The sequence below is a fragment of the Pseudomonas sp. P135 genome (assembly GCF_020312125.1).
GTDB classification, from domain to species: Bacteria; Pseudomonadota; Gammaproteobacteria; order Pseudomonadales; family Pseudomonadaceae; genus Aquipseudomonas; species Aquipseudomonas fragariae.
On record NZ_JAGPYR010000013.1, the window covers coordinates 57672 to 115342 of the forward strand.

Genomic DNA, 57671 nt, shown 5'->3' on the forward strand with positions numbered 1-57671 from the left:
CCTGCGCAAGGGCTGCAATGCGCATATCGACAGTTATTCGGCATTTCTGGAGGCAGACCGTACAACCCGCACAGGGCTGGCCGGGTACCTGACCGAGCGCGGCATCGATACGCTGTTCGTGGTCGGGCTGGCGCTGGACTTCTGTGTCGCCTGGTCAGCGCAGGATGCACGCAGTGCCGGTTTCAACACTTTTGTGGTGGAAGACGCCTGTCGCGCCATCGACATGAACGGCTCGCTCGAGCACGCCTGGAAGACCATGCTGGGCATGGGTATCGAACGCGTTCAGAGCGCCGATCTGCTGGGCTAGACCGACACATTCTGCCAACTGGCTCAAACAATTCTCGATACGCCCCGCCGCTGGCGAACGACAGCGCGCGGCGCCTGTCTGAACCATCGGCCCGACATTGCCCCGGTCGGTCCATTTCATCACTGGCGCTGAGGACGTTGTATGGACCACGAAGTAGATGGCAAGACCCCCGGCCTGTCAGCCGAGGAAGAGCGCGAGATCGATGAGAACCAGCCGCCCCGCGCGGCGGTGTTGCACGAAACCATTCGCATGCAGGGCGACCACGAACTGGAGCGCAGCGTAGCCGCGCTGTGGTGGTCGGCATTGGCTGCAGGACTGACCATGGGCCTGTCGCTGATGGCGATGGGTTTGCTGAACTCGCGCCTCGAAGGCATCCCCGGCAGTCATGTGATCAGCAGCCTCGGCTATTCGGCAGGGTTTCTGGCGGTGATCCTGGCGCGTCAGCAATTGTTCACGGAAAACACCATCACAGCTGTGCTGCCGGTCATGAGCAAGCTGAACCTGGCCAACATCGGGCGGCTGCTGCGCTTGTGGGGTGTGGTTCTGACCGGCAACCTGGTCGGCACACTGCTGGTTGCCTATGTCATGCTCAACCTGCCGATTTTCGATACCAGCACCGACAAGGCGTTTCTGGAAATTGGCCACAAGGTCATGGAAAACGACATGGCCCAGATGTTTTCCAAGGGCATCGTCTCGGGCTGGATGATTGCGACCATGGTCTGGATGATCGCGTCGATGGAAAACGCCAAGATAGCGATCATTGTGCTGATCACCTACCTGATGGCGCTCGGCGACTTCACGCACATCGTGGTGGGTTCGGCCGAAGTATCCTATCTTGTATTCGCAGGTGAGCTGGGCTGGAAGGATTTCTGGTTCGCTTTTGCAGGCCCCACCCTGGCAGGCAACATTATCGGTGGCAGTTTTATTTTCGCCTTGATCAGCCATGCGCAGATCCGCAGTGAAAAAGACACCACAGAGAAAATGGAGCGCGACCGCAAAAACAAGGAAGAAAAACGTCGCCTGGAGAAAGCGCAAAAGCTCAAGGAAGCGGATTCCACGGCAAAGCGAGAAATATGATCCCTATCATTAAACTTTCTTTCAGGAAACGCGGCGGGTTTTAAAGGCAGAATGACTCTTTGAACGCATCTATTCAGGCAGGGACCATGACCCGAATTCTGGCAATCGAAGATGATGCCATCACTGCAAAGGAAATCGTGACCGAACTCAGCAGCCACGGGCTGGAAGTGGACTGGGTCGACAATGGCCGTGACGGCCTGGCACGTGCAGTGAGTGGCGATTATGACCTTATTACCCTGGACCGCATGTTGCCGGAGATGGATGGTCTGACCATCGTCACCCATTTGCGTGCCCAGGGCATTTCCACGCCGATCCTGATGATCAGCGCCCTTTCCGACGTGGACGAGCGCGTTCGCGGCCTGCGTGCCGGAGGGGACGACTATCTGCCCAAGCCCTTCGCGTCGGATGAGATGGCTGCGCGCGTCGAGGTGTTATTGCGACGCAGTAACCCGGTCAGTGCCGCCAAGACGGTATTGCAGGTTGCCGACCTGGAACTGAACCTGATCACCCGGGAAGCGTGTCGCGGCGGCGAGCCGCTGACCCTGCTGCCCACCGAATTCAAGCTGCTTGAGTTTCTGATGCGCAACAGCGGACAGATCATCACCCGAATGATGATTTTTCAGGAAGTCTGGGGCTACCACTTCGATCCGGGCACCAACCTGATCGACGTTCACATCGGCCGTCTGCGCAAGAAGATCGACCAACCCGGTACCGCACAGCTCATTCAGACCGTGCGAGGATCCGGCTATGTCATTGCCGAACCCGTCTGACGGCTGGCGATCATCCACGAGTCGATTACTGGCGCTGTACAGCTCGCTGTTCGTAGCCTGGAGCGTGATTCTGCTTGGCGTGCTGTATTGGGAGGTGACGTCTTATCTGGACACCCTCGCCCGCCAGTCGCTCACCCATCGCCAGCAACTGTTTTCGCGCTTCGAGGGCCAGGGCCTGGTGGACGCTCTGGCCACCAGCATGACCTTCGATACCCGTTCGGTGGATGCCTACGGTCTGTTCGACGAGAACTTCCGCCCGGTTGCCGGGCCTATCACCAGCGTCCCGAAAAACCTGCCTATCGACGGCCAGATTCATGTACTGAACGATTGCATCGAATCGGATGATCCAGGCATGCCGCAAGGCAGTTGCGATGCGATCGTCAATCGCACGTCGGACGGCCGCTGGCTGGTGCTGGTTCGCGAGAACGGCTCTCTGTTTGCGGTGAGCACGCTGATCCTGCATGCCTTGCTGTGGGGCATCTCGCTGACCATTATTCCCGGTGTTGCCGGCTGGCATTTACTGCGCCGCAGGCCGTTGCGGCGTATCCGCGCGATCCAGGCCAGCGCCGAATCGATCATCGCCGGCGACATGGCCGGCCGTCTGCCGGTCTCCAACAGGCGCGATGAACTGGACATGCTGGCGGTGATCGTCAACGCCATGCTCGACCGTATCGAAAAGCTCATGAACGAGGTCAAGGGCGTTTGCGACAATATCGCCCATGACCTGCGCACACCGCTGACCCGCTTACGTGCGCAGCTTTACCGTATTCAGCAGCAGTCAGCACACGATTCGACCCATGCCACGCAGATTGCCCAGGTCATCAGCGAAGCTGACACGCTGATGGCACGCTTCCGCGGACTGCTACGCATTTCCGAGCTGGAAGACCGCCAGCGGCGCTCGGCATTCGTTGAACTGGAACTGCGTCCGTTGCTGCAGGAGCTACATGATTTCCACCTGCCGCTGGCTGAAGAAGACCAGATCACCCTGATACTCGACCTGCATGAACCGCTACCCACTCTGGTAGGCGACCGCGCTCTGCTGTTCGAAGCACTGACCAACCTGCTGGGCAACGCAATCAAGTTCACCCCGGGCGGCGGAATCGTCAAAGTCAGCGCCTACCCTGCCCCCGGCGGCACCACGCCGTGCATCGAGGTGCAGGATTCCGGGCCTGGCATCCCCGTCGCCGAGCGCGCGGCTGTCTTTCAGCGCTTCTATCGCAGTGAGGCCGGCACCGAGCAAAGCGGCTTCGGCCTCGGCCTCTCCGTAGTGGCCGCAATCGTCAATCTGCACGGTTTTACACTGCAGATAGGCACCAGCGAATACGGCGGCGCAAGTTTGCTGCTGGAATGCCGCACGGTGAATACGCTGGCCTGAGACTCAGGCACTTTCCAAGCCCTTGATTGCACGATCGTGCCTGCTTTTTGACGAGATTAACGCGTCTGGCTCAAGGGTTTCGGCGATTTCGATATTAATCTGGCGCATTCTGCCAAGCGCAAATTCGTAACTAGATGTTTCAGATTCGCACCTGGCTTGACCGTTTCAGCACGCACAAGTTCCCCTCAATAAATGCGCTTTTCAGGCTCCATACGGCGCTTTTCCCCGATTAAAACCTTCTATTGCCAAAACGATGATGGCCAAACGCCAAGGCACAATGTGAACAGCCAGACATTTTTATGACGTCAGTGACTTGTCGCCATGCTGGCACTGCGTTATCTATGTCCGGGCAAGCACAGTTCCTGCGGTAACGTTTCCGCTGCACCCAGAATAATAACTCACCGGATTTCGCCACTTACCAGGCGAGGCTTTGGCATGGCTGCCGAAGCAGAGAACGCTGCACTAATTGCTGGATCAAATTTTAGCTGGGAGGCTGTTATGGGCGCACAATCGAAGATTCTAACAATCGGTAAGTACAAGGTTTACGCCGAGACTTACTGGAAAGGCAGCGACGCCAAGACCATTCTGCTGGTCAACGGTGCACTGTCGACCACGGGCTCTTTCGGGCAGACGGTCAAGTACTTGCAACCGCACTACAACCTGGTGCTGTTCGACCTGCCGTTTTCGGGGCAATCCCGAGCGCACAACCCGGACGACATGATTGTCAGCAAGGAAGACGAAGTAAACATTCTCCTGCAACTGATTGATCTCTATCAGGTAAACCACCTGTTGTCGGTCTCCTGGGGCGGTGTATCGGCCCTGCTGGCGCTCTCCGAATGTCCTCCGTCCGTGGAGAAGGCCATCATCAGCTCGTTCTCGCCGGTCCTCAACGAGGCCATGCTCGACTATATCGACAACGCCCAGGTCTACCTCGCCGCACGTGAAAAACGCAAGATCGGCTCACTGCTCAACGACACCGTGGGCAAGTACCTGCCACGCCTGTTCAAACTCTATAACTACAAGCACCTGATCAGTCTTGCCGAGCACGAATATCGCCAGATCGACTTTCATATCAGCCAGATTCGCCAACTAAGCGCCAGTAACTACGTCGAGCGTTTCTCCTCGATCAACATTCCGGTGCTGTTCATCAACGGTGAAAAAGATGAATACACCACCGTTGAAGATGCCCGCATGTTTTCCAACTACATCGCCAAAAGCAGTTTCAACGTCGTTCCGGACACCGGGCACTTTCTGGACCTGGAAAGCAAGGCGGCGTGGCACCACTCGCAAAGAAACGTACTGACATTTCTGGGCACTGAAGCTACCCAGGAGGTTTGGCCCAGCGTCACCGCGATGGCCTGAAGCACTCGCCTGCGCCCGGGAAGCCCTTGCGCTTTTCCGGCGTGACGCTGTGATTCATGGGTGTTGGCTTTCTTTGATCGGGCAGTGCTATTCGTTGATGACTTTTTCCTTTGCAACGTTCCTGCGTTCGTGCTGCCGTGTTTCCGGAAATATCCGGCCGTTGCACTCCCTGTACGCCCAGCCCCATGTGGTACTGGGTTTCATCTCGCTACTGTCACTCAGCGCCTGTTCTGCAGGAAAACCCGCAGAAAAGGCGCTGGTGCGAGTCAGCGCGCAACCGGTTGCCTTACTGAACGTTGCCAGCAGTGTGACGCTGACGGGCGATATCCAGGCTCGCAAGGTGACCGAGCAATCGTTTCGTGTCTCCGGCAAGCTGATCAAGCGCTACGTGGATGTCGGGGATCGAGTGCGGGTCGGACAGGTGCTGGCCAGACTCGACGCACGCGAGCAAAACACCGAGCTGGCGTCAGCCCGTGCCGAAGTCGCGGTACGACAGTCGCGGCTGCACCTCGCCGAACAGAACTACCAGCGTCAGCACGTGCTGCTGCCCAAGGGTTATACCAACCTCAGTGAATACCAGAAGGCCCGCTCCGGCCTCGACAGTGCGCGGGGGGATCTCGCCGCGCTGCAGGCGCAGCAGGCCAATGCGCGTGATCAGGTCGGTTATACCGAGCTGTTCGCGGCAGCCGATGGCGTCGTGACGGCGCGGTATGCCGAAGAAGGTCAGGTGGTTCAGGCCGCCACTGCGATTTTCAGCGTCGCCCACAATGGCGAGCGCGAAGCGGTATTTTCCGCGTATGAATCACTGCTGCGAGCCGATCAGAAAGGTGCCGCAGTGACTGTCAGCCCCTTGGGCCAGCCAGAGACTCAGCTGACCGGCATCATCAGGGAAATCACCCCTATCGTCTCCGCTGCAAATGGCACGTTGCGAGTGCGCGTTGCTCTGCAGGGCGCCGCTGCGTCGCTCGCGCTGGGCTCCGTGGTCAGCGCTCGCTTGCAGACGCAGTCGCAATCGGCGTTCGCCCTGCCCTGGTCCGCCTTGAGCCGCACACAAGGACAACCGGCAGTCTGGCGGGTGGACGCCGAGGCCAGGGGCAGGCTGACGCCTGTCAAAGTGCTGCGTTACGAACAGGGTCAGGTCATCGTTTCAGAAGGGCTGTCCGAAGGTGATCGGGTGGTGTCCCGGGGGCTGCAGTTTCTCTACCCGGGGCAACGCGTCGAGGTCGCAGAGCGAGCGTCAGCCGAAAAAACCGTCTCACTGGCGGCGTCGGGATCTGCACAATGAACAGCTCATGCGCAGGGCCACGAACGCTATCCCGCTGCTGGCTGATCGGCATGCTGATCGTGGCGCTACCCGGCTGCCGCGACAAACCGCTTCGTGAAGTTGTCGAACGCCCGGTGCTGTTCACCGAAATAGTCGATCAGCGCAGCGCCTCTTATAGCCGCTTCGCCGGCGTCATCCAGCCGCAGTATGAAGTGGCATTGGGGTTTCGCGTCGCAGGGCGACTGGCAAGCCGGCATGCGGAGATCGGTGATCGGGTGCGCAAGGGCGATCTGCTCGCCACGCTGGAACCCGGCGACCAGCAACACCGTTTGCGTGCCCGCCAGGCAGAACTCGGCAAAGCCCAATCCGCCTGGCAACAGGCACGCGATGAATTGACGCGCTACCAGCAACTCTATGAGCGCGGTATCGGCTCGCGAGCGCGAATGGATCAGCTGGACAACGACCTGCGCACTCAGGACGCGCTGCGCAATCAGGCCCGCGTCGCGGTGCAGCAAGCCGGTGATCATGTGTCCTACACACATTTGTCAGCCGAGTTCGATGGCCTGATCACAGGATGGCAAGCCGAAGTCGGCCAGGTCATGGCGACCGGTCAGGCAGTGGTCAGTCTTGCGCGCCCGGACAGCCGTGAAGCGGTCGTCGACTTGCCACTCGGTTCGCTGGATGAACGCCACCGCATCAGAGTGATTTCGCAACTCAACGAACAGCTTTCAGTGGCCGCGGACGTCCGCCAGCTTGCGCCGCAAATCAATGCCGAGACCCGCACTCAGCGCGTCCGCCTAGCCTTGCAGAACCCTGCGGACAGCTTTCGCCTGGGCTCGACCGTCACGGTAGAGATCAGTGGCGACGCGCCGGCGTTTCATGAGCTGCCCGGCAGCGCAGTGCTGCAGCGTGACGGCACGTATCAGGTGTGGGTGATCGACCCAACGACATCGACACTGGTCCCGCGCGCGGTGCAGGTACTGGCGCGATCAGGCTCGACGGTAAGGGTCAGCGGCGCGCTGCACGAGGGCGAAAAAGTAGTGACTGCCGGAGTCAACGGCATGCAGTCCGGACAGAAGATCCGCCTGCAGCGAGAGGTCAGTTTGTGAAGGAGCGCTTCAATCTGTCGGCCTGGGGGCTCAGGCATCGCACGCTGGTCTGGTACATGATGTTCGTTTCACTGCTGATGGGCAGCTGGTCATTCCTGAATCTGGGCCGTGAGGAAGACCCTTCATTCGCCATCAAGACCATGGTCATTCAGGCGCGCTGGCCGGGTGCGACGCTGCCCGACACCCTGCAGCAGTTGACTGATCGGCTGGAAAAGAAGCTCGAAGAAATCGACGCGCTGGATTACGTGAAAAGCTACACGCTGGCTGGCGAATCGACGCTTTTTGTCTTCCTCAAAAGCGAAACCCGCAGCGCCGACATCCCTGCGGCCTGGTATCAGGTGCGCAAGAAGATCAGCGATGTGCGCGCCGAACTGCCCAGCGGCATTCAGGGCCCGGCGTTCAACGACGAGTTTGGCGATGTGTTCGGCAGCATCTATGCGTTCACCGCCGATGGCCTGTCTTTCCGCCAGTTGCGAGATTATGTCGAGCAAGTACGCGCGGATATTCGCAGCGTGCCCAACCTGGGCAAGATCGAATTGCTAGGCGCCCAGCGCGAAGTCATTTATCTGAATTTCTCGATCCGCAAGCTCGCGGCGCTGGGCATCGATCAGCGCCAGGTGCTGCAAAGCCTGCAAGCGCAAAACTCGGTCACGCCGGCCGGCGTGATGGAGGCAGGTCCCGAACGCATTGCCGTGCGGGCCAGCGGACAGTTCAGTAATGAACAGGACCTTGAGGCGGTCAATCTGCGCTTCGGCGACCGGTTCTTTCGCCTCAGCGATCTGGCGACCATCGAGCGCCGTTATGCCGATCCGCCCTCCTCACTGTTCCGCTTCAACGGCCAGCCAGCCATCGGCCTTGCGGTGGCCATGAAGCAAGGTGGCAACATCCAGGCATTCGGCACCCAGTTGCAGCAGCGCATCGACGATCTGACCACCGAGCTGCCGCTGGGCATCGACGTGCACCTGGTCTCAAGCCAGGCCAATGTGGTCGAAAAAGCCATCGGCGGCTTCACCCACGCACTCTTTGAAGCGATCCTGATTGTGCTGGTCGTCAGCTTCATCAGCCTAGGCATTCGTGCCGGTCTGGTGGTGGCCTGTTCGATTCCGCTGGTGCTGGCGCTGGTCTTCGTGTTCATGGAGTACAGCGGCATCACCATGCAACGTATCTCGCTGGGCGCACTGATCATCGCTCTGGGGCTGTTGGTGGATGACGCGATGATCACCGTCGAGATGATGGTCACCCGCCTGGAAAGCGGCGATTCGTTACCGCAGGCCGCTACCTTCGCGTACACCTCGACCGCCTTCCCGATGCTGACCGGCACATTGGTGACCGTCGCCGGTTTCGTGCCCATCGGCCTGAACTCCAGTTCCGCAGGCGAATACGTGTTCACCATGTTCGCCGTCATTGCCGTGGCGTTGCTGCTGTCCTGGCTGGTGGCGGTACTGTTCGCGCCCCTGATTGGCGTACACATCCTCAAGGCCTCGGCGCAACATGCCGCGCCGGGGCGCTGGATGCGTGGTTTCAGCCGCCTGCTGGTCAAGGCACTCGAGCACCGCGGGTGGGTGATCGGCATCACGTTGCTGATGTTCATCGGGTCGCTGTTTGCAGGCAGGTTGCTGCAGAACCAGTTCTTCCCGGACTCCGACCGCCCGGAAATCCTCGTGGATATTTACATGCCGCAAAATGGCTCCATCGAAGGTACGCGCCAGACCATGGACCGCTTTGAGGCAACGCTCAAAGAAGATGCCGATGTAGTGCGCTGGAGCTCTTACGTGGGCAAGGGCGCAGTGCGTTTCTATCTGCCGCTGGATCAGCAATTGAGCAACCCGTTCTACGGGCAACTGGTGATCGTCAGCCAGGGAGGCGAAGCGCGTGACCGGCTGATCGAGCGCTTGCGTCAGCGCTTTCGTGACGATTACGTCGGTGTGGGTGGCTATGTTCAGCCGCTGAACATGGGGCCGCCGGTGGGCTGGCCGGTGCAATACCGGGTCAGCGGACCGGACATCGAGCAGGTGCGCAGCCAGGCCATGGCGCTGGCGGCGATTCTCGATGCCAACCCCAATATCGGCCAGGTCATCTATGACTGGAACGAACCGGGCAAGGTGCTGAAGATCGACATCGCGCAGGACAAGGTGCGCCAGTTCGGTCTGTCCTCCGAGGACGTGGCGCAAATCCTCAACAGCCTGGTCAGCGGCACCACCATCACTCAGGTGCGTGACAGCACCTATCTGATCGACCTAGTCGGACGCGCAGACAGCGACGAACGCAGCTCGGTGCAGACCCTCGCCAATCTGCAGATCCCCACACCCGGCGGTGCGAGCGTGCCGCTGCTGGCGTTCGCCACGCTCAGTTACGAGCAGGAACAGCCACTGGTCTGGCGCCGCGACAGGCTGCCGACCATCACCCTGAAAGCCAACGTCCTCGGCACCTTGCAGCCGGCAGCGCTGGTCAGGCAATTGAAGCCCGACGTCGATGCCTTCAGCGCCCGCCTGCCGTTGCGCTACTCGGTCGCCACCGGCGGCGCCGTCGAGGCCAGCGCGCGCTCACAGGGTCCGATCCTGAAGGTTGTGCCGTTGATGCTGCTGTTGGTGATCAGCTTTTTGATGATCCAGTTGCACAGCGTGAAAAAACTGCTGCTGGTGGTCAGCGTGGTGCCGCTGGGCCTGATCGGCGTGGTCGCAGCCTTGTTGATTTCCGGCTATCCGCTGGGGTTCGTGGCGATTCTGGGCGTGCTGGCGCTGATCGGTATCATCATCCGCAACTCGGTGATTCTGGTCACGCAGATCGATGAATTCATTGCCGCCGGGGAAAGCGCCTGGACATCGGTGGTCAAGGCCACCGAACATCGCTGCCGACCGATTATGCTCACCGCAGCGGCCGCGAGCCTGGGCATGATCCCGATTGCCCGCGAGGTGTTCTGGGGGCCGATGGCCATTGCGATGATCGGCGGCATCGCCATCGCCACCCTACTGACCCTGTTTTTCCTCCCGGCGCTGTATATGGTCAGCTATCGGATCAAGCCACCTGCTGTTTAGCCGCTCAGATTTCCACCGGCAGGAAATCGAACAGTGCCTGCGGAGCCTCGACCAACATAATGCGCTTGAGCGGGTCCGGGCAGTCGAGCGCGCGGAACTGCTCGACCACATCGGTGTAGCTGACCACGTGCTCATGCTGGGTGTGTGGCCAGTCGCTGCCCCATACCAGCCGGCGCGGACCAAAGCTTTGCAGCAGCAACGGCAATGCCGCGCGAGCGAACGCCGCGTTCTGCTCGACACTGCCGCCCAGACGGTAGATTGCCGAAACCTTCATCCACAACTGCCCGCTCAGGCCCAACTCCAGCAAGGCCTGGAAGGCCGGATCAGCAACACCAGGACGCGCATCGGGCCGCCCGAAATGGTCAATCACCAGCTTGCAACCGAACGGCAGCAACTGCCGGATCAGCCCTGGCAGGTCAGCGACCTCGCGGTGCAGTTCGACATGCCAGCCGAGCGTCCAGATGTGTTTGAACAGCGTTTTCCATTCCGACGCGGAGAAGTCCGGCAGCGGCTTGCCGATCAGGTTCAAGCGGATGCCGACGATGCCCAGCCCGGCCATACGCTGCAACACGCCGCGACTGATGTCCGTGTCGACCACGGCCACGCCGCGCAAGCGGTCCGGAGCCTGCGCCAGGGCGTCGAGCAGAAACCGGTTGTCAGTGCCCAGAAAACTGGGCTGGACCAACACGCCGTGGCTCAAGCCATGTTCGCTCAGATTGGCCAGATAGGCGTGCACCGTCGCGTCGTAGTCCGGACTGTAACGTCGTCCTGACGCCAGACTCAAATCCTTGCTGAAGACATGTGCGTGGGCATCGATGCCCAGCATTGGTGTGGTACAGGAATCAATCATGGGTCCGTCTACAAGAAGTCAACGCGGCGCCGCAACGCCGCGGATGAGAGGATTTTCAAGCCTGCTGCGCTGCGCCCTTGTCCAGTGGTTCGGCAACCGGCGGCGTGGCCTCGAGGTTGCGCCCACGGGTTTCCGGCAGACAGAACGCAGCAATCATCGCCACGCCATAGGCAATGCCGGCGTCGATTCCGATGGCGCTGCCGAGCGACATTGACTGGCTCATATGCCCCACCAGAAACGGGAACACTGCCGACAGCACACGCCCGAAGTTGTAGCAGAAGCCCACCCCGGCACCCCGCACCTCTGCCGGGTACAGCTCGTTGAAAAACGAGCCGAGGCTGGCCGGAATGCCTGCGGCAAAGAAGCCCAGCGGAAAGCCGAGAAACAGCATCTGTGTGTTGCTCAACGGCAGCATCAAGTAGCACTGCACGGTGACCACGCAGCACAAGGCGAACAGCATGATGTTCTTGCGTCGACCAATACGGTCGATCAACAGGCCGCTGCACACGCAACCGCACCAGAAGGCAACGATAATGACCGCCAGATAGCCGCCGGAACTGAGCACGGACAGGTTGCGCTCGGTTTTGAGGAAGGTCGGCAACCAGGTCATGACCGCGTGATAACCGCCGTGCGCACCGAGGCCCAGCAAGCCACCGAGCAAGGTAACGCGCAGCAGCTCGGGGCGAAAAATCCCGGCCATCGATCTGAAGAAACTGCCCTTCGGCGCAGCGCTTTTCTGCATGCGCTGAAAACTGTCCGGCTCTTCGACGTTGCGTCGCACCCAGATGATCATCAGGGCAGGCAACAGGCCGACAAAGAACATCACCCGCCAGGCGATATCCTCCGGCACAAATGAATAAATCAGGGTAAACAGCACCACCGCCAGCCCCCAACCCACGGCCCAGGCACTTTGCACAGTGGCCATGACTTTGCCGCGGTAGCGGGACTGGATCGTCTCGGCCATCAACACCGCGCCTGCCGCCCACTCGCCACCGATACCAAAGCCCTGCAGTGCCTTGACGATCAGCAATTGGTTGAAACCGGTCACGAACGCAGACAAAAAGGTAAACAAGGAAAACCACAGGATCATCCACTGCAGCGTGCGCACCCGGCCGTAGCGGTCGGACAGCGTCCCGCCCACCCAACCACCCAACGCGGAGGTCACCAGCGTTACCGCACTGATCAGGCCGGCATCGCCCTTGGTCAGGGCAAAGGCAGCAATCAGGGCCGGAATGGCCAGACCGAACATCTGCACTTCCAGCGCGTCCAGCGACCAGCCGCCAAAACAGGCCCAGAAGGTCTTGCGCTCTTTGGAAGTGACATCGCGATACCAGCTGAACATGGCTTTTATCCTTATGGGCGTTGAACAGCTTGGGCAGGCTGCAGCGCTGTCAGCGAATTTCCACGCTGTAGCGGAAATGACTGGCGTGCCCTCGCGAACGACGCCATTCCAGAGGTTCACCCGCGTAATTGAGCGCCAGGCGTTCGATGACCACCACCGCACTGCCGACCGGAATCTGCAGCAGCCGGCCGTACACGTCGTTGACCGTCTCGGCCGTCAGGCTTTCTTGCGCACAGGCGACCACCTGACCGCAGGCGTCTTCGTAGATCGGATAAAGCAATGGCCCCTGCGTATCGAGGTCAAGCTCCAGCAATGCCTGAAACCGCGCACGTGGCAGCCAGATCTCTTCGGCCAGCACCGGCTGGCCATCCATCAACCGCAAGCGGACCATACGAATCACCGGGGCACCGGCGGCCATCCCCAGCGCCTGAGCGACCGACGAAGGCGCGTCCACAGGCTCGACGGACAAAATCCGGCTTTCCGGCACCCGGCGTTCACCCGCTTCGGTTTGAAAACGGAAAAAACGAAACAGCGAAGACTGAAACTGCGCACGACGAATGAACGTGCCACGCCCCTGCTGACGCTCCAGAATGTTGTCACTGACCAGCAGATCAATGGCCTTGCGCACCGTGCCGGTGGACAGGCAATACTCGGCAGACAAAGCCGCTTCGGTAGGAATCGCCTCACCCGGACGCCAGCGATTATTGGCAATCTGTTGCGCCAGGCTGTCGCGCAGGCGCTGATAAAGCGGTAGACGTTCGTCGCTGGAAAGCTTGTTCATTATTTTATTCATCCAGTCATCTATATGAATTTTTGAGCGGATTATTGGCACGTCGCCGTTGGGCGTCAAGGGTCAATAGTCAGGACGTCAAATCGGGGATATGAATTCAAAAGGTCCTGGTGGTGCGGAAATAGCCGGGTCAACGCTGGCGAGCGCGCCGGATGCCGATAATTACATTCACCAAAACCGGAGAAAAGGGCTGAAGCAACTGCTGAGCATCTACTTCCAGCAAGTGATTTTTTAGTAAGTCGAGAACATCATCGGTTTCTACAGACCGTTCAGCAGGATTAATGCCTGAATACAACAATGTATCAATCATCTCCTTGCGCGCCCGCACAAGACCCCGGTTCGACTCGTGGGTATCGCCTAAATTGAGCACCTTGATACTTGTGCACGCCCGAGGCGTGGTGCCTGCAACCAGACCCGAAAGCTCAAACTGCAACTCTTTTTCACATTCAACCATCAGCGGTGTGAGCGGCAGAGACTGATGGCCATGAGCGTCGTCACACCGCCCCGCCTTGGTGCAACTCGCTACAATGTTGCCGAAATCCAGCGTGCGGTGCCGCGCGATATGCTGCGCTTCGACATGCTCATTGCAAGCATTGCCTTTCTCTGTCGTGATTCTGCAGCAGCAATAGGCGCACAAGCCATGCTGCTCAGTGATACAGGCGTGGCGAATAGCATCCTTGATATCTTCATGCCCTACCAAGTCGGCGTATTTCTTTCCCTTGTTCGCGCGCTTCCATTTTTCCAGCACTGCGAGACTTCCTTTTTCAATCTTTCTCACGGCGCACTTCCAGCTTGCGAATCAGTAGCGAAGCTTTCGCCAGTTCGATGTGATTTGCAGGTAGTTCGTCAGCCAACACTCCGTAGCGAGTACGAGCTTCGTCGAGCTCCCCCTTCATCACAAAGTGCTGCAGTTCATCCAGAGCTGTTTGAATCGCTTCATTTCGAATATCGGTGTCCATGACACCCGACAGCACCTGATTAGCATCAAGGCCATAAAGACTGTCCTGCTCGCGTAACTCGCCATCGTCCATGACGTACACCAGCACATCCTTGCTGTCGCTGATGACCAACGGCGAATGCGTGGTCAGGAGGAACTGGCAATTGGGGAACGTCGTGGTGAGCTGGGCGATCAGGCTGCGTTGCCATTTGGGGTGCAGGTGCAGGTCAACTTCGTCGATCAGGACGATGCCACTGCCGTGTAATGGGTTTTCCAGCGCGGGGTTCATCATGGCGAGGCGTCTGGCGATGTCGCCGACGAGCGCCATCATCGATTTTTCTCCTTGGGACAGCTGGGATACGTTTAGCGTCTTGCCGTCTTTATCAATAGCCATATGCAAGCGCGGCTTACGCTTGACACGCAGTTTTGTGAAGCCTGGCATGAACGCCTCAACCGCAGTTCTGACCGCCGTCAACTGACGGTCACGGGACGAGGCATGTTCCCTAGTCAGTACTTTCCAGAGTTCTGTCTCAATTAAGATTTTTTGAGACAGTTCATTCAGCAGCTCCGTCGAGATGCCTGTTTCATTCTCGCTGTCTTCACGCTCCCGAAACCACTCGAAAAAGCGGCGAAAATCCACGCCACGCCCCAAGGCGTTGTCGTAGCCGTTCAATTGATCAAAGGTGTGTTTGGCGTGGACTTTGAGCGGTATCTCAATGACAGACCGCTCAACTGGATAAAAGGCCAGAAGAGGAAGAGATGCATCACTCTTGGCCGTCAACACTGAGCGGTATCCCTCTGCCAGCATACTCAGCTCGCCCAATACAGTAGACGAGGTAGCTTTGCGCCCTTTGAGAGTTCCAGCAATCTCCCAGTAAAAATCAGGCCCACAAATAAGTGAGTCGATAATCTGATCATCGTAAGCGTCAATACGAATTGAAGAAGTCGCCATGCCGTTCTGGATCGTATCCTCGTCGATCCTGATTCCAGCACCTTTCGGCGTTCTCACTCTCGCTACCAACCAGCTCAACGATGTAGCGACAGACTTGAGCAGCGTAGTCTTCCCCGCCCCATTATTGCCGACCAGCACCGTCACCTTCGACGCATGATTTTCGGTAGGCGCCAGAGCGACTTCCAGATCGCTGAAACGCCCCACGTTAACGAGCTTGAAGCTTTTGATTTCCATGAAGGTCCCTGAGGGGATTGGTCCAGAACACAATGACGGTCGGCATTATGGCACTCCTGCACGCTCCGTGAAGGCCTCGCCATAAAACGACTTACATCAAATCATCATTCCCGGAAATATCCTGTATCAACTCGCCGCACCTACTTAATGGCCGACAAAACCGTTAGCCTGCGCTGCATCGATCAAAAACCGTCTGACAGACACGCTTTCACGTCTGGCAGTCCCTGCTCAAGCGAGACTTTCATGCCCCACTCGTCCCAATCCCCGCACAACGCTATGACCATGACCCCGGCCATGGTCATGCTGTTCGCCTTCTGCTGCGGCGCGATTGTCGCCAACATCTACTACGCACAGCCGATCATCGAGCTGATTGCGCCGGACATCGGGCTGTCGAGCACGGCGGCCAGTCTGATTGTCTCGTTGACGCAGATCGGTTACGCCCTGGGTTTGTTCTTTCTGGTGCCGCTGGGTGACTTGCTGGAGAACCGCAGGCTGATGCTGGTGACGACTGTCGTCGCGATTCTCAGCCTGCTGGGTGCCGCCTTCGCCGAGCAGCCGAATGTGTTTTTGCTGGTCTCGCTGCTGGTGGGCTTCAGTTCAGTATCGGTGCAGATGCTCATTCCGTTGGCGGCGCATCTGGCTCCGGAGGAGTCGCGTGGGCGGGTCGTTGGCGGGATCATGGGCGGACTGCTGCTGGGGATTCTGCTGGCGCGGCCGATTGCCAGTCTGGTGGCCGACCATTTCGGCTGGCGGGCGGTGTTTGGATCGGCGGCCGTGGTGATGATCGGCATCAGCGTGGTACTGGCGACCACCATGCCAAAACGCCTCCCGGATCATCGCGCGTCCTACGGCCAGTTGCTGTTCTCGCTGTGGACTCTCCTTCGTACCCAGCCGGTGCTGCGTCAGCGTGCCTTTTATCAGGCGTGCATGTTCGCAACCTTCAGCCTGTTCTGGACCGCCGTCCCGCTGGAGCTGTCACGCAATCATGGGCTGTCGCAAACGCAGATCGCGATCTTCGCCCTGATCGGCGCGATCGGCGCCATTGCCGCGCCCATCAGCGGCCGACTGGCAGACGCTGGCTACACCCGCATCGCCTCACTGGGCGCGCTGCTGTTCGGCGCGCTGAGCTTTCTTCCCGGCCTGGTTCATCCAGCGTACAGCGTGATTGGCCTGGCCATAACGGGCGTAGTGCTGGATTTCTGCGTGCAGACCAGCATGGTCCTGGGCCAGCGCACGGTCTACGCGCTGGATGCCGCCAGCCGCAGCCGCCTCAACGCGCTGTACATGACCAGTATTTTCATCGGCGGCGCGATTGGCTCGGCAGTCGCCAGCCCACTGTTTGATCACGGTGGCTGGACCTGGGTACTGATCGCCGGCACGGCACTGCCGCTGATTGCACTGCTCGCGCTGCTCAGGGATCGATCCAGGCAGAATGCGTAAACGCTGCACTTTGTAACTGATTTACAGGATAATGCCGCGGCAATGGCATCGGCCATTGCCCTTCTGGCTCTCTCTCGCACCTAAAGGCTCGCGTATCCGACACCTCTGGATCTGCGCGATTGAACACGGATTGTACAGACGCCTCATCCCAAGGCCCCGAATCCGTCGATACTGCTTTTCAAGCGCATCGGCACGCACTTGCGCAACCCGAACAAGGCATAACAGCAATGGACGCAGCACCACGAACAAGCAAGATTTCCGCGATTTTCGCCAAGATATCGCTCGGCATCAGCGGTATGATCGGGGCTATATGGAGCATCTTCACCTACCTTTTCCCGGACCCGGCCGTTCTTGGCCTCAGTATTGACTTCATAAACTGGAAGACACTGGTCATTATCGTCGGCACCGGCATGGTGATAAGCGGGCTGTACATCGCAATCATGGCCAGAAAGCTTCCATCGCCGCTCAAGCTCGGCGTCTGGCTGGCACTGTCACTATTTCTCTGCGCGGTGTTTTTCAAACTGGGCGGCGAATACGCTAAACCTTCGGTCGATTTCGCCCGCGCTCAGACACTGTTCACCGAGAACGAAAGCGCCAACCTGTTCGGCAAGCGCTCCGAGACCGTCGACAACGTAAGTATGGAGTTGCTGGGTTGTGACCAGAACGGCCAGTCGCCTACCTGCATGCTGGAGCTGATCAATAAAAGTGCCGATCGCGACTTCAGGTTTCTCAACCCGATCAGCCTGTTCGAAGAAACCGGCGGTGCGCTGGGGCTTTCGCAACTGCGTGTCGGCGATGCAAAGTTCGATCGCTGGGACAGCTTCCAGTTGATCCGCAACGTGCCTACCCGCGTGACACTGATCTTTGAAGCGACCAAGGGCCGTGTGAAGCAGTCACCTGCCTTGAAGCTGACCTTCCGCGATCGCGAGAACAAGGACAACGTGCTCAAGTTCAACGAGGTCAAGGTCAACTAGTTGACCGAAGATTGAGCGTCGCCCCCTCGGACGACGCACGTATTCACTGGCGGTTTGACTGCTTCAACCAAGCCGCCAGATCCATCACTTCAGCCTCGTTGATGCTGTGCCCCATGCCTTCATAGGCATGTAACTGTGGCGTCAGACCGAGCGTTTTCAACGTCGCCTCGGCTTGCGGTGCACTGGCATAGGCTACCTGGCGATCCTGGGTGCCGTGACCGATGAATACGCTCAGGGCCTTGAGGTCGTCGGAGGTTTTGACCTCGGACTTCACGACCGGCAGCAGCCGTCCGCTCAATGCCGCAAAACCGCCGACCAGTTTTGGCTGTCGCAGGGCAACTTCGTAACTCATCATGGCGCCCTGGCTGAAACCGATCAGGAAGACCTTGCCAGGCTGCGTGTGAAACTTTTCAGTGGCCTTGCCAATGAACGCAGCCAGCTGGGTACCGCTGCTTTTCAGGTCTTCGGTCACACCGTCATAATCCGCGACGCCGGGCTTCTGGGTGAACCACTTGTAGCTGTCAGCACGCAACTCCATCGGCGCCTGTACCGACACATAGTTGTAGTCGGCCGGAAGCTCTTCCTTGAGCCCGAACAGGTCGGCGGCATTGCTGCCGTAGCCGTGGATGAAAATCACCAGCGGCTGGTCAGGCTTGTCGACATTGGTCTGCGCGAGATAATCGAGCGGCAGGTCCGTGTGCAAGGTGTCCTGCGCCTGCGCCATTGCGGTAAAGGCAAACAGTAAGGCAGCGAAAAATCTCAGCATCTGTTCATGACCTCTGTTTGACGCCGCCCAAAGGCAGCGTCGTGAGTGGGCGTGGTGGCAGCAATCAACCTGCGTCAGTTCTGCATGCTGGTCCGCGAAACTTCCGGCTTGATCAGTTGCATCTGCTGACGGTAATCATCCGTCACCTGACGCGCCTGGCTGCTGCTGGTAATGACTCGCGGCGTGATCAGCACGATCAGTTCGGTACGGTTCTTGGACTTGCTGGTATTGCCGAACAGCCATCTCAAGCCCGGGATGCGTCCCAGATAAGGTACGGCACTGACCGACTCGGCGTTATCCTGCTTGATCAAACCGCCCAGCAGTACGGTCTGACCACTCTGCGCAGCCACCTGCGTGGCGACCGAGCGGGTGGAGATACGCGGATTGCCGTTGGCGTCGTTGCCAGTGGTATCGGTGTCGGCACTGCTGACCTGCTGCTGAATGTCCATATACACCAGCCCGCCCGGGTTGATGCGCGGCACGACGTCGAGAATCACGCCGGTCTGCACATATTCGACGCTGCTTAATGTAGTGTCGGTGGAAGAGTTGGTGTTGATCGAGGTCTGGCTGATCGGGATATTGTCGCCGACCTGAATCTGCGCCTGCTGGTTGTTCATCACCACCAGCGACGGTGCCGACAGGACCTGGGTACGCCCATTGGTTTCCAGCGCTCGCAAGGCGACTTGCAGGTTGTTGCTGACGAAGGAGTAGAAGAACGCGTCAGTAGAGGCCAGCGCCGCCCCGCCAGTACCAATCGCGCCCTGACTGCCTGAGGTGTTGGTGACGTTGCCGGTGGTACCCGAGTTGCCCGCCAGACGCCCGAGGTACCACTGCACCCCCATATCCAGCTCGCCCGTGAGCTGAACTTCCAGAATGCGCGTCTCGATCTGCACTTGCAGCGGTGGATTATCGAGGCGCTTGATGGCCGACTCGATCTCCTTCCACTGCGCCGGGCGGGTGCGCACCAGTAACTGGTTGCTGCTCTTCTGCGCAGTGATGCGCGTGCTGGCGTCCAGAGACTTGTTGTTGCCGCCAGACCCGCTGCCGTCCTGGCTGGCCGAATCCGAATCGCCGCTGCTCTGATCGTCGCCTTCCGATTCGCTGTCGCCATTGGTCTGGCTGTTGTTCATGCCTTGACTGTTGCCAAAACCTCCGCCATTGCTCAGGCCGCTGCCGGTACCGCCCAGCCCGTTGGAGCTGCTCATGCCGCCCACACCGCTGCCGCCACTGGAGTTGAGCGACGACAAGGTGGTGGTGCGCAGGCCCGGTGCAACCTTGGCCGCAGCGTCTTCCTTGATGGCGCCGGTGCCGTAAATCTGCCGCAGGTATTTGGCCAGATCGGTGGCCTTCATGTTGCGCACGTCATACACGTACATCTGCGGCTCGTTGCCACCGCCCTCATCGATGGTGTGAATCCACTCGCCGACTTCGTGCAGGTATTCAGGCTGCGAGGAAATCGCCACCACCGAGTTGGTCCGCTCGATCGGCAGGAAACGCACCATGCCCGCCAGCGGCATGCCGCTTTCCGGGCCGAACATTTTCTGCAGCTCGGGCATCAGTTCGCCAACCGAGGCACGTTGCAGGCCGAAAACACCGACAGACATGCCTTTGAGCCAGTCCACATCGAAGGTGTCGATGGTGTCCTGATAGTTGGCCAGCTCTTCCGGAGTACCGGCCAGGCTGAGCACGTTGCGCGCCGGGTCGACCAGCAGAAAGGCGTTTTCCCGGGCGAACGGCTTGAGCAGCTTCTGCATCTCGGTCGCCGAGATGTAGCGCAGCGGGAACAGCCGCGCCGACATGCCGGCCGAAGGTTGCGCCACGCGCATTTCCGGGACCAGTTTGCCCGCTACCGCCTGATTCGACGGCAGGATCACGTAGCGGTTGCCCTGCTTGATCATCGCGTTGTCGGTCCAGGACAGCAGCGTCTCGAGAATCGACAGCGCCTGCTGCTTGTTGACCGGCTTGGACGTCGAGAAGCTCACATCGCCCTTCACACCCTGGGCAATGCTGTAATTCTCGTGCAGCAGATCGCCCATGATGCTGTTGATCACCGCCTGAATCGGCTGATTGGTGAAGTTGAAGACGATGTCACCGGTCTCGGCCTGACGCGCTGCGGGAGCTGCGGCTGGCTGACGGATGAAACGCTGGTTGCCTTTGATGATCTGCCGCTGCGGCGAGCTCGTCGTCTGCTGGGAAGGTGGCTCGACGGGCGGTCTTTCGCTGCGCGGGTCTACCGGCGGACGTTGTGAACCGGTTCCCTGGAGCGCTTCCTGCAGCATGCCATTGTCGGGATCGAGTGTGTCTGACTGTGACGCGCAGCCGCCAAGGGCGACGGCGGTGGCCAGGCAAAGCAAGGGTGTGCGCAAGGTAGCGATGGCAGGAACTCCAGAAAAGGTACCCATCACAGGGTGGAATCGTTGGTTAAGGTAATCGGCGGTGTATTCGACGGCGGCGGCAGACGCAGCGCGGGCAGGCGCAGGACTTGCGTGCGGTCATCGAGTTTGAACGTAGCCTGGGTCGGCTCCAGACGGTCCAGCGTCCAGCCATTGGGCAAGCGATCGCCCTGACGGACTTTCAATGCCGGACCGCTGGCCTGCTTGAGCAATGCCACACGCAAGGAGCCGTCCATGATCACTCCGGTCAGGGTCAGGCCAGCCAGATTGCTGGCTTGTGCATCGGCTTTGCGAACGGCCACGTCAGGGCTGCGATCCGGACTGAACAGCGGGGTTTTCCAGGTATTGGCGAGGCTGTCGAGTGTCGCCGACGGCGCACTGTGGACCTGCGCCCTCTGATCGACCGGGTTGCGCGGTGCCTGCTCGGGCAGCCAGTCCGGTGAGTGCGCAGCGCCGCTGAAGACCAGTGCGATCAAGGCTGCCAGCACTGCAGCGAAAGCCAGCAATGCCCACTCCAGCGGACGTAATGAACCGATCATTGCTCGCCCTCCCCGGCACTGGCCGGTTGCAGGTAGCCGCGCACCAGCAGATGCACCACCAGTTTGCCGGCAGCACCGCTGGCCGGAGCGTTGGCGTCGCGACGCATACTCATCTCGTCAATGAACAGAAACGGACGCTGATACTCCAGCGCATGCAGGATCGCAGTCAATGGTTCGATGGCGCAGTTCAGGGTCAGGCTGACCTTGACCTGCCGGTATGGCTCGGCACTGTCCTGCTCCGGGGTGATCGGCATGCGCTGGGTCAACTCGCAGCCGCCGCCGGTGCTGGCCTGGCTACTGATCAGGTCGGCAATGCGCTGCATCAGATCGGCTGCCACGGCACTGGGATCCTCGCCCGGCAGCAGGCTGGTGCTGCTGGCCGGATCACGGCGGGCCTGCTCCAGTTGCTCGCGCAACGAATCACCCTGCTGCAGAAGGCCCGCGTAACGCTGCTGCTGTTCGCGCAACTGGTCGGTCTGCTCGTTGATGTCGCGCAGCGGCCCGGCGAACCAGCTGTCGATCAACAACCAGTAAGCCAGGCACAGCACCAGGGCTAGAATCACCAGGGCAGCGCCCCGCCGCTCACGGCTTGTCAGTGGACGGCGCATCGGCGTTCTCCTGCTGCTGGTTCTGGTGCAAATGCGCGCGCAGGGAATACTGATCCTTGCCGGTTTTGGTGTCGGGCTGGATCACCCCCTGAAACTGCGCATTATCCAGACTTCGGCAGTCCTTGACGCGGCCGATCAGCGCACTGGCCTTGGCGCTCTGGCCGGAAAAGGCCACCTCGGCACTGTCGCTGATTTCCATATGCTCGATCCAGGTGTCCGAAGGCAGGCAGGCGGTCAGCTCGCTGAGCAGCGCCGAGAGCGGCGGCTGCGCCGCCTTGCGGCGCAACAGGTAGTTGGCGGCGCCCAGGGTGTTGGTCAGTTGCTGGCGCAGTTGTTGGACCTCGCCAACCTGAGCCTTCTGCTCCTTGACGCTGGCCTGCATGTCCTCGAGCAGGCTCTGCCGGTCGTTCAGCCACAGCAACATGGCGCTCAGCAGCAGGCCGGCACACAGCCAGATCAGCCCGCGCTGCAAGCGATGGCCGGAGCGCGACTGTTGCGGGCGCAGTGGCATCGGCAGCAGATCAATCCCCATGCGCTGCCCTGCAGTCAGGTGCTCAGCACCCACATCCGTGCCGACGTCGACGGCATCGGGACGCAAGCCCCGCTCGGCGCACTCACTGAGTATCGCGTCCAGCCGCTCGCGCAGGATTGCCACCAGCGTGACCTGCACAAAGCTGGCGCTGCGACTGTCCTGACGGGCGACGAAGTACAACTGACCAGCGTCAAATGGTGTGAAACGATCCAGCTCGTAGCCGACCACGGTCGACAGATTGCGTGCCGCAGCCGCAGGAAGCTGCAGGGTCTGCAACAGCACAGCCGACGGCGGCAACAGCAATACCCGCCGCACCTGGGGCGATGCGTCCGGCAGCGGCTCGACCAATGGCCAGACAAGCGCCTGCTCCACGGTCTCGCGGCCCAGCCATCGACGCACACGCGGCGGCAGGCAGGCGCGAAGCTCCGCCACCCACCATTGCCAGGCGTGTTGCGCCGGACTGCCACGCCACTGCCGGGCGACCTGTTCGCGTAACGCGTAAACAGGCGCCAGACGTGCAGAAACTGATGAATTCATTCTTGCCAACGCAACACCCTGTAGGGTTGTGCGCCTCCCTCCGATGGGCTCAATAAAACAGTGGTCTGTAACAGGGCGGTCACGCCGCCCGGTCGTTCTGCGCGCGTGTCGATGGCCAGTACCTCACCGGGGTCGGCTCCAACCGCGCTCTGGTTCGGCAGGTTCAAGGCCCGACGCAGCAACGCCGAAGCGAACGCCGGGTCGGGCCGATCCAGGCCGCTCCATAATGTTATTTCCGGCAACAGCCGAACATACAGCGCCTGGTTCATGCCCGGCAGCTGGCGAACTTCCTCTACCACCCGCAGCGGTGACTGACCGCCATTGCGCTGCGACTCCAGCACCTGGGCGATACCGCTGGCCTGATTCTTGGCCGCGCCACAGGCCTGCAGCAGACGCGATATATCCGCGACCGGCGCGCTGTTGAGGTCCAGCTTGCCCCTCTCGCTTCTGATGCTCACCAGCAGTTGCGTATCATCCATACGCAACGAGACCACACGCCCGTCAGCAATCCAGCGTTTGCGCTGCGCAGCATCGAGCAAGCCCTGTACAGCCATATTCATGCCAGCTTCGGCCGCCATCAGCGCCTGGGTATTTTGCCGCAACCAGAGCGACTGTCGACTCTCCAGTTGCACCCACCCGGCCAGCCCGCCGAGCAACAGGCTCAGCAGCGCCAGCACCCAGAGCACCACTAGCAGCGCAACACCACGCTGCGATTGGCCCGTCATGTTCATTCGCCGCCCGCCCCGCCGGACAGGTCCAGACGCAGGGCCACAACCTCAGAGACCCATTTCACTGCGCCATGGGTCTGCATGTCGATACGCACCGCACCCGGCAAGCGATTCGGCCAGGGCCATTCGGCCATCCAGCCGGTCGGCTTGCCCTTGGGCGTCAGCCCGCGATAACTGAACGTCAACGACTCGACGTTTTGCAGCAATACCTGAGGCTCACCCCAGGGTTTGAGGGCAATGCCATTTGCACTGGACAGAACCTGAGCGAACGACACTTGCAAAGACCGATGGTCTTGCGGCCCCTTGAGCTCCAGGCTGTGAACCTGGATACCGCCGCCCAATTCGCCCGGCAGCGTTGCGACAAACCGCAACTGCTGCGCCGAGCCTTCAAAAAAACCGCTGTTGACGTCATCTTCGCCAGACGTGTCCAGCGGCAGCGCCTGAGCGATCGAGCTGCGCAGAAACGCTTGCGCGGCGCGGATCTCGTCCAGGTTCACGGTGTAGCGCTCAGCCTTGAGCACGGCACGATTGGCCCCCAGCAACGCCCCGGCCACCAGTACCAGCAACACGCCGAGCAGGCTGATCACCAGCAGCACTTCCAGCAGCGTGAAGCCACGCTGGGCGCGCCTCATGACCCCGCCCCGCTGACAGCGCCGCGTAATTTAAACGTGCTGAACTGCGCCTTGCGCTGATGCTCACTGAGCATCAGGTCGAGACGGAACATCCTCGCCTGACCATTGGCACCCGGCAGCTGACGGATATCCAGTGTCCAGTCGATGCCTGCGAGTTTCCCCTGCCGCGTACCGTTTTCCAGCGGACCGGCGCTTTCCTGATCCATTATCGTGCGTGCCGCATGGCTGAGCCGGTCACTGCGCGCCACCTGCTGCAAGGAGCGCGCACTTTGCCCGAACGCCACCAGCAGAACACCGCTGCACACCGCCATGACGGTCAGTGCAGCCAGCATTTCCAGCAGGGTGAACCCCGACTGCGATGTTTTCATTAAAGCGTCCGGACCTGGACGCTGCCGGTCAGCCAGCCAATATCAATACGCCAGCGTCGGTCGCCGTCAGCGACCACCACGTTGCCACCACTGGAGCCGCCGTCCGGGTAGAACTCCACAGCGGAGCCAAGATCGGACGCAGTCTGCATGGTCACGCGCAGACTTTCCGGCCAGTGCATCTCGCGCTTGCCGGGCGCCTTGAAGGTCGCCTTGCGCAGATTGAATTCGGTGCGCGCCGGCTGACCGGTGACAATCGCGCGCACTCTGGTGGCCCGTAGCGCTTCGACCATGTCACCGACCGCGCGCCGTTCACTGGCGGTGCTCAAACCCTGTTGCAGACCGAACCCCACCAGACCGACGGCAATGCTCATCAACACCAGCACCACCAGCATTTCCATGAGGGTAAAACCCCGGCTTGCGACAGGCGTTCTCATGCCGAGCGTTACTCCCAGTTGCCCAGGTCGGCGCTATAGCCTTCGCCGCCCGGCTGGCCGTCCTGGCCGTAGAAGATCAGGTCGAAGCTGCCGTGCTGGCCAGGGAAGCGGTAGCCGAATGCATGGCCGAACGGATCCTTGAGGTCCGAGGGCTTGGCATAAGGGCCGTTCCAGTTCGAGGCATTGCCCGGCTTCTCGGTCAATTGCTGCAAGGTCTTGGGTGGCGAACCGACGTCCAGCGCATAGCTTTCTATCTTCATGCCCAGGCTGGCCAACTGAGCCTTGCCTGCGCCGTATTTGCCCTTGTCGACGTTGCCGCCCACCTGACGCACGACGATGGTCGCGACGATGCCCAGCAATACGATAACGGCAAGCATTTCCAGCAAAGTGAAACCGCCTTGTCGACGTGCGGGTTTGAAGCGTGTACGGCTAAAAGTCATCGGAATGGTTTCCTCGTTCATGAATTCAGATATTGCTGGTCAGGCTCATCAGCGGCAGCATGATGGCCAGCATGATCACCGCGACCATGCCCGCCATCACCACCGTCAGCGCCGGCACGAGTGCGGCCAGCATGCGGTCGATACCGCGCTTGGCCTCGACGTCGAACACATCGGCGACCTTCATCAGCATGGTGTCCAGTTCGCCAGCCTGTTCGCCGACCTCGATCATTTGCAGAGCCAGATCCGGCAACAACGGCTGCGCACCAAACGCGCTGGCCAGCGTGCCGCCACCCTTGACCGACTCGGCCGCCTGCTCGACCTGCGCCTGCAGGGCACGATTGGTGCAGACCTGGCGAGCGATCACCAGCGCCTGCAACAACGCCACTCCATTGGTCAAAAGCGTACCGAGGGTGCGCGTCAGCCGTGCTGCCTCAATGCGTTGCAATAAAGGACCGATCACCCGAATGCCCAGCAGACGGCGATCACGGCGCTCGCGACGCTGCGGGTCGCGCATGCGAATGGCCATGCCCCAGATCAACGCGATCAGGCCCGCCAGCACCGCCAGCCCGTAGTCGCTCAAAAACTCTCCGAGGTTGAGAATGACCTCGGTGATCAATGGAATCGGCACGCCGAGATCCTTGAAGATCGGTACGAATTGCGGCACGACGTAGGCCAGCAACAGCGCCAGGGAACCCAACACGCCCACTACCAGAAAGGCCGGATAGATCAGCGCGTTGATCACCTCGCCACGCAGCAACTGGCTGCGCTCCAGGTAATCGCTCAGTTGGCGCAGCGTACTTTCCAGTGCGCCACCGGCTTCACCGGCGCGGACCATGCTTATATAGAGGGGCGAGAACTGGCTGCCCTCTTCTTCGAGCGCCACGGACAGCGGCTTGCCAGCCTTGACCTGTTCGCGGATGCGCTCGATCAACGCCTTGGTCTGCGGTTGTCCAGGCTGTTTGAGCAGAATTCCAAGCGATCGTTCCAACGGTTGCCCGGCGCCGAGCAACGTCGCGAGCTGCTGGGTGAAGCTGACCAGCGCCGCACCATTGAGCAAGCCGCTGCCCAGCGCACGGCGCAAACCGCCCAGACCGGCGGCATCGACCTGCAGGACCATCAGGCCACGCTTCTGCAACGCGGCAATGGCGGCGTCCTGATCGCGGGCTTCCAGCGTGCCATTCTGCGGCGCGCCCTGAGCATCCAGCGCGCGGTACTTGAACAGGCTCATGTGCCTTCACCACGGGTGACGCGCAGCACTTCTTCCAGCGAAGTCACCCCGGCCACGGCCTGACGCAGGCCTTCTTCATGCAGCGTGCGCAAACCGCCACGTCGGGCAGCCTCTTCCAGCGTCGAGGCGTCGGCGTGGCGCATCAAAAGACTGCGCAGTTCTTCGTTCATCACCAGCAGTTCGGTAATTGCACTACGCCCGCGATAGCCGCCGCCAGGCGCATCGGCACGCGGGCGATACAAACGAATGGGCCGCTCGTCGGTGAAACGCTCCAGCCCGTGTTCGGCGATCAGCTCCGGTGGCGCATCGAAGGCCTCGCGGGTTGCCGGATCGAGGCGACGGACCAGACGCTGAGCCAGAATTCCGTTGACCGTCGAAGCGATCAGATAGCTTTCGACGCCCATGTCCAGCAAGCGGGTAATACTCGCCGCTGCGCTGTTGGTGTGCAGCGTCGAGAGCACCAGGTGGCCGGTCAACGAGGACTGGATGGCAATACGGCAGGTTTCCAGGTCGCGCATCTCACCGATCATGATGACATCCGGGTCCTGACGCACGATGGAGCGCAGCGCCCCGGCGAAATCCAGGCCGATGGAAGGCTTGACCTGAATCTGGTTGATGCCTTCGAGCTGATACTCGACCGGGTCTTCAACGGTGATGATCTTGCGCTCGGCCGTGTTGAGCCGTGACAACGCGGTATACAGCGTGGTGGTCTTGCCGGAACCGGTCGGCCCGGTGACCAGCAGAATGCCGTGCGGACGCTCCAGCACGTCGAGAAATTCGTCCAGCCGCTCGCCATCGAAACCCAGGCTCGGGAAATCGAAATTGATGGTCTGCCGGTCCAGCAGACGCATGACCACTGATTCGCCAAAGCTGGTGGGCACTGTCGATACCCGCAGGTCCAGTTCCTTGCCCTGGATGCGCAGCATGATCCGGCCATCCTGCGGCAGACGACGCTCGGCGATGTCCAGACGGGCCATGATCTTCACCCGGGAAATCACCGCTGCCGAAGAACTGGATGGCGGCGCTTCCGCTTCGTGCAGCACGCCGTCGATGCGATAACGCACCTTCAACTGGCTCTCGAACGGTTCGATGTGGATGTCCGATGCACGCTGCTCTACTGCACGCTGCAGGATCAGGTTGACCAGACGAATGACCGGCGCTTCGGAGGCCAGGTCCTTGAGGTGCTCGATGTCTTCCAGCGAGCCGCCCTCCTCATCCAGATTCTCGATCAGGGTGCCCATCGCCGAGCGGCCCTGCCCGTAATAGCGCTCGATAAGGGTCTCGACCTCATTGCGCGGGCCGATGGACAGTCGCACCGGCACCTCGCACGCATAGGCGATGGCCTGAAACGGGTACAGCGTGCCGGGGTTGGCGCTGAGCACTTGCAGGCCCTGATCGCTCCAGCCTACCGGTACGACTTGATAGTGGCGCATGAAGCGTTCGGTCAGCGGCGGCAAAGGGTCCAGCAGCGGTGGTACAGCATCGGCGAGCAACAACGGTGCCTGCAGCAATGCCGCCCATGCGCGGGCCAGCTCGAATTCGGAGACCAGGCCCAGACGCGTCAGCAGGCCTAGCAACTCAGTACCTTCCGACTCCTGCTGCAGACGCTGGGCGCGCTCCAGATCGGCCGTTTTCAGACCGGCATTTTCGATCAGCCAGGCACAAACCTGCTGGGCATCCGGAATGAGCAGACGGGAAACATCGACGGGAGCTGACGGCATGAATGAGGGCATTTTGCTACTTCGGAGGGACATATTACAGCACTCACCGACTGGTGAGTGCTGCGCTCAAAGACTTCAAACGATCAGTTTGACTGCTTTTGAGGGGTTGCGTTCTGCGGGCGACCGCCTTTTGTCGTTTCGGTCTTCTGGTTTTGCGCTTTCTGCGCCGCCTTGGCGTCCTGGGTCTGGGTCATCACCGTCTCGTCGCTGGCACCGGATGTTGCGTCTGCATCTGTCGCGTCGTCAGCAAAGACCGCACCACTCAGGGCAAGACCCAAAACCACACCGGCACTCATCATGGAAAACTTCATCGTATTAACTCCTCGAAAAACAAAAAGAGCTCCGCAACAAGCGAAGCAGATATAGAAATCGGGCAAGAACTAACGCACAGCACACGTCGCAACTTGCGAGCTGTCTTTCTTCATCCTGAAAAATCTTAAACCCATCGACCAGTAGGTTTAAGAAGAGTTCCTCATTTGTAAAGAAAAAATACGAAATCGAAGAAAAATACGCTTTTATTTGACATTTATGCCTTGTTTTAGACTTAATTGTATCGTTTTGTAGATTCAAAACGCCACCATGTGATGTCACTTTAGTGGCGCGCGGCAAGTAAAAAAAGACACGCCAAACAAAACTAATTCGGCAACTAAGGAGTCCTACCTCGCGCCCTTGAAACAGGGAATAAACGCGACGACGGGAAACTGTTGCCCAAAGAAAAAGTTGGCCGAAAGCGGTAAATAAGAACGCATTTATCCTGCGCACGTGCGCAGGCAGACAGTTATTTGAAACGCAGTTGGAGAGCAATATGAACAAGCGAAAGATGATAGGCGCGCACTCGGCGCTGGCCTTGCTGGCATTGGCAGTATCCCAGGTGCACGCCGCTGACCCTACCGTACAACAAGGGCGTGAAGATCGCGCCGAAAAAGCCGCACAGAAAACCCTGGCCAAGATGACCATGGAAGAAAAGCTGGCCTACATTGGCGGCACCGGCGGCTGGGACGTCAAGCCACTGACCAATTACGGCGTCCCGCAGATCCACGGCGCTGACGGCGGTGTGGGCGTGCGCTACACCAGCGAAGGCAACGATCAGGGTGTTGTCTACCCGTCCGGCCCTAACCTGGCCGCCACCTTCAACCCGCGTCGTGCCATCGACCTCGGCCGTGCGCTGGGTTATGACACTGCCGTCGGCGGCTACCAGTTCATCACTGGCCCCGGCGTCAACCTGTACCGCATGCCGTACGGCGGCCGTGCGTTCGAATACCTCTCCGGTGAAGACCCGTTCCTTGGCGCCAGCCTGGCACCGGGCGTCATCAACGGTATCCAGTCTCGTGGTGTATGGGCCAACGCCAAGCACTACGCGGCCAACGACCAGGAAAGCAACCGCTTCAATCTGAATCAGACAATGCCAGAGCGCGTGCTGCGCGAAATGTCGTTGCCTGCGTTCGAATCGTCGTCGAAAAACGGCAATGTGGCGATGATGATGTGTGCCTTCCAGAAGGTGAACGGTGATTTCGCCTGCGAAAGCGACCACCTGATCGCCCAGATCCTGAAGAAAGAATGGGGCTTCAAAGGCTTCGTACAGAGCGACTACAACGCTGTCGTTCACGGTTTCAACGCTGCCCGCGCCGGTACCGATCTGGACATGATGGGCTACCAGATGAACAGCTCCGTGCTGAAGCCGCATCTGGACGCCGGCGACCTGAGCGCTGCGACCATCGACGACAAGGTCCGCCGCATCCTCAAGCAGATCTACCTGTACAAGTTCGACAGCAAGACGCCGCTGACCACGCACAACATGAACAGCTCGACCAGCAACAAGGTTGCTCTGAACGCTGCGCGTGAAGGTATCGTACTGCTGAAAAACCAGGACAATCTGCTGCCGCTGGACAAGCAGAAAGTCAAGAAAATCGCCGTTGTCGGCACCCTGGCCAAGTACTCGCCACCCACCGGTTTCGGCAGCGCCAACGTCATGGCCAGCCATTACGTCAGCGAGCTGAGCGGCCTGCAACAGATCGCGCCTAACGCCAAGGTCGACTTCATCGAAGGCCTGTCGCTGGACCCAAGCACCAGTGCCTGGACCACCACCGACGCAACTGGCAACGAAGTCCAGGGCATGAAGGTCGAGTACTTCAGCAACACCAACTGGTCTGGTGATGCCGCTGTCACGCGTACCGAGAAGCACGTTGACCTGGACTGGGCCAACGACAAGAACCTGCCGTTCGAAAGCAACACTTCGACGTCCGATCCGTACGCCACCAAAGGTTCGAGCGCTGGCCAGCTGAATGGCGATACATCGTCGACGTCGATTCGCTACACCGGCAAGGTGACTCCGACCCAGAGCGGCGAGCAGGTGTTCAAGGTGCGTGCCGACGGCGCGGTGCGTCTGTGGGTCAACGGCAAGAAAATCATCGACAACGGTGACGGCAAGCCGCTTCCGGGCAACAGCATTCCACCAACCATTCCAGAGTTCGCCAAGATCAATCTGGAAGCGGGCCAGTCTTACGACGTGAAGCTCGAGTACTCGCGTCGTGCCGGCTACCTGTCGACCATGGGCGGCCTGGTAGGTGTGCAGTTGAGCTCCGCCTCGCTGAACGCTCCTCAGGACCTGTCCGGTTATGACGCCGTCGTGGTTGCCGTGGGTAACAGCAACGAATACGAAGGTGAAGGTTTCGACCACAGCTTCGATTTGCCTGAGTTCCAGAACGAGCTGATCCAGAACATCGCCAAGGTCAACCCCAATACCGTGGTGACCATGTATGGCGGTACGGGTCTGAAGATGAGCGACTGGATCGAACAGGTTCCAGCAGCGCTGCACGCCTTCTATCCGGGTCAGAACGGTGGTCAGGCCCTGGCCGAGATCCTCTTCGGCAAGGTCAACCCGTCGGGCAAGCTGCCGATCAGTATCGAACGCAACATCGAAGACAACCCGGCCTACGCTTCCTTCCCGAAATTCGACAACCAGAACACGCTGACCGACATGGATTACAAGGATGACCTGCTGCTGGGTTATCGCGGTTACGAGAAGAAAGGCATCAAGCCGCTCTATCCGTTCGGCTACGGCCTGTCGTACACCACGTTCGGCTACAGCAACATCAAGGTCACGCCGGGCGTCGCGGTCGGCAATACACCGATCAAGGTGTCCTTCGACCTGAGCAACACCGGCAAGGTCGGTGGTTCGGAAGTCGCTCAGCTGTATGTGGGCCAGCAGAACCCGAAAGTCGAGCGTCCGATCAAGGAACTCAAAGGCTACAAGAAGGTGTTCCTCAAGCCGGGTGAAAGCAAGCGTGTGACCATCGAGCTGAATGATCGCTCGCTGGCCTACTTCGATGAGAAGAGCAAGCAGTGGGTGGTCGATGCCGACACCTTCAACATCTCGCTCGGTTCGTCGTCGCAGGACATCCGCCTGAACGCCAAGCTGGTCAACTCGTTCCGTCAGGAACTGTCGACCACCAGCAGCAACCCGCTGCCACGCTCCGCTCTGAACTCGGTCCTGGTCGAGAAACCACCGGTCAAGACCGGCGGTGTATTCAAGCAGACCGTTGAGTAAGCGTTAGCTGACTGAAGGGTAAACGGACAAATAAAGGCTCAGGGACGAGCCCTTACCGCTGCATCGACCTGCGCAATGTAGGTATCGAAACACTCGACCAGATCCACCTGATCGGGAAAGCGTAACCACTGAATCTGCAAACCATCCATCATCGCCAGAATCTGCCGGATGATCTTGTCCAGATCCACATCCGCACGTACCTCCCCGCGCTCCACCAAAGCCGAAAACTGTCCCAGCAAGTGCGCGTGAATACGCTCGTAGCGCGTCTGGAACCATTCAAAGGCAGGCTGGTTTTCCAGCAGACTTTCCGCATTGAGGATCGAAAATGCACGTACCACGCCGGGCGCCGTAGCGTTGGAGCGGTTGATCGCGCGCAAGCCGCCGAGCAGACCGGTCAGGGTGTTATCGGTACGGACTTCGGCAGCAATTCGGCCGTTGACCTCGTCGCGTCGCTCAAGCACGCCCATCAGCAGCGAGATCTTGCTCGGAAAATGGTGCAGCAATCCGGCGACGGAAATACCGACGATGGCTGCCACCTTGGCCACCGAAGCGCCGGTATAGCCTTCAAGGGAAAACACTTGCAGGGCCGCATCGAGCAGTTCTTCGCGGCGCTTTTCGCCCTTTGGCGCGCGTCGCTGTCGGGTGACTGCCGTGCCCGTTTCCGTGGGGTCATGCCGAGTCATATCAGGCTCCTTCTTGAACAGCCGCGTACCCTAACCATTCAGGCAAGCGCTGGCAACGCTATTGAGCCGGATTGTTCGACAATTTCATCTTGTACAGCAGTGCCGTGACAGGTTCAGGTGCGCTCCACCGGGACACTGCCCCAGCCTTCGCCCAGCATGCGCTGCATCAGCACCGTGTCTACCCAGCGGCCATGCTTGAAGCCGACCGATTCGAACACTCCAACCCGGCGAAAGCCGAGACGCTCATGCAGGCGCAACGACGCGATATTCTGGCTGTTGCCGATAACCGCAATCATCTGCCGCCAGCCGCCCGCTTCGCAGTGCTGCACCAGGGCACTCAACAGCGCCTGACCGATCCCCTGCCCGCCGAGCCCATCGCGCACATACACCGAATCCTCCACGGTAAAGCGGTAGCCTGGACGTGGCCGATACGGCGTGACATAGGCATAGCCGACAATGTCGCCATCGCGCTCGGCGACCATATACGGCAAGCCTTTGGCGAGGACCATGCGACGACGCTGGAGCAATTCTGCCAGGTCAGGCGGCTCCAGCTCGAAGCTGGAAATCCCGTGTAGCACGTGGTCAGCGTAAATCGCCTGTACAGCGGGCATGTCATCGTCGCGGGCGTCACGCAGGTCAAAGGTTGAAGTCATGTCCGAACTCTGTACGAATGTCTGTGAATGGCCGCAATGATGCCGCTCGCCACGACATTAAAAAAGCTATGATTTATCATCCACAGCATAAGAAATACTTTGTCATGCGTCGGCTGAACCTCAATCACCTGCACACGTTTTCGCTGGTCATCGCCCATGGCAGTTTTTCTGCGGCGGCAGAGCGTCTGCACCTGACCCAGCCAGCGGTCAGCCTGCACGTGCGACAACTGGAAGATCAGTTGAAGCTGCAACTGATCGAACGGGTCGGCAAACGCCTCAAACCTACCTCCGCAGGCACTGTACTGTTGGAGCATATCGCGCGCATCGATGCGGTGGTCGAAGACGCTTTGCAGGCACTGTCCAGCCATGCCAGCGGCGTTGCCGGCAAAATCGCCATCGGCACCGGCGCGACAGCCTGCATCCATTTGCTGCCGCCCATGTTGCAGGCGCTGCGTCGGCGCTTCCCGGAACTGGATGTGCGCGTCAGTACCGGCAACACCGAAGGCATCCTCAAGGCGGTCGAAGAAAACCTTCTGGACCTGGCACTGGTCACCCTGCCCGCCTCTGGTCGCAGTCTGCACATCACGCCGCTGCTTGAGGATGCGTTCGTGGCGATCTTCGCCAGCAGGCAGCGACCGATGCCGGCGCACATGACCCCGGAGCGCCTCAGCGCACAACCGCTGGTCGTATTCGAAGCAGGCAGCAGTACGCGTCTGCTGATCGATGAATGGTTCCTGCACGCCGGGATCCGGGTAAAACCGGTCATGGAACTGGGCAGTATCGAAGCGATCAAGGAAATGGTCGCCGCAGGCCTTGGCTACAGCATCGTGCCGCGGATGGCCGTTGCTGCGCTGCACCATCGCCGCGGCTTGCAAATGCCGCCACTGGCAACAGCGCTGAGTCGCACATTGGGAATCGCCTTGCGCCAGGACAAACCGGTCAGCAAGGCCCTGCGTCAGGTACTGGATGCACTGCAAGACCTCAAAAGGTCATGAAGGCGCGCCACGATAGAGGCTTGAGCGCGCCCATGCACTATAAAGAGCAACGGCACTCGGCCTGGCAAATAAGGTCGACAGTTGCACAGGCAGCGAATCAGGTTGTACGATGACTGCCCACTGGTAACTGCAAAAATGATGGCTGGCCTGCTTTTAAACGCCCCATCACTGACAATCTGTAAAGCAACTCGGCAACCCATAAGGAGCGCCGGTCCGGATACCTTCCCTGCCGACCTCCAACCTCAAAACAACAGGAGATACCGATGCCTAACATTCTCGGCCAGAACTTCATCGCTGGCGGCCGCAGCGCTTTGGGCCAGAGCCTGCAAAAAAGCCTGGATGCCACCACCGGTGAAGAGCTGCCTTACAGTTTTCATCAGGCCACCGACGGCGAAATCGACGCTGCGGCACTGGCTGCCAAGGCTGCGTTTGCGGAATTTCGTCAGCTGAGCCCGGCCCGCCGCGCCGACTTCCTCGACGCCATTGCCGATGAACTTGACCAGCTGTGTGATGACTTCGTCGCCATCGTCTGCCAGGAAACCGCCCTGCCCCAGGCGCGAATTCAAGGTGAGCGCGGTCGCACCAGTGGCCAAATGCGCCTGTTTTCCAAAGTTCTGCGTCGCGGTGATTTTGTTGGTGCACGTATCGACCTGGCACTGCCGGATCGCAAGCCGCTGCCACGCGTCGACCTGCGCCAATACCGTATCGGTGTCGGCCCGGTTGCCGTGTTCGGAGCGAGCAACTTCCCGCTGGCGTTTTCCACTGCCGGTGGTGATACCGCGGCGGCCTTGGCCGCCGGTTGCCCGGTGGTGTTCAAGGCGCACAGCGGTCACATGGCGACCGCCGATCTGGTGGCGAGCGCCATCATTCGCGCTGCCGAACGTACGCAGATGCCCAAAGGCGTGTTCAACATGATCTTCGGCAACGGCGTTGGCGAAGGTCTGGTCAAGCACCCGGCCATCCAGGCCGTCGGCTTTACCGGTTCGCTGAACGGCGGCAACGCACTGTGCAAAATGGCTGCCGAACGTCCGCAACCGATTCCGGTATTTGCCGAGATGTCGAGCATCAACCCGGTCGTGCTGCTGCCAGAAGCCTTGCAGGCTCGCGGTGAAACCGTGGCCAAGGAGCTTGCGGGCTCGGTGGTGATGGGTGCCGGTCAGTTCTGCACCAACCCGGGCGTGGTCATCGGCCTGCGCTCACCGGCGTTCTCAAAATTCGTTGAGCATCTGACCGAACAGATGGGCAGTCAGGCTCCGCAGACCATGCTTAACGCGGGCGGCCTGCGCAGTTACAGCAAAGGTGTGGAACACCTGCTGGCGCACCCTGGCGTGACGCATCTGGCCGGCAAGCCACAGGAAGGCAAGCAGGCTCAGGCGCAGCTATTCAAGGCTGACGTCAGCCTGCTGCTGAACGGTGATCAGTTGCTGCAAGAGGAAGTCTTCGGCCCGACCACGCTGCTGATCGAAGTCGCTGACGATGCGCAGTTGAAGGACGCGCTGCAAGCCTTGCGTGGTCAGCTGACTGCGACCGTGATCGGTGAGCCCGCGGACTTGAGCACCTACAGCTGGCTGCAACCGGTTCTCGAAGAGAAAGTCGGGCGCATTCTGTTCAATGGCTACCCGACCGGTGTCGAGGTCTGCGAGGCCATGGTTCACGGCGGCCCATACCCGGCGACCTCGGACGCACGCGGTACCTCGGTGGGCACCCTGGCCATCGACCGCTTCCTGCGCCCGGTCTGCTATCAGAACCTGGCGGACAGCCAGTTGCCACCTGCGTTGCAGAACGCCAACCCGTTGGGCCTGCGTCGTCTGGTCAATGGTGAATGGAGTGATCAGCCTGTCGCGTAACGGCCACCGGCTGGATCCGCAACACAGCAGCGCGACCTGATGAGGGTCGCGCTTTTTTTTTGGAAAATATTTCTTTTTTGTGCCCGAAGTCGCTTATAGCGGACCTGTTTTGTACCCGGATGACAGCACCATAGAAGTGCAAAACAGGGGCTGTTCATAAATTAACCACACAGCTGTAAGCCACGTGTAACAAGGGTTTCAAAAAGTTACCCACAGACATACCCACGATTTCCGTGGACAACTTTTCATCGATTTCGGACCTTAAAAACCCTGAGCAGTGCAAGCGTAAATTTTTGACGGGGGTCTGCAATGCTGGTGTGATGGCATCTGTGATGGCCAACGAGGCCGCCTGACATAACCTTATGCACGTTTGGCGGTTGATTCGACAGACTGTCCATAGTGAGATAGACGATTTATCGAGGCTCCCCTATGCAACAGCGTTGTAACGTGGCCGTACTCGGCCTGGGTGCCATGGGTGCTGCCACTGCCTATCAGCTGGCAAAGGCCGGAGTCGATGTGATTGGTATCGACCGCTACGATCCCCCGCACACACAGGGCTCCAGTCACGGCGATACACGCATCACGCGACTCTCGGCCGGTGAAGGTCCGCAATACCTGCCACTGGTACGCAGCTCACAGCACATCTGGCGCGAACTTGAAGCATTGAGCGGCGAGTCGCTGTTCGAACAATGCGGTGTGCTGGTGATGACCTCCAGCCCGGCCTACGATCCCGAGGACGTCAACGACTTCACCCATCAGACCATCGCCCTGGCCCGCACTCATGGGGTGAAGCACGAGGTATTGGCGGCTGCAGCGATTCGCGAGCGTTTCCCTCAGTTCTCTCCTGTGCTGGACAGCGCCATCGGCTATTTCGAACCCGAAGGCGGATTCGTTCGGCCCGAGCGCTGCATCGCCGTACAACTCAAGCTGGCAAGGCAACACGGCGCGCGTCTGCTGACCCACGAAACGGTCACGCACTTACAGGCGCATGGCGATCAGGTACGAATCACTACCGACAAGGGCTCGATCATCGCCAACAAGGTCGTAGTCAGCGCGGGTATGTGGTCGTCCGGGTTGCTCGGCGCACCGTTCAGCGACCTGCTGCGGGTGTGCCGGCAAAAGCTGTTCTGGTTCGAGTTGCAGCACGAAGCTGTCTTTGCTGCGCCGTCGCCAAGCTTCATCCTGAGTCATGGGCCGGGCGAAGCCGATGTCAATTACGGCTTCCCGCCGCTGCCCGGTGAAAACAGCATGAAGGTCGCCACCGAGCAATACCTCGAGACGTCAGCGGCTGACCGGCTGGACCGCACCATTACCGCGTGGGAAGAACAGGAAATGTTCCGCACCCAGGTGCAGGGCAGGATTGCGGGACTGACACCAAAGGTGGTCAAGTCCTCGGTATGCGCCTACACCGTCACGCCGGACTGCCACTTCATCATCGATGAACACCCGCACCTGAAAAACGTGACGGTGGTCTCGGCCTGTTCCGGCCACGGTTTCAAGCATTCGGCCGGGCTTGGACTGGCGCTGGCGCAACGTTGTATTGATGGCGAGAGCGATGTGGATCTCTCGGCCTTTTCATTGCACCGCTTCGCCAGGCAGGCTTGATCAGCGCGCCACCACGAAAGCCTCGTCGATGCGCGCCAGATCGGTGTCGCGCAAGGTGCCGGCGTAGTAATGCAGTTTGATCCAGGCCATCAAATAGTCGTAACGGGCTTTTGCCAGATCGCGACGGGTACTGTAGAGCTGCTGCTCGGCGTTAAGGGCATCCAGGCTGATGCGCTCGCCACCCAGAATGCTCTGGCGCGTCGACTCGACCAGTGCCTGCGCCGAGATCAGCGCTTTCTGGTAGGCGCGCAACTTGTTCACCCCTGACGCACAGGCGTTGAACTGGCGACGCAGTTCGATCAGGGTTTCCCGGGTCTTGCCCTCCAGCTCGTATTCAGCCTGCTCGCGCTTGCTGTTGGCCTGGCGCACCGAGGCGCTGGTGCCACCGCCGGCATACAACGGAAGACTGAGCTCGATGCCTATCGTGTTGGTGTCGTAACGCTGATTGTAGGTGTTGCCGCTGTCCGATTCGTTCTGGCGGATACTTGCGTAGGCGTTCACCGTCGGCAGATGCCCTGCGCGGTTGCGTTCCACCTCGTATCGCGCCACTTCCAGGGACTGCCGTTGCGAGGCCAGGATCGGGCTGTTGGCCATGGCCAGCGCATGCCACTCGGTAAAGCTGGAGGGTGCCAGGACCAACGCCTGAAAGCTGTCCCTCAATGGCTCCAGCTGCGCTATATCGATACTCGGCGTGCCCAGTAATGCGGCCAGCTCGCGCAACGACGCGTCCTGCTCATCGCTGGCTTCGATCTGCTCGGCAATCGCCAGTTCGTTGCGCGATTCGGCTTCGAGAATATCGGTGCGCGTGCCTTCTCCCCGCTCGAACATCTGCCGGTTCTGCGCGAACTGGCGCTCGAACGCCTGCTGCTTGGCACGGGCGATATTGATCTGGTCCTGGGCGAAAAGTGCCTGGGTGTACAGGGTCAACACCCGCACCAGCAATTCCTGGCTCTTGCTGCGAAAGGTCTCGTCGGCAAACAGCGCCTGAGCCAGCCCCTTGCGGTAATTGGCGTACGCCTCGTAATCGATCAAGGGCTGCTGAACCGTCAGGCTCGAGCCAAAGCTGTTGTAGTGGCGATGGTCGGTGGTGTCTTGAGCGCTGCCTTTGAGGGTCGCCTTGGAATCGTTGCGCCCCTTGTTGTAGCTGTATGACACGCGAGGCAACAAGCCGGCACGACCAATCACCCGGTTCTCCAGGCCCGCGTCGCGCTCCTTGAGTGCGCCCAGATAAACCGGATCATTGCGAAGCGCCAATTCATAGACCTGAAACGGGCCCATGGCCTGGCTCAAAGGTGCAGTACCCAGCAGGATGGCCGTCAGCAGAGCGGCTTTAAAGGGATGACGAGACATCCTATTCCTCCGTCAACGCGGAGCCGGCACGGTCCAGCAAAGGTTTGAACAGATAATTGAGCAGCGAGCGCTCACCCGTGCGCACGAACATTTCAGCGGGCATGCCGGGTTTGATCACCAGCCCGTTGAGTTTTTCCAGCGCCGCGTCGCCCACCGAGGTACGCAGCACGTAATACGGCTGGCCGGTTTTTTCATCCTGCATCTGGTCGGCGGAAATCAGGCTCACCTCACCGGAAACACGCGGCGTGCGGCTTTGATTGAACGCGGTAAACAGAATGTCGACCGGCAAATGGCTGGCGACCTTGTCGATCAGTTGCACTGGCAGCCGCCCTTCAACTTCAAGCCGTGTGCCTTGTGGGACGATTTCCAGCAGGGTTTCGCCGGCACGCACCACCGCACCTTCGGTGTGCACGCCCAGATTGACGGCGATGCCATCAGCCGGCGCAAGGATGGCGCTGTGTTGCAGACTGAAACCGGCCGAGGCCAGTTGCTGCTCAAGGGTAAGCGCCTTGACCTGGGCATCGGCCCATTGGCTGCGCACCTCTTTCTGGTACTCCTCGCGCTGCTGCTGAAGGCGTAACCGCGATTCGACGATACCTTGCTCTATACGTCCGGTTTCGCCTGCGTTTTGCGCCAGGCTCTGTTGCACCTGAGAAAGCTGACGCTGGAACTCCAGCAGGCGATTGCCGGGAATGAACCCGTTCTGCGCCAAGGGCTCCAGGTTACTCAGCTGCTTGCGTAACGAGTCAGCCTGAGCCAGCAGGTCCGAACGGGCCCGGCGCGTACCGGCGAGTTGCAGTCCGGCACCCTCGATGCTCGCCTGCAAGCCGGATTGCTCGCGCGCCAGCGCCTGGCGCCTGCTGCTGAATAACTGGCGCTGCCCTTCAAGCACCAGCGCCAGCCGAGGGTCGGGGTCTTGCCCCTGCCCGGCGGCAATCAGTTCTGCGGGGAAGCGCACCTCGTCAAGGTTGTCGCGCTCGCTCTGCCAACGCGCCAGGCTGGCCCAGGCCATTCGATACTGGGCTCGCAGCGATTGCACGTCAGCTTCGACCTGAGTCTGATCAAGGCGAAACAGTGGTTCGCCCTCTTTCACCAATTGGCCTTCACTGACCAGAATTTTGCTGACCACGCCGCCATCCAGCGACTGCACAGCCTTGCGCTTGCCAGAAACAACCACCGTCCCCTGCACGGCAATGCCCTGATCCAGAGGGGCAAGACTGGCCCACAGAAAGAAACTGCCCGCTCCCGCCAACATGAGAATCCAGCCGGCGCGAACAAAGAACTGCACGCCGCGCTCCTTGCCCGGCACGGCGTAATGAGTGTCGATAGGGCTGTTCATACGTCGGACTGCCTGTTCTGCGTGCCGTACTGACGGCTCATGGAAAGCCCGGCAGGTGCCGGACGGGATTGCGATTGAGGCTGCGCTTGCGGTGCTTGTGTGGACGGTGGCTGTCCCGACAAGGCCTGCAGCACCTGAGCCGTGGCGCCGAATGCCTGCATGCGACCTTCGCTCAGCACCAGCAGACGATCGGTCTGGTTCAACGACTGCGTACGGTGGGTGACGAGCACAACAGTGCAGCCGCGGGTCTTGAGTTCAGCAATCGCCTGAGTCAGCGCCGCTTCACCCGCGGCATCCAGATTGGAATTGGGCTCATCGAGCACCACCAGTCGCGGATCGCCATACAGCGCACGGGCCAGCGCGACGCGCTGTTTCTGACCACCGGACAAGCCTGCGCCATCATCGCCCAGCCGCGTGTCGTAGCCTTGCGGCAAGCGCAGAATCAATTCGTGTACGCCCGCCAGTTGCGCGGCAGCGACCACGGCGCTCGCGTCACCCTCACGAAAGCGCGCGATGTTTTCCGCCACGCTGCCACCGAACAGCTCGATATCCTGCGGCAGATAACCAATATAGGGACCCAGCGCCTCTCGGTCCCAGCGATGCATGTCGGCCCCGTCCAGACGTACCGTTCCGCCCAGCGCCGGCCAGACACCGACCAGCACGCGTGCCAGGGTCGATTTGCCGGAGCCGGATGCGCCCAGCACGCCGAGCACTTCACCGGCCTGCAACTGAAAGCTCACTTGCTGAATCGTCGGCGACGTTTTGCCGGGAGGCGCAGCGCTGACCTGTTCCGCGCTGATCTGACCACGCGGTGCCGGCAGCGGCATGCGCGGCGCGGGCTCGGCGTAGGTCTTGAGTAACTGGTCGAGGCGCCCATAAGCCAGGCGTGCAGAACTCCATTGCTTCCAGACGGCGATCAGTTGGTCGATAGGGCTCAGAACCCGCCCCATGAGGATCGAACCGGCGATCATCATGCCGGCGGTCATGTCTCCATTTATCACCAGCAGTGCGCCCAAGCCCAGCACCAGCGACTGCAGGCACAGACGCAGGGCCTTGCTGATCGAACTGATCACCGCTCCCGTATCACTGGCTCGGTTTTGCAGGGCCAGAAAGCGCCCATGCACATGAAACCAGCGGCGCCGCAAGACCTCGAGCATACCCATCGCCTGGATCGCCTCGGCCTGTTGCAGGTGTCGGGTCGCCAATTGCGCAGACTGCTGCGAGTAGCCGCTGGCTTCGGCCAGCGGTTTGCGGGTCAGCCATTCGTTGAGACACGCCAGTCCGACCAGCAACACCGTGCCTACGCTGGCCAGCACGCCTAGCCAAGGGTCGAAAAGGAAGATTACCGCCAGGTAGATGGGGAACCACGGAGCGTCGAAGAACGCGAACAACGCCGGCCCGGTGAGAAACTGGCGGATGAAAGTAAGGTCACCCAGCGCCTGTCCAGCCTGACGCTGTCCGGCGTGCAGGTTGCTCTCGAACGCAGCCTGATAGACGCGCAGATTGAAACGCTTTTCCAGCTCGCTGCCGATGCGGATCACCACAAAGCTGCGGACCATCTCCAGCAGGCCGATAAACGCAAAGAACCCGACCACCATCAGCGTCAGCATGGCCAGGGTGGTCTGGTTCTGTGAGGTCAGTACGCGGTCATAGACTTGCAGCATGTAAATCGATGGGGCGAGCATCAGCACGTTGATCAGCGCGGTAAAACAACCGACACCGATCAACGCGCTCTTGTAGTCAGCCAGCGCTTTATAAAGCGGCGGCCGGGCGCTTTGGGGCAACGCACTCATGGTTGTTCCTTGATGGTCTTGCTTGTGACGGAGTGACATCCCTGGGTTTTGACAAACAACTCGCGTAGGTCCGTGAAACGCTTAATCGGCGAGCCGTCCAAGGACCAGCACTTCACCGCCGGGCAGACGCGCCTGATAGATCTGCTCCCCCATGTTATTGAGGTGAATCAGGCGATTGCCTTCCTTGTCGGTGAACGCCAGGCCATCCGGAGTCGGAAACCAGCCAGTGGGTGCTTCATGCAACCACTTCACTGCGCAGGCGAGATCGCCCGTCAGTTGCGGTACTTCGGTATTGAGATGCAGCTCACAGACTTCGTTCGTCTTTCCCTGAAGAGAAAGTCGCCACTTGCCGCTGAGTTCATCAGGATTGGGCAGTTTCAAACTCATGGCCAGGCTTGCTCCAGAAATACCCACCAGCAGCGCAAAGGCTGCTGGCACGATTCGAAAAACGTGAGTGATCTTCATGGCGGGGTACTTTTCAGATCATGGACAACCGCAGGGTCGTCCATGATTGTTACAGATTAAACCACGATATCAGTAGCCAATGCTTGACCTACCGTACCGACCAGAAAATCGCCAATGCCCTGACCGGTGAAGTCGATCGCCAGACTGCCCAGATTGCTGCTCTGGTTATAGTTGAGGATCGCCTCGCCAGCGTGGCCGCTGAACGCGTTGACGAACTGCAGCGCGCTCAGCGTGGAAATGGCCGACACGTCGATCTTGTCCTGACCGCTGACGAAATCACGAATCGTATCCTGGCCTGCACGGTTGGAATCAGAGCTGGCGCCAAACACGAAGATGTCGGCACCTGCACCACCGGTCAGGCTGTCGGCGCCGCCACCACCGTAGATGATGTCGTTGCCGGCACCACCCTTGAGGTCGTTGGCGGCAGCATTGCCGATCAACAGGTCATTGCCCGAACCGCCCAGAGCGTTTTCAACCACCACACCCTTGGCGATCGAAACGTTGCCTACCATGCCACCGACATCCGAGAACGAGGCGGCATTGAGGTTGATCTTCTGGTTCTGGGTGAAGCCTGAGAAGTCGAGGGTATCCTTGCCCCCGCCATCCCACACCGAGAACACCACCTTGGACGAGGCGGAGGTGGCGCTGTAGAAATCGCGCCCGGCAGTGGAGTTGAACCCATAGACCGTATCACCGGCACGGGTGCTCATGTTCGCGCCATAGAGCTGCTGAACGGCAGTGATGTCATCCAGCAACGGTGCCGAAGAGTACGACGGAGCGCCGCCCTTGACGAAGTTCTGGTCAGTGTTGGACTCACTCCAGTAGCTCATGACGCTGTAGCCACGGGTATCTTCTGCGTAAGTGGCGTCCTTGTAGCTCGGATTGCCCTCGCCCGCGTTGTAGTCACCTGGGTGGGACAGGCCAAGGGTGTGGCCGATTTCATGGGTCAGGGTCTGACGACCGTAATTGCCATTGTCCGGGGTGGTGTTGACCTTGTAGCTGTTATCGACAAGGTACCAGGACTGGCCGTCAGTACGACTGTTGCCGCTGGGCAGGTAGGCAAAAGCTGCCCCGCCTGCACTGCCGTTGCTGTAGTTGCCGAAGGTCATATGCCCGTCGCCGCCGGAAGCTGCCTGGGTGAAGCTGACCTTGGCAACGTCTGCCCAGGATTGCATCGACAATACTGCCTGTGCTTTCTGCTGCGCGTTGAACGCACTGAAAGTCCCCAGCGAATTGTCGAACCCGGCAGGTTTGGCCGTCAGGAACGTGTAAGTGAGGTTGATGGTGCCGTTGCCATCGCGATCCGTCCAGGAGGCGTCGTCGCGAAGAATATAATCAGCGGCCTGATCGACTGAATACGAGGGCTTGCCATTGATCGTGAGGTTGCCGCCACGGTCATACTGGTGCGCGAACGCATTGATCTGGTCGAAAGAGGTGCTGGTAGCAGCGGAAAGTTGGATTGCAGCATTTTCTTTGACTTTCGTCATGACACTTCCTTGTTTGCTGATTGATTGACAGGTCAGGTAAGACAAGACTCTCCCCTGTAGCGAGAGAGTCCGGTCACTCGCCTGGTGAAGCGTGAAATCGTGTTGCGTAACAAAACTGACACATCTTGAAATCTTGTGTCCAGCGCTGTTCGATGATGTCAAGTGGCCTCAAATGGGCAAGCGCCTACAGGCATTGGAGAATCGCCTGATATTATTTTTTGTGATGATGAGATCGTCGATAAACGCTTGAACAGACTGTAACAAGCTTGATAAATATGACTGATAGGTCAGGAATTTTATGGCTTCGACTGATCACGAATGCCTTGGGTAATGACGCGCCCCACTCAGCCGCTATGAACAGCATTTCGCCAGCCTTGCCATTGGCCAAAGCTGACACTTTTCCCTGACACAGAAACGCAAAAAGCCCCGACGAGTCGGGGCTTTTTTTGAAGCACAGCGGCCTGAATGTTCAGGCCAGGTAAATCAGTCGTCGCGGCTCATGATGCCGAAGATCTGCAGCAGGCTGATAAACAGGTTGTAGATCGATACATACAGGCTGACGGTCGCCATGATGTAGTTACGCTCGCCCCCCTGAATGATCGCGCTGGTCTGGAACAGAATGCACACCGACGAGAACAGCACGAAGCCCGCGCTGATAGCCAGTTGCAGACCGCTGATCTGGAAGAACATGCTGGCCACTACTGCACCCAGCAGGACAAAGAAACCTGCGGTAATGAAACCACCCAGGAAGCTCATGTCCTTGCGAGTGATCAGTACATAGGCCGAGAGACCTCCGAATACCAGAGCCGTCATCGCGAAGGCGGAGCTGACCACTTCAGCACCCCCGGCCATGCCCAGGTAACGGTTGAGGATCGGGCCCAGCAGGAACCCCATGAAACCTGTCAGGGCGAAGGTCGACACCAGACCCCAGACCGAATCACGCAGCTTGTTGGTCAGGAAGAACAGACCGTAGAAGCCGATCAGCACCACGAAAATGTTCGGGTAACCGACGCGCATCTGCTGAGCGACGAAGGCCATGACACCACTAAAAGCCAGTGTCAGGGCGAGAAGACCGTAAGTATTGCGCAGGACACGACTAACCTCGAGCTGGTCGGCCTGCATGCCGGTTTTAAGGCTGTAATCCTGTTCGCGCATGGCGAAACTCCTTGCTGTTGAAATGTTGAGTTGCAAAGATCATAACAGAGGCGCTGCAACTGGCTAGTCACAGAGTTTGACAGCTTGTTTCATTCCGGTATTATGGCGCCCGCAACGAAGTGGAGGTATGGCCGAGTGGTTTAAGGCAGCAGTCTTGAAAACTGCCGACTGTAACAGGTCCTAGAGTTCGAATCTCTATGCCTCCGCCATATTAGGCAGCGCAAAGCCCTGATTATTCAGGGCTTTGTCGTTTCCGGGGTTTGGCTGATGCATCCGCAAGCTCATCCGCCGATGCTTGGCCCGCGCTGACAAAATGTGGATACTGCCAGTTTGCCAGCCGATGAACCATGGAAGACCCAATGGCCCCCAGCCGAACGCTTGTCCATCCTGTTGGAGGCACGCAACGCCATGCGGACGAGATTCGGCAAGCTGCCGAGGCTGACGGCCACGACTCAGCGCCAGCCACCTTGGGAAGACGCCTTACCGATGAAGAGTTCGAACGCCTCGCGATCGGTCGATATGCCCGCTTCAGTCGGGCGTCAGAGAATCTCGCCGGCGGCACTCAGCCTTGTCCAGGCCGTATCCATACCAAGGCGTCCGATGAGAACTACGCTGACCTGGCCATAGGCCGTTATGCGCGCTTCAGCAGGCCGTCTCCCAACCTGGTTGGCGGTACGCAACCGCAGGCGGACACGCCGCCGGAACAGGCACCCTCACCTTCCTCCTCGCAGATGCGCCATCCAGAGCGTGAATCCGAGTTCTTTACCATCCGGCAGGACTCACCCGGCACCCACTCTTTCAGCATCCCCAAGGCACCTGATCGCCCGGCGAAAGCCAGATGGCTGCGTCCAGGTGAGCCGCTCACCGTGGCCGATATCATCTTGCCCGGCGGCATGATCTACACAGGCACGCAAAACCCCGAATTCAGACTATCCGAACCTTCTTTCATAGACGCAGCCTTGCCGGTGGCCGGTTCAGACACGCCTCCCGTTGCGGGGGCGGCCTACTATTGGTCGACCTACAAAGATCTTGAACCTGCCGCGCGCAGGGGCTATCTGCAGTGGCTGGCAGGGGGACGTTGTGATCCTGAAGCAAGCAGTGGTTACCTGTTCATGTTTTTCCACGGCCTGGAACGGCGTTTACTGATCGACAGCCTTTCTGATCCCGATGCACGAAAAGAGATTCCCGCGATAAAACAGGAAATCGAGCGTTTGCGGACTGTTTATCATCGGGACCTTTCGTTTTACAACCAGGCTTCGCGGCTTCTCGAATACCTGAACATGCCTGTCATTTCAGGGCAGATGTATTTGCGCGAGCCACCAATGGAGTCGGCCGATCGCTATGAAATGCCCATCGTGCTGCGAGTGGCGCTGGGCCAGATGGCCGTCGACAGATACCCGTTGAACGCATCCTGGGCCTTATCCTGGGCGCTGACAGATCCGAATATCTCGCGTGGCAAACCTGTTGGCAGATGCGCAGATCTGTTTCAGCGCCTGTTCAGGGCCGAATATGAAGAACAGTTTCCCGATGGCCTGAAGCTGCTGAGAAACAAGACCCGACTATGGGTTGCCTATCGCCCATCGTCCGCCTACCTCGATGTACCGGAAATACCGGTGGGTGATCTGCCAGACGTCGGCATTACTTCCGCCACCCGCAAGAAAATCCAGGTCCTCGTGCAGGGCTGTGCTTCAGTGCTTGCTCCATTCAGTCGGTACATGGGCCGCAATGCCGATAATCTTGCTAAGCATGAGTCATTGGAGGCGCTGCTATTGCTGCCGGTATCGCTATGGCCCGAATACGCCAGACATGAACTGCGACAGCTTCAATCGGAGGTCGGGCCCGCCACAAAGTTGATGACGCTTGATCAGCTGGCGATACGTTTCAAGTCTGACGGTGCCCAGGCACGCAACCAGATCATCGCGCTGATAAAAGTACTTGAAGACATGCACATAGGAATGGAACCGGATGTGCTGGCGGGCAATCGTGCGCCCAAACCTGAGGACAGCATCGTTCTGTTCGCGACCGGGCCCGATCCTGGCATGTCGCGGGTGACAGCGGACTACAACGCGGCTGTCGTCACTCTGGATCTCGCCAGCAGCGTGGCAGCGGTTGATGGCGGCACGAGTCAGCATGCAGTTGCACTGCTCGAACGGCATATCGACTCATGGGAGCATCTGCGTGTCGCGCATCGAACACGTCTCAAGGCGTATCTGTCGATGCAACTGCAGCAGCCGCCCAACCTGGCAAGCCTGAAAAAGAAGCTGGGTTCGCTGAATCAGGAAGAAAAGCAGACCATCGTCGGTTGCCTGACTCACCTTGCCCACGCTGACGGAGCGGTTACGCCTGAGAAAGTCAGATTGCTTGAGCGGATCTACAGGGCACTTCAACTCAATCCACACGCTCTTTACAGCAACCTCCATGGTGCTGCGGCCGGTTCGCATACAGGACAGGTCTCGACAGCGCTGTCAGCCACTACAGCAACAGGCCCCGACAAGAAGCAAGGCACCGGGATCGTGCTGGACATGGACAGGGTTGCCCGGTTGCGACGCGAAACGGCAGAGGCTTCGGCGCTGCTGGCTGATGTTTTTCGTGACGATCAAGAGGACGAGCAGCAGGACGACACGCAGATAGCCGAAGACGATGCTTCACAAGACACCCCAGGCACTGGCACCCATCTCCATGGACTCGATGCGGGGCACTCTGCGTTTCTGCGCCTGCTGGTCTCGCGCAACCAATGGAGTCGACGAGAGCTGGAAGTCGCGACGGCAGGTATGGCGTTGATGCTCGACGGTGCGCTGGAGCAAATCAACGATATGGCATTCGAGTTGTTCGACATGCCGGTTTCCGAGGGCGATGACCCTATCGAAATCAACCCGGATATTTTAAGCGAGCTTGCCCTATGAACAAGATACGAGCCAAGGATCGCGATGCGGTCATTCAATCACTGCGCGCAGGTGTCGTTCCTCGTGTCGGGCAGCACTTGATTCAGGTCGGACGAGCGGGTGAGCTGGCAGCTCTTATCAAGGATGTAGACAGGCTGGCCGAAGGTGGTTCTGCCTTTCGTATCGTGGTCGGCGAGTATGGCGCGGGCAAGACGTTCTTCCTCAATCTGGTCAGAGGCATTGCGATGGAACGCAAGCTGGTGACGATGCACGCTGATCTGAACCCCGATCGACGCCTGCACGCTTCAGGTGGTCAGGCGCGCTCCCTGTACGCCGAGCTTGCCAAGAACATGTCTACACGCACCAAGCCGGACGGTGGCGCGCTTCAGGGTATCGTCGAAAAGTTTATTTCCCAGGCCAGAACCCACGCGAGCAGCAAAGGCGTAGACAGCGAGACCGTCATACGCCAGAACCTCGCCGAGCTTACCGAAATGGTCAACGGCTATGACTTTGCCGAAGTCATAGCGGCTTACTGCCGTGGCTTTAACGAAGGCAACGAACAGCTCAAAGCCGATGCAATACGCTGGCTTCGGGGGGAATTCACCACCAGGACGGACGCACGAGCGGCCCTCGGGGTCAGAAGCATCGTTGACGACGCGTCCGTGTACGATCAGCTCAAACTGCTTTCCCGATTCGTGCGCCTGGCAGGCTTCGGCGGGCTTATGGTGTGCCTGGACGAACTGGTCAACCTCTACAAGCTTGCCAACACGCAGGCTCGCAATGCGAACTACGAACAGATCCTGCGCATCCTCAATGACTCACTGCAAGGGTCGACTGACGGACTGGGCTTCGTTCTGGGCGGCACGCCGGAATTCCTGATGGACACTCGCCGCGGCCTCTACAGCTACCCGGCTTTACAGTCACGCCTGGCAGAAAACACCTTTGCCAGGGCTGGCTACGTCGACCTTTCCGGCCCTGTCATTCGGCTGACCAGCCTGACCCCGGAGGACTTCTATGTCCTCCTGCTGAACCTGCGTAACGTTTATGCCTACGGCGACGCGGAACACTACCTGCTTCCGGAAGAGGCCATCCCGGCCTTCATCGAGCACTGCGGTCAGCGTATGGGCGAAGCTTACTTTCGAACGCCACGCACCACCATCACCGCGTTCATCAACCTGCTGGCGGTTCTTGAGCAAAACCCTGAGGCCGACTGGAGAAACCTTTTGGGCGCCATTGACATTGCCAGGGATGACGGCGGCAAAAGTGATTTCACTGTAGAGGCCGATGATGAACTCACAAGCTTCAAGCTCTGACTCATCCGCATTCGAACGGCTTCACCCCGATGTACAACAATGGGTGTGGTCGCAAGGCTGGACATCGCTCAGGGATGCTCAGGAATGTGCCATACCTGCGCTGATCGACGCTGATCGCGACGTCATCATTGCGGCCTCCACTGCAGCGGGCAAGACCGAGGCGGCGTTTCTGCCCATTCTGACCCATTTGCTCAACAACACCGATACGCCAGGCGCTGTGCTCTATATCAGCCCGCTCAAGGCCTTGATCAATGATCAGTGGGACAGGCTGACACGTCTTTGCGAGCGCCTGGAAATCCCGGTGGTCGGCTGGCACGGGGACGTTTCGGCAAGCAGGAAGCACCGCTTTCTGAAATCGCCCAGAGGGATCCTGCTCATAACCCCAGAATCGCTGGAAGCCCTGTTCGTGAACCGGGGCTCGGCGCTTGCGGGGCTCTTTCTGCCCCTTCGCTATATCGTCATCGACGAATTACACGCGTTCATCGGCAGCGAGCGCGGTAAACAATTGCAGTCGCTGATGCACCGCGTAGAAACGGTTGTCGGCAAAAAGCTGCCACGCGTAGGCCTGTCTGCGACCCTGGGCGAGATGGCACTCGCCCGCGAGTTCCTGCGTCCGGGGCAAGGCCGACGCATGGACGAAATCATTTCTCGAGCCTCGGGCCAGGACCTTCAGGTTCAGGTACGCGGTTACACCATGCTGCCGATGAACAAACTGGCGGCAAACCTGCAGATGGTCGTGACAAAAGACGACGACAACGCCGATCAGGATGAAGAGCAGGAAGAGGATGTCTCCGGGACCAGGCACGCCATAGCCGCGCATATGTACAAGGTGCTGCGTGGCAGTAACAACCTGATCTTTCCCAACAGCCGCGACAAGGTTGAATGGTACGCCGACAGGCTGCGGCACTTGTGCGAAAACGACGGTTTGCCGAATGAGTTCCTGCCTCACCACGGAAGCTTGTCCCGAGACTTGCGTGAAGATACGGAGCGAGCACTGAAAGCGGGTAGCCCGCCCGCCTCGGCCGTCTGCACCACGACCCTCGAGCTTGGGATCGATATCGGCAACATCAAAGCAGTTGCGCAGATCGGACCTCCGCCATCAGTGGCCAGCCTGCGCCAGCGACTGGGTCGCTCCGGACGTCGCGCAGGTGAGCCTGCCACACTTCGTGCCTATTGCCAGGAAGACACCCTGACACCTGATTCGGACCTCTCGGATCAGCTCCGGCAAAACCTGGTGCAGACGATCGCCATGATTCGATTGTTGATAGAGAAGTGGTTCGAACCTCCGAGAGCCAACGGCCTGCACGCCTCGACGCTGGTTCAGCAATGCCTGTCGACGATTGCGCAGCAAGGTGGTGCACATGCTTCGCAGCTGTGGAATGAGCTGATCGCGAGCGGAACATTTGCAGCCATTGATAAAACCGACTTCATGGCCCTTCTCAAGGCTCTGGGTGAAAAGAAACTGATCGTCCAGGACAGCTCTGGCCTGCTATTGCCTGGCGAAATCGGTGAAAAGCTGGTCAACCACTATGAGTTTTACAGTGCATTCAGCAGCGATGAGGAATTCAGACTGCTTCGCGATGGCAAGCCGTTGGGTTCCATTCCTGTCAGTCGCCCGCTGACCCTGGGGCAACGCATCATCTTCGCAGGCAAACGCTGGCAGGTCATGGATGTAGACCTGGAAAAGAAAGTCATTGCGGTCATACGCGCACGTGGCGGCGAACCTCCGGTATTCGACGGGCTGGGCGCCAAGATCCATGACCGGGTGCGTGAAGAAATGCGCGCGGTACTGACGGAGGTCACGCCCTGCCCGTTCCTTGATGCCAATGCACAAGCCCTGCTGGCGGAAGCGCGCCAGACCTTTCACCGGCTGGGGCTGGCTGACCAGCGCCTGACGGGTTCGACCTCAAGCAGCTACCTGCTGACCTGGGCGGGCGACTACACCAATGATGCGCTGTGCCTGCTGCTCAACCAGGCTGGGGTCATGTGCACAGCTTCGGGGTTGGTACTGGAAATCAGTGCCTCTCAGGAAAGCGTGCGGACAGCACTGGCCAGGATTGCAGAGCTGGATGCGACCGATGTGGAGCCCCTGTTGAAAGATGTGAAGAATCTGATCCGGGAAAAGTGGGACTGGGCCCTGCCAAAATCGCTGTTGATCAAATCATTTGCCTCCAGCCAGCTGGATATACCCAACGCGATTGCGCTTGCCAAGACATTGACGACTTGACGGCAGGCCTCGCGGCTCAGCCCGCGCCGTCTGATATATTGATGCGCATCCCGTATCAATAGATCAACGTTCAAATGCCCATCAATTTCGACCTCAACGACCTCCAGGCATTTCGTGCCGTGGTCGAGAATGGCAGCTTCCGCAAGGCCGCTGAAACCGTGCAGATCACCCAGCCTGCGCTCAGTCGGCGGATAGAAAAGCTCGAGTCTGCGCTCAATGTGAAGCTGTTCGAGCGCACCACCCGCAGGGTCAGTCTGACTACGGTCGGCCGCGCATTTCTGCCTCAGGTCGAGCGCATTCTGGACGATCTGGACAGCGCATTGATGACCATCGAAGGTGTCGGCTCCACGCGAATGGGCAGCGTGACGATTGCCTGCGTGCCTTCAGCCGCCTATTACTTCATGCCACAGGTCATCAGCGCTTTCCATCGGTTGTTTCCGAAAATCAGAATCCGGGTGATGGATGCCAGCGCCAACGAGGTCAACAGCGCGGTTGCCCTGGGCGAAGCCGATTTCGGGGTGAGTTTCAGCGGCAATCTGGCGCCGGAAGTGGACTTCGAACTGCTGCTGCAGGAACGCTACGTAATGGCCTGCAGGCGGGATCACCCGCTGGCTACGTGCGAAAGCGTCAGTTGGGAAGAGATGTACCGCCACGACTACATCGCCCTGGACATCACCTCGGGTAATCGTCTGGTGCTGGATCAGGCGCTGGCACCTTCACGCCCGCACAAGGAAAGCATCTGCGAAACCCGTCATGTCACAACCATGATCGGCCTGGTGGAGGCCGGGCTTGGCGTGGCTGCGGTGCCTTCGATCGCCATGCCGATGACCGCTCACCCGTTTCTGGTGAGCGTGCCATTGGTTGCGCCCGAGGTGATTCGCAACGTAGGGCTGATCAAGCGTCGTGGCAGGACCTTGACACCGGCAGCCCTTGAGCTGGAACAACTGGTCAGGAAAATGCCGTCACGTTCAGCGGGGAACTGAATCCAGCCCGGTAGACTGCACCGTAGTCTGGGCTTTGGGGGATGCCAGGTAATCCAGCAACGCCTTCGCTTCTTTCGGGTGCTCGGCATTGACCGGGATGCCCGCGGCATAACGGGTTACCGACTGAACGTCTTCCGGAATCTTCGCCACGAACGTCACGCCGGGAATCGGCAGCAGCTCGGCAACCTGTTGAAAGCCCACTTCGTAGTCGCCCTTGGCAACCACCGAAGCCACCGGGATGCGCTCGATCATCTTGCCCTTCGGCGCGAGCTCCTTCTCGATACCGAGCTTTTTGAAAAGCTCTTTTTCGATGTAAACGCCACTGGCGCTGTCGGAGTAAGCCACCGACCTGGCCTTGAGCAAGGTGGCTTTAAGCTCACTGTCGGTGCCGATCGCAGGCTTGGCCGCGCCCTCCTTCACCACCATGCCGATCCGCGAGTCAGCCAGTTCGACACGCGATGCCGGGTCTACCTTGCCTTGCTTGATCAGATCATCCAGCGCATAGCCGACCATGATCACCACATCGGCGTGCTCGCCCCGGGCCAGACGATTCGGGATGGCCTCGGGTGCCTTGCCCATCGATGGGCCGAGAATAGTGTCCAGCGAGTCCCCGGAAGACGCCGCGTATTGCGGTCCGAGCAGTTTGTACGCAGCCGTAAAGCCGCCGGAGGTCATGACCTTGAGCTGTTCAGCCTGCGCCGCCGCACTGACCGCGATACAGCCGAGAAAAAGCGCTGCCAGTTGATGTTTGTATAACGATTTCATAGTGATTTTTCCTTGATTAAACAGCCAGTTGCGGGCGGGTCGAGATGTGCCGGTAGAGCACCAGTGTGGCGCCCAGCGCACAGGCTGCAGCAAATGTCATCCAGTAAGCAGGTGCAGCCTTGTCGCCGGTCAAGTGGATCAACCAGGTCGAGATCGCCGGAGTGAAACCACCGAAAACCGCCGTCGCCAGGCTGTAGGCCAGCGAGAAACCGGCAACACGCACCTCTACCGGCATGATTTCGGTCAGCGCCGGAATCATCGCGCCGTTATACAAGCCGTACAGGAACGAGAACCACAACAGCACTTCCAGCATATGGCCGAAGCTGGGCGCCAGGGCGAGGAAAGACAGCGCCGGGTACGCACTGATGATGGTCAGCAGGGTCATCGCGACCAACAGTGGCTTGCGCCCGAAACGGTCACTCAACATGCCGCCGACCGGCAGCCAGATAAAGTTGGAGACACCGACCAGCAGCGTCACCAGAAGCGCATCGGCAGTACTCAAGTTGAGTACGGTTTTGCCGAATGTCGGTGCATAGATGGTGATCAGGTAAAAGGTGGTAGTGGTCATCGCCACCATCAGCATTCCGGCAATCACCACACGCCAGTTTTGCAGCAGCGTCGCGAACACCTGTCGCATGGTCGGACGGTGAGAGCGAGTGGCGAACTCTTCGGTTTCCTGCAGGCTGCGGCGCAGCAGGAAAATGAACGGGATGATCAGGCAACCGATGGCAAACGGAATTCTCCAGCCCCAATCGGCCACAGCAGCAGGTGCCATCCATTGGTTCAGGCCGTAACCCAGTGCAGCGGCGACAACGATTGCCACCTGCTGGCTACCTGACTGCCAACTGGTGTAGAAGCCCTTGCGGCCGGGTGTCGCCATTTCTGCCAGATACACCGACACCCCGCCCAATTCCGCACCGGCAGAGAAGCCTTGCAGCAAGCGGCCGACCAATACCAAGGCCGGCGCCCACAGGCCGATGCTTGCGTAACCGGGCACCAGAACGATCAGCAACGTGCCACTGGCCATGATCGACAGGGTCACGATCAAGCCTTTGCGCCGGCCGACGTCATCGATGTAAGCGCCCAGAATCACGGCACCCAACGGACGCATCAGGAAGCCCGCGCCGAAGACCGCGAAGGTCATCATCAGCGAAGCGAACTCACTGCTGGCCGGGAAAAAGGCGGAAGCGATCTGGGTGGCATAGAAGCCGAACAGGAAGAAGTCGAATTGCTCGAGGAAATTACCGGAGGTGACCCGAAATACCGCGCCTGCCTTCGACCGGGAGGATTCTTTTCGTAATGAGGATGAGCCGTGCATCAGTGTTTCTCCAGCGATCTTATTAGAGTGTTGTAAGCGCTTGTGAGGAAGGAGTCTGCCGGACACACTTTGAAACGATAAGTGCTATGTTTTCATCGATTGATGCCCGCTGGACATCAATCGAAACTCAAGCGGCTGCGCCCTGACCCCGCATTTGCGGGTCAGCACGCGCCAAACTCACACGCCTGCCCTTGAATTCTTTATCATTGCGCATGTTTTGTTGGCAGAGCCGATCATGAAATTCGCCATCTCCCTTTTTTCAGCCGCCCATGCGCCCTCTTCTCGGCGAGCCTTGCAGTTCGCCAGGGCGGTGCTGGCAGGCGGGCATGAAATTGTCCGGTTGTTCTTCTATCAGGACGGTGTACACAGCGCGTCGGCCAATGTCGTGACGCCTCAGGACGAGCAGGATATGGCACTGCAGTGGCGTGACTTCATCGTCGAGCACAAGCTGGACGGCGTGGTGTGCATTGCCGCCGCGTTGCGTCGCGGTGTGCTCGACACGCAAGAGGCCGAGCGTTATCAGCGGCCGGCGGCAAACCTGCGCGAGCCGTGGGAATTGTCCGGGCTGGGCCAGTTGCACGATGCCGTGCAATCGGCTGATCGCCTGATCTGCTTCGGAGGGCCATGAGATGCCCAGATCACTGTTGGTTGTCACCCGCCAGTCGCCGTGGTCCGGCCCCGGTGCCCGCGAGGCGCTGGATATCGTACTGGCGGGCGGTGCATTCGATCTGTCGGTGGGCCTGCTGTTTCTGGACGACGGGGTTTTTCAGTTGTCGCCACAGCAGTCGCCCGACGCCCTGCAACAGAAAGACCTGACTGCAAACCTGAAAGCCCTGCCGATGTTCGGTGTCGAAGACCTTTACGTCTGCGGACAGAGCCTGGCCGAGCGCGGCATCTCCCTTGGCGCATTGAGCGAAGAGATGAGCCAGTTGACCACGCGCGCGGAATTGTCAGCACTTTTTGACCGGTACGACGAGGTGATTACCATCTGATGGCTACTTTGCACGTTCTCTCTCACTCGCCGTTTGCCGACACCCGGCTGGACAGTTGCCTGCGCTTGCTGGGCAATGATGATGGCGTACTGCTCTGTGGCGATGCCACCTATGCGCTGATGCCGTCCTGCACGCAGCTCAAAGCCCTTCAGCCTCTGGTCGAATCATCGCAGTTGTTCGCCCTCGACGAAGACCTCCGCGCACGCAATCTGCCTCTCCCTGCCGGAGTCAACAGCATCGACTACCCGGCGTTCGTTGAACTGTCGCTGCGCTTCGACAAGGTCAATACCTGGTTATGAAACAGTTGAACATTGACGGGCGCAGCATCGAACTGGACAAGGATGGTTTTCTGCAAGACCTCAGCGACTGGTCGCTGGACGTCGCCCACGCCCTGTCCGCCGAGGAAGGCATCGAGCTGAGTGCCGAGCACCTTGAAATCCTAGAACTGCTGCGCGGTTTTTACGCCGAGTTCCAGCTTTCGCCCGCGACACGACCGCTGATCAAATACACCGCGATGAAGCTGGGTGCGGAAAAAGGCAACAGCATGCACCTCAACCGCCTGTTCAACGGCACTCCCGCCAAACTCGCCGCCAAGCTGGCGGGCCTGCCCAAACCGACCAATTGCATATGAATGATTACGCTGCGCTTGTCACTGAAACACCTGAAGAACATCCCTTTGCGGCGTTCGTTCGCATTCTGGGCAAAGGCAAACGTGGCGCGCGCAACCTGACTCGCGAGGAAGCACGGGAAGCCATGGGCATGCTGCTCGATGAGAAAGTCGAGGACACCCAGCTCGGGGCTTTTCTGATGCTGCTGCGCCACAAGGAAGAAAGTCCCGAGGAACTGGCAGGGTTTACCGAAGCGGTGCGCGAACGTCTCAACAACGCTCCCGCCATGCAAGTCGACATCGACTGGCCAACCTATGCCGGGAAAAAGCGTCACCTGCCGTGGTATTTGCTGGCGGCCAAATGCCTGGCGCAAAACGGCGTCAGGATCCTCCTGCACGGCGGCGGCGCGCATACCGCAGGGCGTCTGTACACCGAGCAACTGCTGGACCTGCTGAAGATTCCTCTGTGCCGCAACTGGTCAGCGGTCAAGACCTCGCTCGAGCAAGAACAGCTGGCGTTCATTCCGCTCGCCGACTGGGCACCGCAGTTGCAGCGCATGATCGACCTGCGCAACACGCTGGGGCTGCGCTCGCCCATTCACTCGCTGGCGAGGATTCTCAATCCGCTGCAGGCGCGTTGCGGCCTGCAAAGCATTTTTCACCCGGGCTATCAAAGCGTGCATCGCGATGCCAGCAGCCTGCTCGGCGACAACGCCATCGTGGTCAAGGGTGATGGCGGCGAAATCGAGATCAACCCCGACACCATCAGCCACCTGTACGGCACCACCGGCGGCCAGCCGTGGGATGAAGAATGGCCAGCGCTCTCACCGCGCCGCCACGTAAAACCGGCAACGCTCGACCCGCAGCAGCTGCTGGCCTTGTGGCGAGGAGAAATCGAAGACAGTTACCCGCAACTGGCCT

General features: G+C 59.6%; 51 protein-coding genes and 1 tRNA gene (2 of these 52 cut by a window edge). 24 read left to right on the plus strand and 28 right to left on the minus strand.

Annotated features, from left to right (window positions below; all coding sequences use genetic code 11):
* The 8 genes from pncA to KBY08_RS18560 form a co-directional block, all read left to right on the plus strand.
* Positions 1-307: the end of a bifunctional nicotinamidase/pyrazinamidase gene (gene pncA / locus KBY08_RS18525; protein ID WP_011268238.1), read on the plus strand. 338 nt of this gene lie to the left of the window's left edge; 307 of the gene's 645 nt are visible here — the last part of the coding sequence; the start codon falls outside the window, past its left edge; it ends in the stop codon at positions 305-307.
* Positions 308-448: 141 nt separating this feature from the next.
* Positions 449-1384, plus strand: a complete 936-nt coding sequence (locus KBY08_RS18530; RefSeq protein WP_003404982.1) for a formate/nitrite transporter family protein — start codon at positions 449-451, stop codon at positions 1382-1384.
* Positions 1385-1470: 86 nt separating this feature from the next.
* On the plus strand, positions 1471-2154 hold the full coding sequence (locus KBY08_RS18535) for a response regulator transcription factor (RefSeq protein WP_003371891.1): 684 nt from the start codon (positions 1471-1473) through the stop codon (positions 2152-2154).
* Positions 2132-3529 carry a sensor histidine kinase gene (locus KBY08_RS18540; RefSeq protein ID WP_003404984.1) on the plus strand — a complete coding sequence of 466 codons (1398 nt, stop codon included), beginning with the start codon at positions 2132-2134 and terminating at the stop codon, positions 3527-3529. Before KBY08_RS18535 ends, KBY08_RS18540 begins: the two co-directional genes overlap by 23 nt.
* A 435-nt stretch (positions 3530-3964) precedes the next feature.
* Entirely contained in the window at positions 3965-4891 is a 927-nt protein-coding gene (locus KBY08_RS18545) for an alpha/beta fold hydrolase (RefSeq protein WP_024639643.1), read from the plus strand.
* Positions 4892-4988: 97 nt separating this feature from the next.
* The gene (locus tag KBY08_RS18550) at positions 4989-6176 is read left to right on the plus strand and encodes an efflux RND transporter periplasmic adaptor subunit (RefSeq protein ID WP_111522674.1); all 1188 of its coding nucleotides are present in this window, start codon (positions 4989-4991) and stop codon (positions 6174-6176) included.
* Positions 6173-7264: an efflux RND transporter periplasmic adaptor subunit gene (locus tag KBY08_RS18555; RefSeq protein ID WP_058822209.1), complete on the plus strand. Its 1092-nt coding sequence runs from the start codon at positions 6173-6175 to the stop codon at positions 7262-7264. The genes KBY08_RS18550 and KBY08_RS18555 overlap by 4 nt, the downstream gene beginning before the upstream one ends.
* On the plus strand, positions 7261-10299 hold the full coding sequence (locus KBY08_RS18560) for an efflux RND transporter permease subunit (RefSeq protein WP_024652439.1): 3039 nt from the start codon (positions 7261-7263) through the stop codon (positions 10297-10299). The genes KBY08_RS18555 and KBY08_RS18560 overlap by 4 nt, the downstream gene beginning before the upstream one ends.
* A gap of 4 nt (positions 10300-10303) precedes the next feature.
* Here the strand turns inward: KBY08_RS18560 and KBY08_RS18565 are convergent, their stop codons facing one another.
* The 5 genes from KBY08_RS18565 to KBY08_RS18585 all read right to left on the minus strand — a co-directional run bounded on the left by KBY08_RS18565 (position 10304) and on the right by KBY08_RS18585 (position 15404).
* Complete coding sequence (locus KBY08_RS18565; protein WP_024639647.1) at positions 10304-11149, minus strand: amidohydrolase family protein; 846 nt, start codon at positions 11147-11149, stop codon at positions 10304-10306.
* Between the two features lie 55 nt (positions 11150-11204).
* Positions 11205-12491: an MFS transporter gene (locus KBY08_RS18570; protein ID WP_003404995.1), complete on the minus strand. Its 1287-nt coding sequence runs from the start codon at positions 12489-12491 to the stop codon at positions 11205-11207.
* Between the two features lie 49 nt (positions 12492-12540).
* On the minus strand, positions 12541-13272 hold the full coding sequence (locus tag KBY08_RS18575; RefSeq protein ID WP_003404996.1) for a GntR family transcriptional regulator: 732 nt from the start codon (positions 13270-13272) through the stop codon (positions 12541-12543).
* A 139-nt stretch (positions 13273-13411) separates the two neighbouring features.
* Positions 13412-14059: a hypothetical protein gene (locus tag KBY08_RS18580; RefSeq protein ID WP_024652440.1), complete on the minus strand. Its 648-nt coding sequence runs from the start codon at positions 14057-14059 to the stop codon at positions 13412-13414.
* A complete protein-coding gene (locus KBY08_RS18585; RefSeq protein ID WP_111522672.1) occupies positions 14046-15404 on the minus strand; it encodes an AAA family ATPase in 1359 nt (452 codons plus the stop codon). The genes KBY08_RS18580 and KBY08_RS18585 overlap by 14 nt, the downstream gene beginning before the upstream one ends.
* A gap of 243 nt (positions 15405-15647) precedes the next feature.
* On the opposite strand from KBY08_RS18585, the gene KBY08_RS18590 reads away from it, so the two are divergent.
* Positions 15648-16844 (plus strand): MFS transporter, encoded by a 1197-nt coding sequence (locus KBY08_RS18590; protein WP_011268247.1) that lies wholly within the window; start codon positions 15648-15650, stop codon positions 16842-16844.
* A 227-nt stretch (positions 16845-17071) separates the two neighbouring features.
* The gene (locus tag KBY08_RS18595; RefSeq protein WP_003405003.1) at positions 17072-17818 is read left to right on the plus strand and encodes a hypothetical protein; all 747 of its coding nucleotides are present in this window, start codon (positions 17072-17074) and stop codon (positions 17816-17818) included.
* A 43-nt stretch (positions 17819-17861) separates the two neighbouring features.
* Here the strand turns inward: KBY08_RS18595 and KBY08_RS18600 are convergent, their stop codons facing one another.
* The 13 genes from KBY08_RS18600 to KBY08_RS18660 form a co-directional block, all read right to left on the minus strand.
* A complete protein-coding gene (locus KBY08_RS18600) occupies positions 17862-18584 on the minus strand; it encodes an alpha/beta hydrolase (RefSeq protein WP_024639649.1) in 723 nt (240 codons plus the stop codon).
* 74 nt (positions 18585-18658) lie between these two features.
* On the minus strand, positions 18659-20986 hold the full coding sequence (gene gspD, locus KBY08_RS18605; protein WP_003405006.1) for a type II secretion system secretin GspD: 2328 nt from the start codon (positions 20984-20986) through the stop codon (positions 18659-18661).
* Complete coding sequence (locus tag KBY08_RS18610; protein WP_003405008.1) at positions 20986-21516, minus strand: general secretion pathway protein GspN; 531 nt, start codon at positions 21514-21516, stop codon at positions 20986-20988. Before KBY08_RS18610 ends, gspD begins: the two co-directional genes overlap by 1 nt.
* Positions 21513-22124, minus strand: coding sequence for a type II secretion system protein GspM (gene gspM, locus KBY08_RS18615; RefSeq protein WP_058822211.1), 612 nt, complete (start codon positions 22122-22124; stop codon positions 21513-21515). The genes KBY08_RS18610 and gspM overlap by 4 nt, the downstream gene beginning before the upstream one ends.
* Complete coding sequence (locus KBY08_RS18620; RefSeq protein WP_011268250.1) at positions 22099-23193, minus strand: type II secretion system protein GspL; 1095 nt, start codon at positions 23191-23193, stop codon at positions 22099-22101. Before KBY08_RS18620 ends, gspM begins: the two co-directional genes overlap by 26 nt.
* On the minus strand, positions 23190-23924 hold the full coding sequence (locus tag KBY08_RS18625) for a general secretion pathway protein GspK (RefSeq protein ID WP_024652445.1): 735 nt from the start codon (positions 23922-23924) through the stop codon (positions 23190-23192). The genes KBY08_RS18620 and KBY08_RS18625 overlap by 4 nt, the downstream gene beginning before the upstream one ends.
* Entirely contained in the window at positions 23921-24553 is a 633-nt protein-coding gene (locus tag KBY08_RS18630; protein ID WP_003405015.1) for a prepilin-type N-terminal cleavage/methylation domain-containing protein, read from the minus strand. The genes KBY08_RS18625 and KBY08_RS18630 overlap by 4 nt, the downstream gene beginning before the upstream one ends.
* Positions 24550-24921 (minus strand): type II secretion system protein, encoded by a 372-nt coding sequence (locus KBY08_RS18635; protein WP_011268251.1) that lies wholly within the window; start codon positions 24919-24921, stop codon positions 24550-24552. The genes KBY08_RS18630 and KBY08_RS18635 overlap by 4 nt, the downstream gene beginning before the upstream one ends.
* Positions 24921-25355, minus strand: a complete 435-nt coding sequence (locus KBY08_RS18640) for a prepilin-type N-terminal cleavage/methylation domain-containing protein (RefSeq protein WP_003411575.1) — start codon at positions 25353-25355, stop codon at positions 24921-24923. Before KBY08_RS18640 ends, KBY08_RS18635 begins: the two co-directional genes overlap by 1 nt.
* A gap of 8 nt (positions 25356-25363) precedes the next feature.
* Complete coding sequence (gene gspG, locus KBY08_RS18645) at positions 25364-25795, minus strand: type II secretion system major pseudopilin GspG (protein WP_003317918.1); 432 nt, start codon at positions 25793-25795, stop codon at positions 25364-25366.
* A gap of 25 nt (positions 25796-25820) precedes the next feature.
* A complete protein-coding gene (gspF, locus tag KBY08_RS18650) occupies positions 25821-27023 on the minus strand; it encodes a type II secretion system inner membrane protein GspF (protein ID WP_003417566.1) in 1203 nt (400 codons plus the stop codon).
* Positions 27020-28744: a type II secretion system ATPase GspE gene (gspE, locus tag KBY08_RS18655; RefSeq protein WP_024639652.1), complete on the minus strand. Its 1725-nt coding sequence runs from the start codon at positions 28742-28744 to the stop codon at positions 27020-27022. Before gspE ends, gspF begins: the two co-directional genes overlap by 4 nt.
* An 83-nt stretch (positions 28745-28827) precedes the next feature.
* The gene (locus KBY08_RS18660; protein ID WP_003405027.1) at positions 28828-29055 is read right to left on the minus strand and encodes a hypothetical protein; all 228 of its coding nucleotides are present in this window, start codon (positions 29053-29055) and stop codon (positions 28828-28830) included.
* Between the two features lie 494 nt (positions 29056-29549).
* Between KBY08_RS18660 and KBY08_RS18665 the strand changes: the two genes are divergently transcribed.
* Positions 29550-32291 (plus strand): beta-glucosidase, encoded by a 2742-nt coding sequence (locus KBY08_RS18665; protein WP_024639653.1) that lies wholly within the window; start codon positions 29550-29552, stop codon positions 32289-32291.
* Positions 32292-32329: 38 nt separating this feature from the next.
* On the opposite strand, the gene KBY08_RS18670 is transcribed toward KBY08_RS18665, so the two are convergent.
* A complete protein-coding gene (locus tag KBY08_RS18670; protein ID WP_003405030.1) occupies positions 32330-32974 on the minus strand; it encodes a TetR/AcrR family transcriptional regulator in 645 nt (214 codons plus the stop codon).
* Positions 32975-33087: 113 nt separating this feature from the next.
* Positions 33088-33627, minus strand: a complete 540-nt coding sequence (locus KBY08_RS18675; protein WP_024639654.1) for a GNAT family N-acetyltransferase — start codon at positions 33625-33627, stop codon at positions 33088-33090.
* Positions 33628-33731: 104 nt separating this feature from the next.
* Between KBY08_RS18675 and KBY08_RS18680 the strand changes: the two genes are divergently transcribed.
* From KBY08_RS18680 to solA, 3 genes are all read left to right on the plus strand, one after another.
* A complete protein-coding gene (locus tag KBY08_RS18680) occupies positions 33732-34622 on the plus strand; it encodes a LysR family transcriptional regulator (RefSeq protein ID WP_177410963.1) in 891 nt (296 codons plus the stop codon).
* A 263-nt stretch (positions 34623-34885) separates the two neighbouring features.
* Positions 34886-36469: an aldehyde dehydrogenase (NADP(+)) gene (locus tag KBY08_RS18685; RefSeq protein WP_111522670.1), complete on the plus strand. Its 1584-nt coding sequence runs from the start codon at positions 34886-34888 to the stop codon at positions 36467-36469.
* Between the two features lie 429 nt (positions 36470-36898).
* Complete coding sequence (gene solA / locus KBY08_RS18690) at positions 36899-38074, plus strand: N-methyl-L-tryptophan oxidase (RefSeq protein WP_032656844.1); 1176 nt, start codon at positions 36899-36901, stop codon at positions 38072-38074.
* On the opposite strand, the gene KBY08_RS18695 is transcribed toward solA, so the two are convergent.
* The 6 genes from KBY08_RS18695 to KBY08_RS18720 all read right to left on the minus strand — a co-directional run bounded on the left by KBY08_RS18695 (position 38075) and on the right by KBY08_RS18720 (position 45663).
* Positions 38075-39424, minus strand: a complete 1350-nt coding sequence (locus KBY08_RS18695; RefSeq protein WP_024639658.1) for a TolC family outer membrane protein — start codon at positions 39422-39424, stop codon at positions 38075-38077.
* A gap of 1 nt (position 39425) precedes the next feature.
* The gene (locus tag KBY08_RS18700; protein WP_111522669.1) at positions 39426-40763 is read right to left on the minus strand and encodes an HlyD family type I secretion periplasmic adaptor subunit; all 1338 of its coding nucleotides are present in this window, start codon (positions 40761-40763) and stop codon (positions 39426-39428) included.
* Positions 40760-42556: a type I secretion system permease/ATPase gene (locus KBY08_RS18705; RefSeq protein WP_058398463.1), complete on the minus strand. Its 1797-nt coding sequence runs from the start codon at positions 42554-42556 to the stop codon at positions 40760-40762. The genes KBY08_RS18700 and KBY08_RS18705 overlap by 4 nt, the downstream gene beginning before the upstream one ends.
* 81 nt (positions 42557-42637) lie before the next feature.
* Complete coding sequence (locus tag KBY08_RS18710; protein WP_096135302.1) at positions 42638-43021, minus strand: protease inhibitor Inh/omp19 family protein; 384 nt, start codon at positions 43019-43021, stop codon at positions 42638-42640.
* Between the two features lie 56 nt (positions 43022-43077).
* Positions 43078-44508, minus strand: a complete 1431-nt coding sequence (locus KBY08_RS18715) for a serralysin family metalloprotease (RefSeq protein ID WP_003405046.1) — start codon at positions 44506-44508, stop codon at positions 43078-43080.
* Positions 44509-44991: 483 nt separating this feature from the next.
* Entirely contained in the window at positions 44992-45663 is a 672-nt protein-coding gene (locus tag KBY08_RS18720; protein WP_002553978.1) for a Bax inhibitor-1/YccA family protein, read from the minus strand.
* 121 nt (positions 45664-45784) lie between these two features.
* Between KBY08_RS18720 and KBY08_RS18725 the strand changes: the two genes are divergently transcribed.
* The 5 genes from KBY08_RS18725 (at position 45785) to KBY08_RS18745 (ending at position 53068) form a co-directional block, all read left to right on the plus strand.
* A tRNA-Ser gene (locus KBY08_RS18725) sits at positions 45785-45872 on the plus strand.
* A 150-nt stretch (positions 45873-46022) separates the two neighbouring features.
* The gene (locus KBY08_RS18730) at positions 46023-48566 is read left to right on the plus strand and encodes a TerB N-terminal domain-containing protein (protein WP_024639661.1); all 2544 of its coding nucleotides are present in this window, start codon (positions 46023-46025) and stop codon (positions 48564-48566) included.
* Entirely contained in the window at positions 48563-49858 is a 1296-nt protein-coding gene (locus KBY08_RS18735; RefSeq protein WP_111522668.1) for an ATP-binding protein, read from the plus strand. The genes KBY08_RS18730 and KBY08_RS18735 overlap by 4 nt, the downstream gene beginning before the upstream one ends.
* A gap of 43 nt (positions 49859-49901) precedes the next feature.
* The gene (locus KBY08_RS18740) at positions 49902-52085 is read left to right on the plus strand and encodes a DEAD/DEAH box helicase (RefSeq protein WP_003405054.1); all 2184 of its coding nucleotides are present in this window, start codon (positions 49902-49904) and stop codon (positions 52083-52085) included.
* Between the two features lie 74 nt (positions 52086-52159).
* Positions 52160-53068 carry a LysR family transcriptional regulator gene (locus KBY08_RS18745; protein WP_011268260.1) on the plus strand — a complete coding sequence of 303 codons (909 nt, stop codon included), beginning with the start codon at positions 52160-52162 and terminating at the stop codon, positions 53066-53068.
* Here the strand turns inward: KBY08_RS18745 and KBY08_RS18750 are convergent.
* Together KBY08_RS18750 and KBY08_RS18755 are read right to left on the minus strand one after the other, a co-directional pair.
* Positions 53054-53833: a substrate-binding domain-containing protein gene (locus KBY08_RS18750; protein ID WP_111522666.1), complete on the minus strand. Its 780-nt coding sequence runs from the start codon at positions 53831-53833 to the stop codon at positions 53054-53056. The genes KBY08_RS18745 and KBY08_RS18750 overlap by 15 nt on opposite strands.
* A 16-nt stretch (positions 53834-53849) precedes the next feature.
* Complete coding sequence (locus tag KBY08_RS18755; RefSeq protein ID WP_011268262.1) at positions 53850-55151, minus strand: MFS transporter; 1302 nt, start codon at positions 55149-55151, stop codon at positions 53850-53852.
* A gap of 235 nt (positions 55152-55386) precedes the next feature.
* On the opposite strand from KBY08_RS18755, the gene tusD reads away from it, so the two are divergent.
* The 5 genes in view from tusD to KBY08_RS18780 are tightly spaced (at most 1 nt apart) and all read left to right on the plus strand, a layout consistent with a single transcriptional unit that may run on beyond the window.
* A complete protein-coding gene (tusD, locus tag KBY08_RS18760) occupies positions 55387-55779 on the plus strand; it encodes a sulfurtransferase complex subunit TusD (RefSeq protein ID WP_003371788.1) in 393 nt (130 codons plus the stop codon).
* Position 55780: 1 nt separating this feature from the next.
* Positions 55781-56143, plus strand: a complete 363-nt coding sequence (tusC, locus tag KBY08_RS18765; RefSeq protein WP_003405065.1) for a sulfurtransferase complex subunit TusC — start codon at positions 55781-55783, stop codon at positions 56141-56143.
* Positions 56143-56442, plus strand: a complete 300-nt coding sequence (gene tusB, locus KBY08_RS18770; protein WP_011268264.1) for a sulfurtransferase complex subunit TusB — start codon at positions 56143-56145, stop codon at positions 56440-56442. The genes tusC and tusB overlap by 1 nt, the downstream gene beginning before the upstream one ends.
* Complete coding sequence (locus KBY08_RS18775; protein WP_011268265.1) at positions 56439-56774, plus strand: TusE/DsrC/DsvC family sulfur relay protein; 336 nt, start codon at positions 56439-56441, stop codon at positions 56772-56774. The genes tusB and KBY08_RS18775 overlap by 4 nt, the downstream gene beginning before the upstream one ends.
* Positions 56771-57671, plus strand: partial view of a glycosyl transferase family protein gene (locus tag KBY08_RS18780; protein WP_103360055.1) — the 5' portion only. Its footprint extends 104 nt past the window's final position; the window shows 901 of its 1005 coding nt (coding positions 1-901); the start codon lies at positions 56771-56773; its stop codon lies beyond the right edge, outside the window. The genes KBY08_RS18775 and KBY08_RS18780 overlap by 4 nt, the downstream gene beginning before the upstream one ends.

Excerpts from the sequence above, each read along its gene's own strand:
- KBY08_RS18530 (WP_003404982.1), top strand. The coding sequence starts at position 449 with ATGGACCACGAAGTAGATGGCAAGACCCCCGGCCTGTCAGCCGAGGAA.
- KBY08_RS18535 (WP_003371891.1), top strand. The coding sequence starts at position 1,471 with ATGACCCGAATTCTGGCAATCGAAGATGATGCCATCACTGCAAAGGAA.
- KBY08_RS18540 (WP_003404984.1), top strand. The coding sequence starts at position 2,132 with ATGTCATTGCCGAACCCGTCTGACGGCTGGCGATCATCCACGAGTCGA.
- KBY08_RS18545 (WP_024639643.1), top strand. The coding sequence starts at position 3,965 with ATGGCTGCCGAAGCAGAGAACGCTGCACTAATTGCTGGATCAAATTTT.
- KBY08_RS18550 (WP_111522674.1), top strand. The coding sequence starts at position 4,989 with ATGACTTTTTCCTTTGCAACGTTCCTGCGTTCGTGCTGCCGTGTTTCC.
- KBY08_RS18555 (WP_058822209.1), top strand. The coding sequence starts at position 6,173 with ATGAACAGCTCATGCGCAGGGCCACGAACGCTATCCCGCTGCTGGCTG.
- KBY08_RS18565 (WP_024639647.1), bottom strand. The coding sequence starts at position 11,149 with ATGATTGATTCCTGTACCACACCAATGCTGGGCATCGATGCCCACGCA.
- KBY08_RS18570 (WP_003404995.1), bottom strand. The coding sequence starts at position 12,491 with ATGTTCAGCTGGTATCGCGATGTCACTTCCAAAGAGCGCAAGACCTTC.
- KBY08_RS18575 (WP_003404996.1), bottom strand. The coding sequence starts at position 13,272 with ATGAACAAGCTTTCCAGCGACGAACGTCTACCGCTTTATCAGCGCCTG.
- KBY08_RS18585 (WP_111522672.1), bottom strand. The coding sequence starts at position 15,404 with ATGGAAATCAAAAGCTTCAAGCTCGTTAACGTGGGGCGTTTCAGCGAT.
- KBY08_RS18590 (WP_011268247.1), top strand. The coding sequence starts at position 15,648 with ATGCCCCACTCGTCCCAATCCCCGCACAACGCTATGACCATGACCCCG.
- KBY08_RS18595 (WP_003405003.1), top strand. The coding sequence starts at position 17,072 with ATGGACGCAGCACCACGAACAAGCAAGATTTCCGCGATTTTCGCCAAG.
- KBY08_RS18600 (WP_024639649.1), bottom strand. The coding sequence starts at position 18,584 with ATGCTGAGATTTTTCGCTGCCTTACTGTTTGCCTTTACCGCAATGGCG.
- gspD (WP_003405006.1), bottom strand. The coding sequence starts at position 20,986 with ATGGGTACCTTTTCTGGAGTTCCTGCCATCGCTACCTTGCGCACACCC.
- KBY08_RS18610 (WP_003405008.1), bottom strand. The coding sequence starts at position 21,516 with ATGATCGGTTCATTACGTCCGCTGGAGTGGGCATTGCTGGCTTTCGCT.
- gspM (WP_058822211.1), bottom strand. The coding sequence starts at position 22,124 with ATGCGCCGTCCACTGACAAGCCGTGAGCGGCGGGGCGCTGCCCTGGTG.
- KBY08_RS18620 (WP_011268250.1), bottom strand. The coding sequence starts at position 23,193 with ATGAATTCATCAGTTTCTGCACGTCTGGCGCCTGTTTACGCGTTACGC.
- KBY08_RS18625 (WP_024652445.1), bottom strand. The coding sequence starts at position 23,924 with ATGAACATGACGGGCCAATCGCAGCGTGGTGTTGCGCTGCTAGTGGTG.
- KBY08_RS18630 (WP_003405015.1), bottom strand. The coding sequence starts at position 24,553 with ATGAGGCGCGCCCAGCGTGGCTTCACGCTGCTGGAAGTGCTGCTGGTG.
- KBY08_RS18635 (WP_011268251.1), bottom strand. The coding sequence starts at position 24,921 with ATGAAAACATCGCAGTCGGGGTTCACCCTGCTGGAAATGCTGGCTGCA.
- KBY08_RS18640 (WP_003411575.1), bottom strand. The coding sequence starts at position 25,355 with ATGAGAACGCCTGTCGCAAGCCGGGGTTTTACCCTCATGGAAATGCTG.
- gspG (WP_003317918.1), bottom strand. The coding sequence starts at position 25,795 with ATGACTTTTAGCCGTACACGCTTCAAACCCGCACGTCGACAAGGCGGT.
- gspF (WP_003417566.1), bottom strand. The coding sequence starts at position 27,023 with ATGAGCCTGTTCAAGTACCGCGCGCTGGATGCTCAGGGCGCGCCGCAG.
- gspE (WP_024639652.1), bottom strand. The coding sequence starts at position 28,744 with ATGCCGTCAGCTCCCGTCGATGTTTCCCGTCTGCTCATTCCGGATGCC.
- KBY08_RS18660 (WP_003405027.1), bottom strand. The coding sequence starts at position 29,055 with ATGAAGTTTTCCATGATGAGTGCCGGTGTGGTTTTGGGTCTTGCCCTG.
- KBY08_RS18665 (WP_024639653.1), top strand. The coding sequence starts at position 29,550 with ATGAACAAGCGAAAGATGATAGGCGCGCACTCGGCGCTGGCCTTGCTG.
- KBY08_RS18670 (WP_003405030.1), bottom strand. The coding sequence starts at position 32,974 with ATGACTCGGCATGACCCCACGGAAACGGGCACGGCAGTCACCCGACAG.
- KBY08_RS18675 (WP_024639654.1), bottom strand. The coding sequence starts at position 33,627 with ATGACTTCAACCTTTGACCTGCGTGACGCCCGCGACGATGACATGCCC.
- KBY08_RS18680 (WP_177410963.1), top strand. The coding sequence starts at position 33,732 with ATGCGTCGGCTGAACCTCAATCACCTGCACACGTTTTCGCTGGTCATC.
- KBY08_RS18685 (WP_111522670.1), top strand. The coding sequence starts at position 34,886 with ATGCCTAACATTCTCGGCCAGAACTTCATCGCTGGCGGCCGCAGCGCT.
- solA (WP_032656844.1), top strand. The coding sequence starts at position 36,899 with ATGCAACAGCGTTGTAACGTGGCCGTACTCGGCCTGGGTGCCATGGGT.
- KBY08_RS18695 (WP_024639658.1), bottom strand. The coding sequence starts at position 39,424 with ATGTCTCGTCATCCCTTTAAAGCCGCTCTGCTGACGGCCATCCTGCTG.
- KBY08_RS18700 (WP_111522669.1), bottom strand. The coding sequence starts at position 40,763 with ATGAACAGCCCTATCGACACTCATTACGCCGTGCCGGGCAAGGAGCGC.
- KBY08_RS18705 (WP_058398463.1), bottom strand. The coding sequence starts at position 42,556 with ATGAGTGCGTTGCCCCAAAGCGCCCGGCCGCCGCTTTATAAAGCGCTG.
- KBY08_RS18710 (WP_096135302.1), bottom strand. The coding sequence starts at position 43,021 with ATGAAGATCACTCACGTTTTTCGAATCGTGCCAGCAGCCTTTGCGCTG.
- KBY08_RS18715 (WP_003405046.1), bottom strand. The coding sequence starts at position 44,508 with ATGACGAAAGTCAAAGAAAATGCTGCAATCCAACTTTCCGCTGCTACC.
- KBY08_RS18720 (WP_002553978.1), bottom strand. The coding sequence starts at position 45,663 with ATGCGCGAACAGGATTACAGCCTTAAAACCGGCATGCAGGCCGACCAG.
- KBY08_RS18730 (WP_024639661.1), top strand. The coding sequence starts at position 46,023 with ATGGCCCCCAGCCGAACGCTTGTCCATCCTGTTGGAGGCACGCAACGC.
- KBY08_RS18735 (WP_111522668.1), top strand. The coding sequence starts at position 48,563 with ATGAACAAGATACGAGCCAAGGATCGCGATGCGGTCATTCAATCACTG.
- KBY08_RS18745 (WP_011268260.1), top strand. The coding sequence starts at position 52,160 with ATGCCCATCAATTTCGACCTCAACGACCTCCAGGCATTTCGTGCCGTG.
- KBY08_RS18750 (WP_111522666.1), bottom strand. The coding sequence starts at position 53,833 with ATGAAATCGTTATACAAACATCAACTGGCAGCGCTTTTTCTCGGCTGT.
- KBY08_RS18755 (WP_011268262.1), bottom strand. The coding sequence starts at position 55,151 with ATGCACGGCTCATCCTCATTACGAAAAGAATCCTCCCGGTCGAAGGCA.
- tusD (WP_003371788.1), top strand. The coding sequence starts at position 55,387 with ATGAAATTCGCCATCTCCCTTTTTTCAGCCGCCCATGCGCCCTCTTCT.
- tusC (WP_003405065.1), top strand. The coding sequence starts at position 55,781 with ATGCCCAGATCACTGTTGGTTGTCACCCGCCAGTCGCCGTGGTCCGGC.
- tusB (WP_011268264.1), top strand. The coding sequence starts at position 56,143 with ATGGCTACTTTGCACGTTCTCTCTCACTCGCCGTTTGCCGACACCCGG.
- KBY08_RS18775 (WP_011268265.1), top strand. The coding sequence starts at position 56,439 with ATGAAACAGTTGAACATTGACGGGCGCAGCATCGAACTGGACAAGGAT.